This is a genomic window from Micromonospora trifolii (assembly GCF_050516465.1).
Lineage (GTDB): Bacteria > Actinomycetota > Actinomycetes > Mycobacteriales > Micromonosporaceae > Micromonospora > Micromonospora trifolii.
The window spans coordinates 7028431-7085772 of sequence record NZ_CP191526.1 but is presented as its reverse complement, the minus strand read 5'-3'; the positions used below and the strand labels follow the sequence as shown (position 1 = coordinate 7085772).

50 protein-coding genes (2 of these 50 cut by a window edge) are annotated in these 57342 nt (G+C 71.7%); 15 read left to right on the top strand and 35 right to left on the bottom strand.

All coding sequences use genetic code 11. The features are described 5' to 3' along the window. From ACQRWP_RS33075 to ACQRWP_RS33015, 13 genes are all read right to left on the bottom strand, one after another. Positions 1 to 563, bottom strand: partial view of a M15 family metallopeptidase gene (locus ACQRWP_RS33075; protein ID WP_430500048.1) — the 5' portion only. 115 nt of this gene lie to the left of the window's left edge; only the first 563 of its 678 coding nucleotides appear in the window; its start codon is at positions 561 to 563; the stop codon falls past the left edge of the window. After that, positions 560 to 1684: a D-alanine--D-alanine ligase family protein gene (locus tag ACQRWP_RS33070; protein WP_430500047.1), complete on the bottom strand. Its 1125-nt coding sequence runs from the start codon at positions 1682 to 1684 to the stop codon at positions 560 to 562. The genes ACQRWP_RS33075 and ACQRWP_RS33070 overlap by 4 nt, the downstream gene beginning before the upstream one ends. After that, positions 1681 to 2691 carry a threonine ammonia-lyase gene (locus tag ACQRWP_RS33065; RefSeq protein ID WP_430500046.1) on the bottom strand — a complete coding sequence of 337 codons (1011 nt, stop codon included), beginning with the start codon at positions 2689 to 2691 and terminating at the stop codon, positions 1681 to 1683. Before ACQRWP_RS33065 ends, ACQRWP_RS33070 begins: the two co-directional genes overlap by 4 nt. 73 nt (positions 2692 to 2764) lie before the next feature. Continuing rightward, on the bottom strand, positions 2765 to 3829 hold the full coding sequence (locus ACQRWP_RS33060) for a sensor histidine kinase (protein ID WP_430500045.1): 1065 nt from the start codon (positions 3827 to 3829) through the stop codon (positions 2765 to 2767). Then, the gene (locus tag ACQRWP_RS33055) at positions 3826 to 4491 is read right to left on the bottom strand and encodes a response regulator transcription factor (protein ID WP_430500044.1); all 666 of its coding nucleotides are present in this window, start codon (positions 4489 to 4491) and stop codon (positions 3826 to 3828) included. The genes ACQRWP_RS33060 and ACQRWP_RS33055 overlap by 4 nt, the downstream gene beginning before the upstream one ends. Before the next feature lie 365 nt (positions 4492 to 4856). Further along, on the bottom strand, positions 4857 to 5708 hold the full coding sequence (locus tag ACQRWP_RS33050; protein WP_430500043.1) for a DUF559 domain-containing protein: 852 nt from the start codon (positions 5706 to 5708) through the stop codon (positions 4857 to 4859). 379 nt (positions 5709 to 6087) lie between these two features. Continuing rightward, entirely contained in the window at positions 6088 to 6720 is a 633-nt protein-coding gene (locus ACQRWP_RS33045; protein ID WP_430503367.1) for a G5 domain-containing protein, read from the bottom strand. A gap of 271 nt (positions 6721 to 6991) precedes the next feature. Next, a complete protein-coding gene (locus tag ACQRWP_RS33040) occupies positions 6992 to 8173 on the bottom strand; it encodes a saccharopine dehydrogenase family protein (RefSeq protein ID WP_430500042.1) in 1182 nt (393 codons plus the stop codon). Further along, positions 8173 to 9624, bottom strand: a complete 1452-nt coding sequence (locus tag ACQRWP_RS33035; protein WP_430500041.1) for an NAD(P)/FAD-dependent oxidoreductase — start codon at positions 9622 to 9624, stop codon at positions 8173 to 8175. Before ACQRWP_RS33035 ends, ACQRWP_RS33040 begins: the two co-directional genes overlap by 1 nt. Then, complete coding sequence (locus ACQRWP_RS33030; protein WP_430500040.1) at positions 9621 to 10457, bottom strand: ABC transporter permease; 837 nt, start codon at positions 10455 to 10457, stop codon at positions 9621 to 9623. Before ACQRWP_RS33030 ends, ACQRWP_RS33035 begins: the two co-directional genes overlap by 4 nt. Further along, a complete protein-coding gene (locus tag ACQRWP_RS33025; protein ID WP_430500039.1) occupies positions 10457 to 11365 on the bottom strand; it encodes an ABC transporter permease in 909 nt (302 codons plus the stop codon). Before ACQRWP_RS33025 ends, ACQRWP_RS33030 begins: the two co-directional genes overlap by 1 nt. Next, the gene (locus tag ACQRWP_RS33020; protein WP_430500038.1) at positions 11362 to 12519 is read right to left on the bottom strand and encodes an ABC transporter ATP-binding protein; all 1158 of its coding nucleotides are present in this window, start codon (positions 12517 to 12519) and stop codon (positions 11362 to 11364) included. The genes ACQRWP_RS33025 and ACQRWP_RS33020 overlap by 4 nt, the downstream gene beginning before the upstream one ends. Continuing rightward, positions 12519 to 13703, bottom strand: coding sequence for an extracellular solute-binding protein (locus ACQRWP_RS33015; RefSeq protein ID WP_430500037.1), 1185 nt, complete (start codon positions 13701 to 13703; stop codon positions 12519 to 12521). Before ACQRWP_RS33015 ends, ACQRWP_RS33020 begins: the two co-directional genes overlap by 1 nt. A gap of 214 nt (positions 13704 to 13917) precedes the next feature. Here ACQRWP_RS33015 and ACQRWP_RS33010 point away from each other — a divergent pair, with 214 nt between their 5' ends. Then, entirely contained in the window at positions 13918 to 14430 is a 513-nt protein-coding gene (locus ACQRWP_RS33010) for an Lrp/AsnC family transcriptional regulator (protein ID WP_091394101.1), read from the top strand. 83 nt (positions 14431 to 14513) lie between these two features. Here the strand turns inward: ACQRWP_RS33010 and ACQRWP_RS33005 are convergent, their stop codons facing one another. After that, positions 14514 to 14720 (bottom strand): DUF397 domain-containing protein, encoded by a 207-nt coding sequence (locus ACQRWP_RS33005; RefSeq protein WP_430503366.1) that lies wholly within the window; start codon positions 14718 to 14720, stop codon positions 14514 to 14516. A gap of 207 nt (positions 14721 to 14927) precedes the next feature. Here ACQRWP_RS33005 and ACQRWP_RS33000 point away from each other — a divergent pair, with 207 nt between their 5' ends. Then, positions 14928 to 16274 (top strand): aspartate aminotransferase family protein, encoded by a 1347-nt coding sequence (locus ACQRWP_RS33000; protein WP_430500036.1) that lies wholly within the window; start codon positions 14928 to 14930, stop codon positions 16272 to 16274. A gap of 118 nt (positions 16275 to 16392) precedes the next feature. On the opposite strand, the gene ACQRWP_RS32995 is transcribed toward ACQRWP_RS33000, so the two are convergent. After that, the gene (locus ACQRWP_RS32995; protein ID WP_091394110.1) at positions 16393 to 16761 is read right to left on the bottom strand and encodes a DUF3499 domain-containing protein; all 369 of its coding nucleotides are present in this window, start codon (positions 16759 to 16761) and stop codon (positions 16393 to 16395) included. Between the two features lie 153 nt (positions 16762 to 16914). On the opposite strand from ACQRWP_RS32995, the gene ACQRWP_RS32990 reads away from it, so the two are divergent. Next, positions 16915 to 17364, top strand: a complete 450-nt coding sequence (locus ACQRWP_RS32990) for a metallopeptidase family protein (RefSeq protein WP_074316962.1) — start codon at positions 16915 to 16917, stop codon at positions 17362 to 17364. A gap of 85 nt (positions 17365 to 17449) precedes the next feature. Here the strand turns inward: ACQRWP_RS32990 and ACQRWP_RS32985 are convergent, their stop codons facing one another. The 6 genes from ACQRWP_RS32985 to ACQRWP_RS32960 form a co-directional block, all read right to left on the bottom strand. After that, on the bottom strand, positions 17450 to 17707 hold the full coding sequence (locus tag ACQRWP_RS32985; protein ID WP_007455784.1) for a WhiB family transcriptional regulator: 258 nt from the start codon (positions 17705 to 17707) through the stop codon (positions 17450 to 17452). Positions 17708 to 18165: 458 nt separating this feature from the next. Continuing rightward, positions 18166 to 18495, bottom strand: a complete 330-nt coding sequence (locus ACQRWP_RS32980; RefSeq protein ID WP_355494408.1) for a phospholipase — start codon at positions 18493 to 18495, stop codon at positions 18166 to 18168. Between the two features lie 19 nt (positions 18496 to 18514). Then, on the bottom strand, positions 18515 to 19909 hold the full coding sequence (locus ACQRWP_RS32975; protein WP_430500035.1) for a DUF4331 domain-containing protein: 1395 nt from the start codon (positions 19907 to 19909) through the stop codon (positions 18515 to 18517). Positions 19910 to 19960: 51 nt separating this feature from the next. Next, positions 19961 to 20239, bottom strand: coding sequence for a hypothetical protein (locus tag ACQRWP_RS32970; RefSeq protein ID WP_196921188.1), 279 nt, complete (start codon positions 20237 to 20239; stop codon positions 19961 to 19963). A 162-nt stretch (positions 20240 to 20401) separates the two neighbouring features. Continuing rightward, on the bottom strand, positions 20402 to 22945 hold the full coding sequence (locus tag ACQRWP_RS32965) for a bifunctional FO biosynthesis protein CofGH (RefSeq protein WP_430500034.1): 2544 nt from the start codon (positions 22943 to 22945) through the stop codon (positions 20402 to 20404). A 291-nt stretch (positions 22946 to 23236) separates the two neighbouring features. Continuing rightward, the gene (locus ACQRWP_RS32960) at positions 23237 to 24253 is read right to left on the bottom strand and encodes a hypothetical protein (protein ID WP_430500033.1); all 1017 of its coding nucleotides are present in this window, start codon (positions 24251 to 24253) and stop codon (positions 23237 to 23239) included. 98 nt (positions 24254 to 24351) lie between these two features. Here ACQRWP_RS32960 and cofD point away from each other — a divergent pair, with 98 nt between their 5' ends. Continuing rightward, positions 24352 to 25299, top strand: a complete 948-nt coding sequence (cofD, locus tag ACQRWP_RS32955) for a 2-phospho-L-lactate transferase (protein ID WP_430500032.1) — start codon at positions 24352 to 24354, stop codon at positions 25297 to 25299. Beyond that, on the top strand, positions 25296 to 26381 hold the full coding sequence (locus tag ACQRWP_RS32950) for a coenzyme F420-0:L-glutamate ligase (RefSeq protein ID WP_430500031.1): 1086 nt from the start codon (positions 25296 to 25298) through the stop codon (positions 26379 to 26381). The genes cofD and ACQRWP_RS32950 overlap by 4 nt, the downstream gene beginning before the upstream one ends. A gap of 33 nt (positions 26382 to 26414) precedes the next feature. Here ACQRWP_RS32950 and ACQRWP_RS32945 read toward each other — a convergent pair whose 3' ends face one another. Continuing rightward, on the bottom strand, positions 26415 to 27407 hold the full coding sequence (locus tag ACQRWP_RS32945) for an ArsR/SmtB family transcription factor (protein ID WP_430500030.1): 993 nt from the start codon (positions 27405 to 27407) through the stop codon (positions 26415 to 26417). 278 nt (positions 27408 to 27685) lie between these two features. Next, entirely contained in the window at positions 27686 to 28732 is a 1047-nt protein-coding gene (locus ACQRWP_RS32940) for a hypothetical protein (RefSeq protein ID WP_430500029.1), read from the bottom strand. Between the two features lie 39 nt (positions 28733 to 28771). Between ACQRWP_RS32940 and ACQRWP_RS32935 the strand changes: the two genes are divergently transcribed. Further along, positions 28772 to 29389: an NUDIX hydrolase gene (locus ACQRWP_RS32935; RefSeq protein ID WP_430500028.1), complete on the top strand. Its 618-nt coding sequence runs from the start codon at positions 28772 to 28774 to the stop codon at positions 29387 to 29389. On the opposite strand, the gene ACQRWP_RS32930 is transcribed toward ACQRWP_RS32935, so the two are convergent. Together ACQRWP_RS32930 and ACQRWP_RS32925 are read right to left on the bottom strand one after the other, a co-directional pair. After that, positions 29358 to 30449 (bottom strand): mannose-1-phosphate guanylyltransferase, encoded by a 1092-nt coding sequence (locus tag ACQRWP_RS32930; protein WP_430500027.1) that lies wholly within the window; start codon positions 30447 to 30449, stop codon positions 29358 to 29360. The two genes, ACQRWP_RS32935 and ACQRWP_RS32930, sit on opposite strands and share 32 nt — an antisense overlap. A 63-nt stretch (positions 30450 to 30512) precedes the next feature. After that, entirely contained in the window at positions 30513 to 31658 is a 1146-nt protein-coding gene (locus ACQRWP_RS32925) for a glycosyltransferase family 4 protein (protein WP_354941282.1), read from the bottom strand. A gap of 154 nt (positions 31659 to 31812) precedes the next feature. Here ACQRWP_RS32925 and ACQRWP_RS32920 point away from each other — a divergent pair, with 154 nt between their 5' ends. After that, on the top strand, positions 31813 to 32502 hold the full coding sequence (locus ACQRWP_RS32920) for a TIGR03089 family protein (RefSeq protein ID WP_430500026.1): 690 nt from the start codon (positions 31813 to 31815) through the stop codon (positions 32500 to 32502). A 137-nt stretch (positions 32503 to 32639) separates the two neighbouring features. Here the strand turns inward: ACQRWP_RS32920 and ACQRWP_RS32915 are convergent, their stop codons facing one another. Both ACQRWP_RS32915 and ACQRWP_RS32910 read right to left on the bottom strand, forming a co-directional pair. After that, the gene (locus ACQRWP_RS32915; RefSeq protein ID WP_430500025.1) at positions 32640 to 34637 is read right to left on the bottom strand and encodes an acetoacetate--CoA ligase; all 1998 of its coding nucleotides are present in this window, start codon (positions 34635 to 34637) and stop codon (positions 32640 to 32642) included. A 143-nt stretch (positions 34638 to 34780) separates the two neighbouring features. Further along, positions 34781 to 35299, bottom strand: coding sequence for an acyl-CoA thioesterase (locus tag ACQRWP_RS32910; RefSeq protein ID WP_091394150.1), 519 nt, complete (start codon positions 35297 to 35299; stop codon positions 34781 to 34783). A 23-nt stretch (positions 35300 to 35322) separates the two neighbouring features. On the opposite strand from ACQRWP_RS32910, the gene ACQRWP_RS32905 reads away from it, so the two are divergent. Then, a complete protein-coding gene (locus tag ACQRWP_RS32905; RefSeq protein ID WP_430500024.1) occupies positions 35323 to 35994 on the top strand; it encodes a hypothetical protein in 672 nt (223 codons plus the stop codon). A 49-nt stretch (positions 35995 to 36043) separates the two neighbouring features. On the opposite strand, the gene ACQRWP_RS32900 is transcribed toward ACQRWP_RS32905, so the two are convergent. After that, a complete protein-coding gene (locus tag ACQRWP_RS32900; RefSeq protein ID WP_430500023.1) occupies positions 36044 to 37336 on the bottom strand; it encodes a multidrug effflux MFS transporter in 1293 nt (430 codons plus the stop codon). A gap of 306 nt (positions 37337 to 37642) precedes the next feature. Between ACQRWP_RS32900 and ACQRWP_RS32895 the strand changes: the two genes are divergently transcribed. Genes ACQRWP_RS32895 through ACQRWP_RS32875 form a run of 5 tightly spaced genes read left to right on the top strand, consistent with a single transcriptional unit; the run spans position 37643 to position 41825 of the window. Further along, a complete protein-coding gene (locus tag ACQRWP_RS32895; protein ID WP_238681790.1) occupies positions 37643 to 38194 on the top strand; it encodes an RNA polymerase sigma factor in 552 nt (183 codons plus the stop codon). Then, positions 38191 to 38994 carry a zf-HC2 domain-containing protein gene (locus ACQRWP_RS32890; protein ID WP_430500022.1) on the top strand — a complete coding sequence of 268 codons (804 nt, stop codon included), beginning with the start codon at positions 38191 to 38193 and terminating at the stop codon, positions 38992 to 38994. Before ACQRWP_RS32895 ends, ACQRWP_RS32890 begins: the two co-directional genes overlap by 4 nt. Positions 38995 to 39028: 34 nt before the next feature. Beyond that, positions 39029 to 39829 (top strand): ABC transporter ATP-binding protein, encoded by an 801-nt coding sequence (locus ACQRWP_RS32885; RefSeq protein ID WP_430503365.1) that lies wholly within the window; start codon positions 39029 to 39031, stop codon positions 39827 to 39829. Beyond that, positions 39826 to 41214, top strand: coding sequence for a hypothetical protein (locus tag ACQRWP_RS32880; protein ID WP_430500021.1), 1389 nt, complete (start codon positions 39826 to 39828; stop codon positions 41212 to 41214). The genes ACQRWP_RS32885 and ACQRWP_RS32880 overlap by 4 nt, the downstream gene beginning before the upstream one ends. Continuing rightward, positions 41211 to 41825 (top strand): hypothetical protein, encoded by a 615-nt coding sequence (locus tag ACQRWP_RS32875; RefSeq protein WP_430500020.1) that lies wholly within the window; start codon positions 41211 to 41213, stop codon positions 41823 to 41825. The genes ACQRWP_RS32880 and ACQRWP_RS32875 overlap by 4 nt, the downstream gene beginning before the upstream one ends. A gap of 44 nt (positions 41826 to 41869) precedes the next feature. Here ACQRWP_RS32875 and ACQRWP_RS32870 read toward each other — a convergent pair whose 3' ends face one another. Next, the gene (locus tag ACQRWP_RS32870) at positions 41870 to 43036 is read right to left on the bottom strand and encodes an acyl-CoA dehydrogenase family protein (RefSeq protein WP_410820340.1); all 1167 of its coding nucleotides are present in this window, start codon (positions 43034 to 43036) and stop codon (positions 41870 to 41872) included. A 250-nt stretch (positions 43037 to 43286) separates the two neighbouring features. Between ACQRWP_RS32870 and ACQRWP_RS32865 the strand changes: the two genes are divergently transcribed. Beyond that, positions 43287 to 44714, top strand: a complete 1428-nt coding sequence (locus ACQRWP_RS32865; protein ID WP_430500019.1) for a UDP-glucose dehydrogenase family protein — start codon at positions 43287 to 43289, stop codon at positions 44712 to 44714. A gap of 151 nt (positions 44715 to 44865) precedes the next feature. After that, entirely contained in the window at positions 44866 to 49761 is a 4896-nt protein-coding gene (locus ACQRWP_RS32860) for an SCO7613 C-terminal domain-containing membrane protein (protein ID WP_430500018.1), read from the top strand. 184 nt (positions 49762 to 49945) lie between these two features. On the opposite strand, the gene purE is transcribed toward ACQRWP_RS32860, so the two are convergent. From purE to mca, 6 genes are all read right to left on the bottom strand, one after another. Then, on the bottom strand, positions 49946 to 50437 hold the full coding sequence (gene purE, locus ACQRWP_RS32855) for a 5-(carboxyamino)imidazole ribonucleotide mutase (protein ID WP_430500017.1): 492 nt from the start codon (positions 50435 to 50437) through the stop codon (positions 49946 to 49948). Positions 50438 to 50469: 32 nt separating this feature from the next. Then, positions 50470 to 51645, bottom strand: a complete 1176-nt coding sequence (locus tag ACQRWP_RS32850; protein WP_430500016.1) for a 5-(carboxyamino)imidazole ribonucleotide synthase — start codon at positions 51643 to 51645, stop codon at positions 50470 to 50472. 121 nt (positions 51646 to 51766) lie between these two features. After that, on the bottom strand, positions 51767 to 53803 hold the full coding sequence (locus ACQRWP_RS32845; protein ID WP_430500015.1) for a thioredoxin domain-containing protein: 2037 nt from the start codon (positions 53801 to 53803) through the stop codon (positions 51767 to 51769). Between the two features lie 53 nt (positions 53804 to 53856). Further along, complete coding sequence (locus ACQRWP_RS32840; protein ID WP_430500014.1) at positions 53857 to 56388, bottom strand: putative bifunctional diguanylate cyclase/phosphodiesterase; 2532 nt, start codon at positions 56386 to 56388, stop codon at positions 53857 to 53859. A 179-nt stretch (positions 56389 to 56567) separates the two neighbouring features. Then, on the bottom strand, positions 56568 to 56861 hold the full coding sequence (locus ACQRWP_RS32835) for a hypothetical protein (RefSeq protein WP_112582453.1): 294 nt from the start codon (positions 56859 to 56861) through the stop codon (positions 56568 to 56570). Between the two features lie 48 nt (positions 56862 to 56909). Continuing rightward, a protein-coding gene (gene mca, locus ACQRWP_RS32830) for a mycothiol conjugate amidase Mca (RefSeq protein ID WP_430500013.1) crosses the window boundary here: on the bottom strand, positions 56910 to 57342 show its 3' portion. The gene runs 449 nt beyond the window's last position; only the last 433 of its 882 coding nucleotides appear in the window; its start codon lies off the right edge, out of view; the stop codon is at positions 56910 to 56912.

Sequence of the window (57342 nt, the reverse complement as noted above, 5' to 3'; positions counted from 1 at the left end):
CACCACTCCGTCGGGTAGTTCACCATCCCCGCGCCGCCGAGGGCGTCCACCATGATCTGCCGATACCGACGGGCGGTGCCGCCGATCGTCGGCGCGTCGGTGAAGCAGGCGTCGGCGCTGTCCTCCGGGGTGGCGTCGATGGCGGTGCCCAGGTCCAGCTCCACCCCGTCGTCGGTGCACAGCGTCAGGTCCACCGCGCCGCCCGTGCTGTGCGGGGCCACCTCGACCGGTGAAACGAACTTCGTGGTCTCCCGGTGCAGCCGCTGCGGTGACCAGTCCGGGTGCCGTCGGCGCAGCTCGTCCCGGTAGCCGGTGAAGATGGCCAGTTGCGCCTGGTACGGCCGGTAGCCCTCGACCACCAGCAGCCGCAGCCCACCGGGCAGGGCACGCTGCGCGGCCAGCAGGCGGTCCACGACACCGGCGCGCAACCGGGAGTACGCCCCGGCCGGGTCGGCCGCCCGGCCGTCGAGCCGCAACTCCGGCAGCTCACGCAGGTCCACGAACTCCTCGCCGTCGTCGGCGCTGGGCACGGCCGCCACCCGGGGATCGGAGAGCAGGATCATCGGATGCTCCCCGCCGTGCTCGCGGACCGTTCCGCGTGCCGGACCCGGGCCAACTCGACGAGCCGGTCCACCACCTCCCGGTAGCTGACCCCGACGGCGGCCCACACCTTCGGGTACATCGAGTGTGCGGTGAAGCCGGGCATCGTGTTCAGCTCGTTGACGTACAGCTCGACGGCGTCGTAGAAGAAGTCGACCCGGGCCAGACCCCAACCGCCGATCGCGGCGAACGCCCGCAGTGACAGCTCGCGGACCCGCGCGGTCACCTCGTCCGGCAGCGCGGCGGGAACGATCATCGGGTCGGCGTCGCCGAAGTACTTCTGCTGGTAGTCGAACCAGCCGCCGGTGACCTGCACCTCACCCACCGCAGACGCCTCGGGACGCCAGCCACCGAGCACCGCGCACTCCAGCTCCCGGCCGGCGACGCCCTGCTCGACCATGACGAGCTGGTCGTGGCGAAGCGCCTCCTCCACGGCGGCGGTCAGGTCGTCACCCTCGCCGACGCGGGAGATGCCGATCGACGAACCCATGCTGGCCGGCTTGACGAAGAGTGGCCGGCTCAGCCCGGTCACCAACTTCTCCGGGTCGTCGACCGCCCGGTAGGTCTGCGCGTCGAACGACACGTACGGGGTGACGGGAATGCCCTCGGCGCGCAGCGCCCGCTTCATCGCCACCTTGTTCATGCCCACCGCCGAGGCGAGAATGCCGCACCCGACGTACGGCACGTTCAGTGACTCGAGCAGCCCCTGCACCACACCGTCCTCGCCGTACGGGCCGTGCAGCACCGGGAAGACCACGTCCAGCTCGGCGTGCACCGCGCCGGGGGCGTTACCGGCGGACACCTGCACGACGCCCGGACGCGGACCGGCCCGCAACTCGACGGCCGGCCCGGTCACCACCAGTTGGTCGTCGATGGCCCGCTCGCCGGCCGGTCGGTCGCGCAACTCGGCCAGCAGCGCGTCGGGCATCAGCCGGAACCCGCCGCTGCGGGTGACGCCGATGGCGACCGTGCGGTAGCCGCCGCCGGCGAGCGCCCGGGCCACCCCGAGCGCGGAGGCACAGGACACCTCGTGCTCCGCCGACGGTCCACCGAACAGGATTCCGATCCGAACTGGCGCGCTCACGCCGCCGCCCCTTCCTCAGCCAGGTCGGCGGATCGCGGGGCCATCAACCGGGCCACCAGCGCCGCCTCCACGTTTCCGCCGGTCAGCACCACGCCGACCGTCCGCCTTCGGTCTCCTGCCGGTGGAAGCCGGAGGGCGCCGGCCAGGCCGGCCGCCCCGGACGGCTCGGCGAGCACCTTGAGCTCCGTCAGGATCAGCCGGAAGGCCGCCGCGATCTCGTCGTCGTCGACCCGGACGACCCCGCGCAGCGTCTCCCGGACGATGGCGAACGGCAGCTCACCCACGCAGGACGGCCGCAGCCCGTCCGCGATGGTGGGCGCCGGCGCGACCGGCACGCGAACACCTGCCGCCAGGCTGCGGGCGAGCGAGTCGCAGCCCACCGGCTCCACGCCGTACACCTCGATGCCGGAGCCGGCGGCAGCCAGGCACGCGCCGGCCACCCCGCCACCACCACCCACCGGTACGACCAACACGTCCAACGGCGTCCCCAAGCGCTCGGCGTCCTCGATCAGCTCCAGGCTCGCGGTGCCCTGCCCGGCGATCACGTCCGGGTGGTCGTACGCGTCGATGACGGGGTGACCGCTCTCGTCGCTGAGCCCGTCGGCCACCGCCACCCGCTCCTCGACGGCGGTGCCGGCGAACACCACCCGCGCCCCCGCCGCGCGCGCCCGGTCGACCTTCGTCGATGCCGCGTCGACCGGCAGCACCACTGTCGCCGCGAGCCCGTGCTGCCGGGCCGCCAACGCCACCGCGACCGCGTGGTTGCCGGTGCTCTGCGCGATCACCCCGGTGTGGCCGGCCGCGGCGAGTCGACCGACCGCGCGCAGCGCGCCCCGCATCTTGTACGAGCCGCCGTTCTGGAGGTTCTCCGCCTTGAGCAGGACCCGCGCCCCGGCAAGCTCGTCGATCACCGGGGAGCGCAGCACGGGTGTGCGGACCACGCGGCCGGCAAGCCAGCGGCTGGCCTCCTCGACATCGGCCCGGACCTGGCCAACGGTGCGTGTCATCGTCTCTCCTTTTCGGGCACACCACAGGCGGGGTCCAGCGGTACGTGGACCCCGGGAAAGGTGGGTGGAAGTGTCAGTTCAAGGTTGGTAGCTGGACGTCGACCCGCAGGCCGCCGTACTCGGCGGGCCGGGCCGCGATGATGCCGTCGTGGGCCTGGGTGATCGAGCGGGCGATGGCCAGGCCCAGGCCGGCCCCGCCGCCCTGCGAGGTCCGGTCCCGGGCGAGTCGGCGGAACGGCTCGAACAGGCCGGCCACCGCCTCGGCCGGCACGGGCTGGCCGGTGTTGACCACGGACAGCGCGGGCACGCCGCTCACCACGACGGTCAGTGAGCCGCCCGGCCGGTTGTACTTGATCCCGTTCTCCACCAGGTTGGTGACCAGGCGTTCCAGCAGCACCCGCTCGCCGACGACGACCCGGGGTTCGAGATGGGTCTCCACGGTGACCCCGGCCTCCCGGGCCCGGTCCAGGTGCCCGGCCAGCACCGCCTCGACGATCGTGTCCAACCGCTGCGGTATCCGCGAACGGAGGCCCTGGTCGCTCTCGCTGAGCGCGAGCAGGCCCTCGATCAGGCGTTCGTTGCGCTCGTTGGTCTCCAGCAGCTGACTGGTCAGCAGCTCCAACTGCTCGCCGCTGAGCGCCCTGGCCATGCCGACCTCGATGAGCGTCCGCTGCACGGCGAGGGGCGTCCGCAGCTCGTGCGAGGCGTTCGCGGCGAACCGCCGCTGCCCCTCGTACCCGGCGGAGACGCGTTCCATCATTTCGTCGATCGCCCGGGACAGCCGGGCCAACTCGTCGCTGCCCCGGGGCCGGATCCGGTGACCGAGGTTCTGCGGGCCGAGGTGCCCGATCGGCCCGGCCAGGTCAGCGACCGGGCGCAGGCACCACACCGCGGCGAACCAGAGCCCCACCAGGACGGCCAGTGTCACGAGCAGGACGGCCGCCAGGGGCAGCACGAACGCCCCCGGTCGCACGTTGCGGCACACCGACGACAACCCGGGCATGGGCAGGTCACAGAACTGCTGCCCCCAGGTCCAGGTCACCTCCGACAGCCACTTGCCCATCGTCGGCAGTATCGGGCCGGCCAGCAGCGCCAGCAGCCCCACCAGCAGCACCCGACGTCGGGGCGTCCAGCTCACGCCGTGCCGCCGATGCGGTAGCCGGCCTTCGGAACGGTGTGGATGATCGCGGGATCGCCGAGCTTCTTGCGCAGGGTCATCACGGTGACCCGTACGGCGTTGGTGAACGGGTCGGCGAACTCGTCCCAGGCCTGCTCCAGCAACTCCTCGGCGCTGACCACCTGGCCGTCCGCGCGCAGCAGCACATGCAGGACCGCGAACTCCTTGGGGCTCAACGCGAGCGGGCGGCCGTCCCGGGTCGCCAGGTGCCGGCCCACGTCCAGCGTCAGGCCGTCCTGGGCGAGCACCGGTGGCAGCGCCGGGGTGGACCGTCGCCCGAGGGCCTGCACCCGGGCCACCAACTCGGCGAAGGCGAACGGCTTGGTCAGGTAGTCGTCCGCGCCGAGGCCGAGGCCCTCGACCCGGTCCCGGATGCCGGCCGCGGCGGTGAGCAGCAGCACCCGGGTGCCGACCTGTGAGTCGGTGATGCTGCGGCACACCTCGTCGCCGGTGTGCCCGGGCATGTCCCGGTCCAGCACCGCGACGTCGTACCGGTTCACGCCGACCCGCTCCAGCGCGCCGTCACCGTCGTAGCAGACGTCGACGGCCATCGAGAGGCGGCGCAGCCCTTCGGCCACCGTGTCCGCCAACAACCGCTCGTCGTCCGCCACCAGCACCCGCACGTTTGTCCGCTCCCCCAGTTCGGCTTGCCCGGCATACCGTCGCAGGCCCGGGTTAAGGGTTCTGTAAGCACCCGCCGCAGCCATCCTCCACGCGGCTGTCCAGCGGGCAAACCACCGCAAGCCAGTCCTGGTCGACTTCGTGTCCGTGTCGCGCCATCTGCGTCGTCCGTCCCCGAAGGCCACGACGGTTGACGCCCAGGAGTGAGCTGAGTCACGAAAAGCACAGACCCCACCCCACCCCCGTCGATCATGGAGTTGTGGTGGGCGTTGACTCCCGTTTCGCGCCTTATATGAGGCACCAGAACTCCATGATCGACGGGGCGGGGCGGGGCGGGGCGGGGGCGGGGCGGGGGCGCGGGCGGCAGCTAGGGGCAGCGGAGGGGGATCAAGGTTCGGATGATGTGGGCGGGGCGCCGGTAGAGGTCCTGGTCCGTGAAGTGGCGCATTTGCCAGCCGTTGGCGGCGAGCCAGTTCGATCGAGCGCGATCGTGCCGGAGGCGGACGCGGTCCAGATGGGACGAACCGTCGTACTCGACACCGACGCGGTGTCGCCGGTACCCGAGATCCAGGCGGTAGAGCGGTATCCCGTTGCGGTCCGAGACCCAGACCTGTGGCTCCGGCGTTGGCAGACCGCCGTCCATCAGCACCAGGCGAAGCTGGCTCTCCTGCCGACACTCTGCCCGAGGATCGGCGCGTGGCACGAGATCGCGCGCCTGGCAGACTCCACGCAGACGATCGTGCCGAGCGACCTCGACCCTGAGGTCGTCGGGCTGACAGGCGCCTACGCGAAGGCAAAGATCCAGCAGCGGCATCGCTTCCATTCGTTGCAACGAGCGGGCCAGGTCCACCGCGCATCTGGCGGCGGGGGCACAGGGCACTCCGGCCAGCAGCACCGGATCACGCACCGGCAGCACCGCTTCGTGGGTAACGACGCCTCGGATACGCGGGACGTTCTCCCCCGCCGGCACGATCACGTGCACGTTGGCGCTTCGCGTGTCGCCAAAGCCATGCAGTTGCGCGCCGGTATGAAAGCCGACGACGGCGCTGGCGGGTAGCCGCCGGAAGATTGCCGGTAGGCGTCCGGCCTGGTCGGCCGATGGCGCGTAGATGCTCCGCGACAGCCGGTGCAGGCGGGACAGCTCGGTCAACCTGCGCAGTCGTTCCCGGCTGAGGCCGGCCGCGAGTAACTCGGAGTATCGATACAAAGGCTCTGCCATGCCGCAAAAATCTGCTGCACCAGCTCGAACCCCTCGACCCCGACAGAGCGTCCTGTGGATAACCACCCGCCCTGTGCACAACCCCCGCAGCCGTCCCCCTGGGTGCTATACGACAGGCCGGCCGGCCGGGTCGATCATGGAGTTGTGGTGGGGGACAGATGCCATGTAATAGCGCATTCATCCCACCACAACTCCATGATCCACCCGGTCAGGGCGGGGCGGGGCGTGATTGGGATCAGTCGCAGGCGATGCCGTCGCCGTCTCGGTCGAGGTCGTAGATGTCGTCGCCGAGCACCCTGATCGGCCCGCTGACGTAGGCGGGGCCGTTGCCACTGCCACCCGCGCAGTCGACGTCGCTGGCGATCGGGACGCAGCCGCTTTAGTTCGGGTCGCACTTCGACGACTGCGGCTTCTTGGTGCCGACGGCAACGACCTGGGTCACCGGCTGCTTCGTCACGGCGGATTTGACCAGCTTCTTGGCCGTCCGCACGCCATCGGTGGTGGTCACCTCGTAGGTCAGGGTCCGGACGCCGTTCACGCCCTTGGTCCGGACGACCCGCTTACCCTCGGCCAGTGACGAGTCCTTGACGGTCCGCTCGCCGTACCGGACCGTGGCCCGCTCCGTCACGGTCGTCACCTGCACCACCGGCACGGCTGCCGCGCTGGACGGGCTGGGTGCGACCGACAAAGGCGCCGACGAGGGCACGGTGGAGGGCGCGGCGAGCGGCGACTCCTCCTGGGCCGGGGCTTCCTGGGTCGGCTCGCCGGGCGCGGCCAGGATCGGCTGCTGCGGCTGCTCGGCGGCGGTGCCGGTCTTGGTCGGCTCCGGCTCGCCGGTCAACGCGCCGACGATGGCGGTGCCGGTGCAGCAGAGCAGCAGGATCGAGAGCGTCACCGAGCCGAGGATCACGGCGACCCGGCTGGCGGGAGTGGCCCGGCGGAACCAGTTCGGTCGGGGCGTCTGGCCGAACGACGGCGGGTACGGCGGCCCCGGGTTCTGTGGTGGTTGCATCGTCACGGCGATGAGTGTCGTCGCAAACACATTCTGCAATATCCCCCGTCGCGTTCGTCACCTGCGCTTTTCGCTTCGCGGGAAAGATCAGTGGGCGCGATTGCGGGCGACGAGTCGACAGGCGCGGCAACCCGGCAGGTCGGCAGGGCAGGGCCGATCATGCGGGTGTCAGCGCCAACAAAAGCCACAGATCTGCACGTACCGCGTCGGCAGGCGATCGGATGTCCACCGGGGACGACGAAACTGTCGCGATGCCGTCAGCGGGGCGGGCTCACCGCTCCTCCATCGCCCATGGCGACCCGTAACCGTTCAGCAGATCGAGGAAGGGCATCGGGGGCAGCGCTTCCGGCCCGAGCACCCCGACACCGGCCCACGCGCCGCTGGCGAGCAACTCCAACGCGACGACCGGGTTGACGGCGGTCTGCCAGACCACCGCCTGGTGCCCGTACTCCCGCATCGACCATTCGTTGTCGACCACGTGGTACAGGTAGACCTCGCGGGGTTGCCCGTCCGGGCCGAGGCCGCGTACCCAGGTGCCGGCGCAGGTCTTGCCGCGCATCCGGGCACCGAGCGTGGCCGGGTCGGGCAGACTCGCGGCCACCACGTCGCGCGGGGAGACGTCGACGCCGCGTACCCGCACCGGGGAGACCGCGTCCAGGCCGAGCTTGTGCAGCGTCTTGAGCACCTCGATGAACTCGTCGCCGAGGCCGTACTTGAAGGTGACCCGCCGGGCCTTGACCCAGCGCGGGATGAGCAGCACCTCCTCGTGCTCGACGTTGACGCACTCGACCGGCCCGATCCCCTCCGGAAAGTGGAAGACCTCCGGCTCGGAGAACGGTTCGGTGGTGAACCAGCCCCGGTCCCTCTCCCAGACGACCGGCGGGTTGAGGCACTCCTCGATGGTGGTCCAGATGGAGAACGAGGGCGCGAAGTCGTACCCGTCGACGGTGAGGTTCGCCCCGTCCCGGACACCGATCTCGTCGATCTCACTGAACAGTTCGTCGGCGGCGTACCGGGCGAACACGTCGGAGAGGCCAGGCTCGACCCCGATGCCGCACAGCGCCAGCCGACCGGCCGCCGACCAGGTGTCGGCCAGCGCGAACTGTTCGTCGCCGAGCTTCACGCCGGTCTCGACGTGCGACAGCGACATCGCCATGTCCAGGTAGTCCGCGCCGGCCGCGAACGCGCCGTTGAAGATCGGCATGACGAACCGCGGGTCGACGGCGTTCAGCACGTGAGTGATCCGGTGCTCCCGGCACAACGCGGTGACCGCGTCGGCCGAGGAGGCGTCCACCTGGGCGGCGACGAAACGGTCACCGTGCCCGGCGACCGCGCGCTGGGCGCGAACGGGGTCGTGGTCGGCGACCACCATGGTCTCGAAGAAGGTCCGTCGGGCGGCGATGGCTACGGCGGCGGAGCCGACGCCACCGGCGCCGACGAGGAGGACACGCATCAGGAATCAAACCCCAAACCGAAACGATCGAGAGTACGGAGCCAGAGGTCGCGCCGGCCCTCGCGCGCGTCGGCGCGGGCCAGTGACCAGCGAGTGAGATTGATGCCGACCGCGCGGACGGGTTCCGGCGGGAACGGCAGTGGCTTGCGGCGAACCAGGTCGAGCCGGGTCAGCGGGGTGTTCCCGCCGTCGAGCAGGTCGAGCAGCACCCGGGCGCCGAAGCGGGTGGCCCCGACGCCGAGGCCGGTGTAGCCGGCCGCGTACGCCAGCCGACCGCCGTAGGCGGTGCCGAAGAACGGGCAGAACCGGGTGCAGGTGTCGATGACACCGCCCCAGCGATGGCTGAACCGCACGTCGGCGAGCTGCGGGAACGTGGTGAAGAAGTGGCGGGCGAGGGTGGTGAAGGTGGCCGGTCGTTGCTCCAACTCGGGCGCGACCCGGTTGCCGTAGTGGTAGACGGCGTCGTAGCCGCCGAAGAGGATCCGCCCGTCGGCGGTGATCCGGTAGTAGTGGAACTGGTTGGCGGTGTCGGCGAGCCCCTGCCGGTTGCGCCAACCGATGGCGTCGCGCTGGCCCGGGGTGAGCGGTTCGGTCATCAGCACGTGGTCGTAGACCGGCACCAGGTACGCCCGCAGGCGGCGCAGCAGCGGCGGGAAGGCGTTGGTGGCCAGCACGACCCGGCGCGCCCGTATCGAGCCGGGTTGGCCGGCGGCCCGGTTGTCGGCCGGGTGGGCGGCGGGATCGGTGCCCAGGGTGCTGGCGTGCAGCGCCGCGTTGTCGGCGCGCAGGCCGGTGACCCGGGTGTGCTCGTGCACGCGTACGCCGAGGTCGAGGCAGGCGCGGCGCAGCCCCCAGGCCAGCTTCGCCGGGTCCACCATGGCGACCCGGTCGGCGTCGTACATCCCACCCAGGTACGTCGGTGAGTGCACCTCGGCGCGTACCTCGTCCCGGTCGAGCAGCCGCACCCGGTGGCCGTACCGGCGGGCCAGGTCCGCGTCGGCGGCCAGTCCGTCGAGTTGGTACGGCTCGACGGCGACGGCCAGCTCACCGGTGCGCTCGAAGTCGCAGTCGATGTCGAACTTGGCGACGGTGGCGGCGATGGCGTCCAGGTTCTCCCGGCCGAGGCGTTCCAACTCGCCGACCTCGTCGGGGAACCGGTCGACGCCGTTGGCGAGGCCGTGGGTCAGCGAGGCGGCGCAGAACCCGCCGTTACGCCCGGACGCGGCCCAACCGCAGGTCCCGGCGTCGACGAGCAGCACGTCACGGTCCGGGCCCGCCTGCTTCGCCAACAATGCGGTCCACAGTCCGCCGTAACCGCCGCCGATCACCAGCAGGTCGGCGGAGTGCCGACCAGCCAGTGGCGGCAGCGGGTCGGGGCGGTCCGGGCGATCGAGCCAGTACGGCACGGGTGCCGCGTCGGCCAACGCCCGGCCGGTATGCGGAAGCGTCATGACGACCGACGCAGGTGACCTGACGGCCCGGCCAGCAGGTTGGCGCGGCGGGCCCGTCGACCGCGCAGCGAGCTGAGCCCCACGAGCAGCAGCGCGACTGCGAACATCGCGGTGCCGATCACGTTGACCTGCGGGGGAATGCCACGCTGGGCAGCGCCCCAGACGTACATCGGGAACGTGACTGTGGTGCCGGCGTTGAAGTTCGTGATGATGAAGTCGTCGAAGCTCAGCGAGAAGGCCAGCAACGCGGCGGCCACGATGCCGGGCAGCACCAGCGGCAGGGTGATCCGCCGGAAGGTCTGCCACTCGTTGGCGTAGAGGTCCATGGCGGCCTCCTCCAGCCGCCGGTCCATCCCGGCGAGCCGTGCCTTCACTGTCACCACCACGAACGACACGCAGAACATCACGTGCGCGATCACGATGGTCCAGAAACCCTGCGGTACGCCCGCCGACACGAACAGGGCCAGCAACGACGTGCCCATCACCAGCTCCGGGGTGGCCATCGGCAGGAAGATCAGCACGTTGATCCCGGATCGGCCACGGAAGCGGTGCCGGACCAGCGCGAACGCCATCAGGGTGCCGAGCACTGTGGCGACCACTGTGGCGAGAAAGCCGATCTGCACGCTGCGGACCACCGCGTCGCACATGTCCGAGGTGGCACACGGTTGCCGCCAGTTGTCCAGCGTGAACTCGTTGAAGTCGTACGACAGTCGGCTCGACGGCCGGTTGAACGACAGCGCGGCCACCACCAGGATCGGCAGCGCCAGGTAGCCGAGCACCAGCAACCCCACGATCATCACCCAGCGGTCCGCCAACCAGCGCGAGAGTCGCATTAGAGGACCTCCTCCGTGCCGGCTCGACGGAGGTAGCCGAAGACCACCGCGAGGATCGCCGCCATCAGCAGGAACGACAGCGCGGCGCCCTGCGGGTAGTCCAGTCGGACCAGGAACGCCGAGTCGATGACGTTGCCGATCATGTATTCGTTCGGTGTACCGAGCAGTTCGGCGTTGATGTAGTCGCCGCTGGCCGGGATGAAGAACAGCAGCGTGCCGGCGACCAGGCCGGGCATGGACAGCGGCAGCGTCACCCGACGGAACGCCTGCACCGGGCTCGCGTACAGGTCGGTGGCCGCTTCCAGCAACCGGGGGTCCAGCCGCTCCAGGCTCGCGTACAGCGGCAGCACCAGGAACGGCAGGAAATTGTACGTCAGGCCGAGCACCACAGCGAACGGGGTGGCCAACAGCCGACCGTCCGGGGCGAGCAGGTGCACGTCGCGCAGCAGACCGACGAGCGCGCCGTTGTCCGACAGGATCGTCTTCCAGGCCAGCGTGCGGACCAGGAAGCTGGTGAACATGGGCGCGACGACGCACACCAGCAGCAGGTTCTTCCAGCGGCCGGCCTTCTGCGCGATGGCGTACGCCAGTGGGTAGCCCAGTAGCAACGCCAACACCAGGGCCAACCCGGCGTAGCCGAACGAGCGCAGGAACTGCGGCCAGTACGCCTGCACCACGTCCGGGTAGTTGCTGACCGCCCAGGTCATCGCGTACCCGGTGGAGAGCGAGCCGCTGGGGTCGTACAGGCTGGCCGCCGCCAACTGCACCAGCGGCACGCCGAAGAAGATGAGCAGCCAGGCCGCACCGGGCAACAACAGGAGGTACGGCAGAAGCCGGCGTCGCCCGGACCGGGCTGCCGGTGGCGCGGGTGGCGGGTGCCCCGATCCGGTGGGGGCCAGCAGGGTCACGACGACGCACCCACCGGCTCGTCGAGCACCGGCGATGTCCGGTCGGTGTCGGCGGCGTCGCGGGGCAGCAGGAAGGCGTGCTGCGGATCCCAGTACGCGACGGCCTCGCTGCCGAGCGCCACTCGCGTCGACGTCCCGCTGTTGGCGGCGAAGACCGACAACTCGGTGCCCCAGCCGGTGCGCAGCAGGTACTGCGTGCTGACTCCCACGTAGGAGGCGTCGGTGACCACCCCGGTGACGTGCTGATGCCCGGCGGGCACCTGGTCGGCGGAGCCGACCAGAATCAGCTTCTCCGGGCGTACCCCCAGGTGGACCGGGCCGTGGTCGGCCCGCGACCGGCCGGCGGGCACCGAGAAGCGCGTGCCGTGCGCCGTCACCGCGACGTCGCCGCCGCTGGCGCCGGTGGCCTCGCCGGCGAGCAGGTTGGACTGGCCGAGGAAGTTCGCCACGAAGGCGGTGGCGGGAAACTCGTAGATGTCGGCCGGGGCACCCAACTGCTCGATCCGGCCGGCGTTCATCACCGCGACGGTGTCGGCCATGGTCATGGCCTCCTCCTGGTCGTGGGTGACGTGCACGAAGGTGATGCCCACCTCGGTCTGGATGCGCTTCAGCTCGATCTGCATCTGTCGGCGCAGCTTGAGGTCGAGTGCGCCCAGCGGCTCGTCGAGCAGCAGCACCTGCGGCCGGTTGATCAGGGCGCGGGCCAGCGCGACCCGCTGCTGCTGACCTCCGGAGAGCTGGGCGGGGCGGCGGTTGCCGTAGCCGTCGAGTTGCACGAGCGACAGCATCCGGGTGACCTCGTCGTCGACCGAGCGGATGCCGCGTCGGCGCAGCCCGAAGGCGACGTTCTCGAAGATGGTGAGGTGCGGGAAGAGCGCGTAGCTCTGGAAGACGGTGTTGACCGGTCGCTTGTACGGCCGCAGCCGGGCGATGTCCCGGTCACCGAGCAGCACCTGGCCGCTGGTCGGCTCCTCCAGGCCGGCGATCATCCGCAACGTGGTGGTCTTGCCGCAGCCGGACGCCCCGAGCAGCGCGAAGAACGAGCCCTGCTCGATGGTCAGGCTCAGGTCGTCGACCGCGGTGAAGACGCCGAACCGCTTGGTGAGGTTGGCCAGGCGCAGGTCGCCGGCGGGTGTCTCGCGCGCCATCCTCATCACGCCCCGATGACCTGTTGGAACTTGCCCTCGTACTCCTTCTCCTGCTTCTCGTCCAGGGCCATGAACACCTTGGACTTCGACAGCAGCGCCTCGTCGGGGAAGATCAGCGGGTTGGCGGCCAGCTCGGGGTCGATCTTCTCCATCTCGGCCTGAGCGCCCTTGACCGGGCAGATGTAGTTGACGTACGCGGCGAGCTTCGCGGCGACCGCCGGCTCGTAGTAGTAGTTGATCAGGGCTTCGGCGTTGCCCTTGTGGGTGGCCTTGTTGGGGACCATCATGTTGTCGCTGTAGAGCATCACGCCGGAGTCCGGCGCGACGAACCGCACCTTTTCGTCCTCGGTGGAGAGTTGGATGACGTCGCCGGACCAGCCGATGCACGCGGCGATGTCGCCCTTGGCCAGGTCGGGCGCGTAGTCGTTGCCGGTGAACTTGCGGATCTGCCCGGAGTCGACGGCCTTCTTGAGCTTGTTGAGGGCGTCGTCGAACTGGGCGGCGGTGAAGTTCGCCGGGTCGTGCCCGTTGGACCCGAGCAGCAGGCCCATGGTGTCGCGCATCTCGCTGAGCGCTGTCACCTTGCCCTTGAGGTCGGGGCGGGTGAGCAGTTCGTCGACCGTCCGCAGTTCCTTGGTGACGTTGCCGTTGTACGCCAGGCCGGCGAGGCCGGACTGCCACGGAATGGAGATCCGGTTCTCGGCGTCGAAGGGGCGGTTGAGTAAAGACGGAAGCAGGTTGGCCTGCACGTTCGGGATCTTCGCCGGGTCCAGCTTCTGGATCCAGCCGAGCCGGATCATCCGGGCCGCCATCCAGTCGGTCAGCACGATGATGTCCCGGTCGGTGCTCTGGCAGGCGGCGAGTTGGTTCTGCACCTTGCCGAAGAATTCGTTGTTGTCGTTGATGTCCTCGGTGTAGGTCACCTGAATGCCGGTCTTCGTGATGAACTCGTCGAGGCTCGGTCGCTTGGACTCGTCAGTGTCGTCCACGTCCATGTACTGCGGCCAGTTCGCGAAGGCCAGTTTCTTCTCGGTGCCGGAGAGGTCCTCGCTGACGCAGCCAGCTTCGGTCTGCTGCGCACCCTTGGTGCCGCAGCCCGCGAGGCTGCCGCCCATGGTGAGCAGGGCGGCCGAACCGAGAGTGCCGGTGAGCAGTCCACGCCGGGAGAGGGGCCGGAGGGGAGTACGCATGACGACTCCTAGGGGGTCATCGTCGGCGGGCGGGACGGGGAGGCACGCCGGCGGGAATGTCGGGAGGGTCAAGTGCCATGGACGACTGATCCTGACATGAGGTGACCTCCCTTACAAGGGATTCCGTTGCGGGAATAGCGATGCACGACGAAATACGCCAGACTACGCGGGGATACACGCGCGACATCACGATTCGGGACATGGGGAGCGGGCAATGACAAACCGGCAGCACGAGAACAGCAATGGCGGTCGACGCGTCGCTGTCCGTGACGGCGCCAATCACGCTCTGCTGGATGACGTGGCCAAGCAGATCATCGAGCAGCTCCAGGAGGACGGCCGCCGCCCGTACGCGACGATCGGCAAGGCGGTGGGGCTGTCCGAGGCGGCGGTCCGGCAGCGGGTGCAGCGGCTGCTCGACTCCGGCGTGATGCAGATCGTGGCGGTGACCGATCCGCTCCAGCTCGGCTTCAACCGGCAGGCGATGATCGGCCTACGCACCGACGGCGACCTGGAAGCGGTCGCGGACCGGCTGGCCGAGCTGGACGAGGTCGACTACGTGGTTATCACCGCCGGGTCGTTCGACCTGCTCACCGAGGTGGTCTGCCGCAACGACGACCACCTGCTGGAGATCCTGCAACGACTGCGCGCGGTGCCCGGGGTGCTCTCCACCGAGGCGTTCGTCTATCTCAAGCTGCGCAAGCAGACCTACACCTGGGGTACGGCCTGAGCTTCCCCTTGATTCACTCGGCTTTGCGGAAGTCGGGGTGTTCGGGCCGCCGTGATGCCCCGGTTTCCGTGAACCCGAGTGGATCAGCGACCCGTCGCGCGGACCGTTTCGGCTGCGCCGACCGCGCCTACCGCGCCGACGAACGACGACCAGGCGGTCGGCGCGAAGGCCAGGGCGCCGCCGTCGCGGTCCTTACTGTCGCGCACCAGCACCAGGCCGGGCAGGTTGTCGGCCACCTCGACGCAGGCACCACCGTTGTTGCTGCTGGGCCGGCCAGCCCGGTGTGCCACGGGCTCCGCCTCCTGCCGACCGCCGATCAACCGGGTCAGCGGCAGTACGGATTCCGTTGCATCCATGACTCCTGTGCGCTAAATCCGTCGCCAACTGACCGTGATACCGCCGATAACACTTGCTTCGGAGGCTGAGACTGTGCGATAACCGTTGGCAGAGCGGCCGGCCTCACCCCTTTGACCGGCCCGACGACCGATGGGGCTGACATGGCCAACGCCACCGACCACCTCTGGATGCACTTCACCCGGATGGCGAGCTACTCCGCCGGCGAGGTGCCGACCATCGTGCGCGGTGAGGGAGCGTACGTGTGGGACGCGCAGGGTCGCCGCTACCTGGACGGGCTCGCCGGGCTCTTCGTGGTCAACGCCGGCCACGGCCGCACCGAACTGGCCGAGGCCGCCGCCAAGCAGGCCGGCGAACTGGCCTACTTCCCGCTCTGGTCGTACGCGCACCCAAAGGCCATCGAGCTGGCCGAGAGGATCGCCGCGCTCACCCCCGGCGACCTCAACCGGATCTTCTTCACCACCGGCGGCTCCGAGGCCGTCGAGGCGGCGTGGAAGCTGGCCCGCGCGTACTTCAAGCGCACCGGGAAGCCCAACAAGTACAAGGTGATCAGCCGGTACATCGCCTACCACGGCACCTCCATGGGCGCCCTGTCGATCACCGGCCTGCCCGGCATCAAGAGCGACTTCGAGCCACTGGTGCCGGGCGCGATCAAGGTGCCGAACACGAACTTCTACCGGGCGCCCGAGCACGGCGACGACCCCGAGGCGTTCGGCCGCTGGGCCGCCGACGAGATCGGTCGGGCCATCGAGCGGGAGGGGCCGGACACGGTCGCCGCGGTCTTCCTTGAGCCCGTACAGAACTCCGGCGGGTGCTTCCCGCCGCCGCCCGGCTACTTCGAGCGGGTACGGGAGATCTGCGACGCGTACGACGTGCTGCTCGTCTCGGACGAGGTGATCTGTTCGTGGGGGCGGTTGGGCGAGTACTTCGGCGCGGTGCGCTACGGCTACCAACCCGACATCATCACCACCGCCAAGGGCATCACCTCCGGCTACGCCCCGCTCGGCGCGATGATCGCCAGCGACCGACTGATGGAACCGTTCCTCACCGAGACCGGCATGTTCGCCCACGGGGTGACCTTCGGAGGCCACCCGGTCTCCTGCGCGGTGGCCCTGGCCAACCTGGAGGTCTTCGCCCGCGAGGACCTGGTCGGGCACGTACGCGCCAACGAGGACGCCTTCCGGGCCACCCTGGAGAAGCTGTACGACCTGCCGATCGTCGGCGACGTCCGTGGCGACGGCTACTTCTACGGCATCGAACTGGTCAAGGACAAGACCACCCGGGAGACCTTCACCGAGGCCGAGTCGGAGCGCCTGCTGCGCGGCTTCCTCTCCACCGCCCTGTTCCAGGCCGGCCTCTACTGCCGGGCCGACGACCGGGGCGACCCGGTCATCCAGCTGGCCCCTCCCCTGATCGCCGAGCAGCAGCACTTCGACGAGGTCGAGCAGATCCTCCGCACAGTCCTAACCCAAGCCTGGACCAAGCTCTAACCCCACCCACCCACTGGTGCACTGGTGTTGATCAAGAGGTTTGCGTCAAAAGCGCGCCGGCTGATGACCGAAACCTCTTGATCAACACCAGTGAGGGCGGGCGCGGGCCGGGCGCGGGTTAGTGGTTGGGGGGGATTACTCGGAGGTGGCCTCGGCGGCCGGTCTGGTGCGGGTTCTCGGGACGGTTCTGGTCCGGCTCCGGGGGGCGGGGGGCCGGGCGGGCGGCTTCGCGGACCGCTTCGGCCAGCGCGACCAGGTCGTCCGTGGTGGGCGGCGGCGGCTCGAACTCGCCCTCGTGTCGGACGACGTCCCAGCCTCGCGGCGCGGTGAGACTGCGGGCGTGCGGCTCGCACAGATCGTACGTGTGCGGCTCGGCGAACGCCGCCAGCGGCCCCACCACCGCTGTCGACTCGTTGTAGACATAGGTCAATGTGGCGACCGCTTGCCGGGGGCAGCCGTTACGGGAGCAGCGCCGTGGTGACCTCACGTGCGGCAGGGTATCTCCATTACCGGGTCCGGCGCATCGCTTCGCGTTGCGACACGCCCGTCATGGTGATCACAGTCGAACGTCCTGGGCGCGCCGCGCCACGGGAGCGGCGCTGCCGCTGACCAGCCCGAGACGGGCGCTACCCTTTGCCTCATGACGAGCCCGGAACACCGCCGCCCCGGCTCCGGCCGGCGTGCGCATCGTGACCGGCACGGGCGCGGCCTGCGCGGGCGGCTGGTGCCGGCCACCGTGCCGCTGGCGCGGACCAAGGCCGAGGTCTTCGACGACCTGGTCCTGGACACCGTCGAGACGCTGGAGCGTCGGTTCGCCAAGGAGCTGGCCGGGGTCGAGTTCGCGGTTGAGGACGTCCCGCCAGACCTGAACGTCTACGACTCGGACGTGCTGGAGGACGGCGAGGTCCCGTTGGCCCGGCTGCTGCCCGGCCGCCCGGGCCGGCAGGAGGTGCCGCCGCGGATCGTGCTGTACCGACGGCCCCTGGAGTTCCGGGCGATGGACCGTGAGGACCTCGCCGATCTCGTCCATGACGTGATCATCGAACAGGTGGCGAACCTTCTCGGGGTAGACCCGGACGAGCTCGCCTGAGCCAACCCCCGAGCGGAGAGTCGGGCGGCCCCCACCGCCTCGACCTCACACCGCTCAGGCGGCCCCCCGCCCAGACCTGCACCGCTCAGGCGGCCCGCCGCTTCAACTTGCGCCGCTCCCGCTCGGAGAGCCCACCCCAGATGCCGAACCGCTCGTCGTGACCCAGTGCGTATTCGAGGCACTCGGTCTTGACCTCGCAACGCGAGCAGATCCGCTTCGCCTCGCGGGTCGAGCCGCCCTTCTCGGGAAAGAACGCCTCGGGGTCGGTCTGCGAGCACAAGGCCCGCTCCTGCCACTCCGGCGCGTTTCCGAGCAGGTCGGCCACCTCAAGCTGGCCGTCCATCAAATGCCTCCTTGTCGCGCACCGGCGTCATCGCCGCTGCAACCCCCCACGCGAAAGGCGTGCTTGTCCGTCCGGTCCCGTTTTGTTGCGTTCCGTGCGAACAACCCCATTCAAATTACACGCGTGTAATGCGTGCGCCGTCAAGCCAAACTTGATAATGGAGTCGCCCTCCCGACACCCCCGGTCGGCCACTCGGGCCGTCCAGCCTCGCAACCTGCCCTATCGATTCAGACCCCGACCGAGTAACGCCCTCTCCGGCGAGTTGCCCGACTTTTCTGCCGTGGCGCTTCTCCGACGAGTCGCCGACCGGACGGCACCAGAGACCTCCACCCCTAAGCTGATCTTGGTGGGGGACAGGTTAACGCGGTGCGGCGCAGACTGCCCGTCGAGCTGCGGACAGCACTCGCGCCCCGTCCACAATGTGGACGGGGCGCGGCGGTAAAACCGATGTGTCGAGGTCAGCCAGCGGCCCCAAAACCGCTGCTGGGCCAGGCAAACTCGGCTATCTCTCCACCATGGACAGAAATCGTGCCGGCGGGCGTACGGTCGTCCCACCAGACGGTATAAATTCCACTCGGCAGATCGGGATAGACCGCACTGTGGAACGAGCCGTCCCGCACCCGACGCTCACGCACCGCCGAGTGGACCCGCCGTTCGTCATCGCGACTGATCTCGATCTCCCGGCCGTGCAGATCCCGACCCGTGTAGACGATCAGGGCGCCGGTGTCGCCGCCCAGATCGAGGACGACGGTCCCGGTCTCCGACGGCCCGTACGCGTGCTCGTGCATCCGCTCGCCCCCGCCCCGATCAGGACGCCGCCGGCGGGTTGTTGAACCCGTCGTACGGCGTACCCAGGTAGGGGAAGTTTCCGAGGAACGGCGCGGTCACGTCGGCGGCGCTCAGCCCCGGGGTGACCGCGGCGGCCGCCGCGTCCGGTTGGAACGTCTTGTCCACCAGCGGGACGGTGACCCCGGCGATGGCCCGCAACGCGATGCTGACCACGTCGTCGCCGACCCGCCGCCCGTTCGGGAACCCGGCCAGGTCGCCACCGAGCACCCCGAACCGGTCCGGACGCTTGGTCGGCGGGATCGCGGTGTTCAGTCGCAGCATGTCGGCCTGCACCTCGCCGGTGGTGTTGGTGAAGCCGTCGATCAGCCCGGCCGGCACCCCGGTGAGCAGGATCGCCACCAGGTCGGCTCGGGCCTTCTTCGCCTTGGTGAGCTTGTCCAGGTTGGGGAAGACGTCCGGGTAGAGCGCCGGCAGCAACGCGGCCAGCTCCGGCTGCTCGACGAACTGGGCGAACCGCTTGTCCTCCGACGGCGGCAGCGAGTTCCACAGGTCCTTCTTGGACATCGGCACGATGACCTCGTTGAACAGTGGATTGCCCAACCGCGAGACCTGGGTGAACGGGCCGGTGCTGGTGTCCGCCCCGCCCCGGTCGCCGAGCACCCGCACCTGCCGACGCGATGCCGACGTCCACACCCCGATCACCGACGCCCGGTCGGCGGCACCGTACCGGTTGGCGCGCCGACGCACCCGCTCGAACGGCACCTGCACCGCGATGCTGTGCACGTTCATCCGGTCGGTGGCGTTGACCGGCTCCCCCTCGGCCTTGAAGATCTTCTTCCCGGCGACGTGCAGTTGCTGGAACGGCCGCAGCGTGCCGAGGTCGAAGATCGCCCCGAGGTCGACGAAGAACCCGTCGGCGCGCTGCCCGGCGAAGACCCGCTCCCCCGTGGACAGCGAGTAGGTGGCCTGCCGCACCAGATCGGCGTACTTCGGCGTGGAAAGCGGGCCGACGTTGCACGGCGGGCAGGGCAGCTTGTGCGCCAGCCGGTGCTCGCGGCCGTCGGCCACCCGGGTCAGGCTGTAGAACTGCCGCCGGTTCCAATTCCTGCTGTCCAGCGAATCGATCGGGCCGGTGTTGTAGAGAAAACTGTTCGGGTTGGTGATCTCGGTGGTGAATTCGAACCGGTAGGTGACATCCGGACGACCGTCGCCGTCGTTGTCGATATGGATCTCGTACCGCACGTCGTCGCCGAACTCGAAGAAGTTCGGACCCCCGGAGGGGAGCTGCAACGGCACGTAGTTGGCGATCAACGTGACAGTGTCGCGTTTGTCGGGGCTGACGAACGCGTACAGGTCGGAGCTGTCGGCGACCGGATCCTTGGCTATCTCCGGGGCCTCGCGGTGGGAAGACATGACGGACCAACCTCACTGGGCGGGGACAGGATGGCGGGGCGGAGTGTCGGCTCAGCGCCGGGCGGCGCGCCGCAGCCGGTCCGCCAGGCCGCGGTCGCGTACCTCGATGCGCGTCTCACCGACGAACACGTCCATCGTTCCGGAGTCGGCGTCCCGCAGGTGCACGACGATCGGTTCGTCGGCTCGTCCGGCCGCGCCGGGCGCGTTCTGCGCGGCCGACAGGCCCGGCACGGTGAGCGCGGCGGCGCCGAGGGTGGCGCTGGCCGCGGCGGTCAACGTCTGCCGGCGGGTCAGTCGCGGCCACTGCCGCTTCCGCTGATCACTGGTCATGGGCAACCTTTCCGGCGGTGGCGCGAGCGCGCCCGCGGAGACGGACGGGTCCGGTGCCGTCGCGCGACGCCGCCGGGCCCCTGAGGGGACACCGGCGGCGGTCCTCGCCGCGACCGCCGCCGGCATCGCGTGGTACGGCCGGTGGCGGGGAAAGGTTCGACGTCAGGGGCGGGCGTGACCGTACGCAGTCGACCGCTTGCGCGCCGGACGACCGGCGGCCTTCGCGATGGCCCGCAACTGCTCCTCGGTACGCGCCGAACCGTTGTCGGAGCCGGCCATCCGGGAGATGGTCTCCTCCATCAGCGTGCCGCCGAGGTCGTTGCAGCCGCCCTGGAGCATCGCGACGGTGCCCTCGTCACCGAGCTTCACCCAGGAGCACTGGATGTTGTCGATCCGGCCGTGCAGCAGCAGCCGGGACATGGCGTGCACCGCCCGGTTCTCCCGCCAGGTCGGCCCGGGTCGGGCGATACCCGCCAGATAGATCGGAGCATTGGTGTGCACGAACGGCAGCGCCACGAACTCGGTGAACCCGCCGGTGCGGTCCTGGACCCCGGCCAGCACCCGGAAGTGCGCCAGCCACTGCCCGGGGTGGTCGACGTGGCCGTACATCATCGTGGAGCTGGACCGGATGCCCAGCTCGTGGGCGGTGCTGACCACCTCGACCCAGGCGGCGGCCGGGAGTTTGCCCTTGGTCAGCACCCAGCGCACGTCGTCGTCGAGGATCTCGGCGGCGGTGCCCGGGATGGTGTCCAGCCCTGCCTCGCGCAGCTGGAGCAGCCACTCACGGATCGGCACCCCGGCCTTCGCGGCGGCGGTGACGATCTCCATGGGTGAGAACGCGTGCACGTGCATCTCGGGAACCCGGGCCTTGATCGCGCGCACGATGTCGGCGTACCCGGTGACCGGCATCTTCGGGTCGATGCCGCCCTGGAGGCACACCTCGCTGGCGCCGAGGGCCCACGCCTGCTCGGCCCGGTCCGCGACCTGCTCGACGGAGAGCCGGTACGCGTCAGCGTCCCGCTCACGCTGCGCGAACGCACAAAAGCGACAGCCCACGTAGCAGACGTTGCTGAAGTTGATGTTGCGGTTGACCACGTAGGTGACGTCGTCGCCGACAGCAGCGCGGCGCACGTCGTCGGCGAGGCGGCACAGCTCGTCGAGCGCAGGCCCGTCCGCGCCGAACAGCGCCAGCGCGGCATCGGTGTGTCGGGGGTCGAGCAGCGCCGCCGGGTCGTCGGCGGCGAGCTTGAGCCCGGCCGCCAGGTCACGGTCCGCGCCGACCCCGGCCGGCACCGGGGGTACGCCCGCCCGGCGCGCGGCCGCCTCGGGGGTGACCTTGCCAGCGACCTCGGACCAGTCGCCGTAGACGCTGTCGAAGTCGCCGCGCCGGTCGTCGGTGCGGCCGGTGGTGTCGATGGTGGCGTGCAGGTCGACCCGCCCGCCGAACACCTCCTCCGGCTCCTGCCACGGTCGTCCCTGCGGCATCGCCGACTCGACCGCCATGCCCGTCGACGGATCGGCCAGGGCACCGACGTGCGGCAGCAGCCGTGGGTCGAGCCACGGGTCGCCCGCACGCACGTACTCGGGGTAGATCGTCAACCGCTCCCGCAGCGTGAACCCGGCCAGCTCGGTGTGCCGGGCCAGCTCCTCGATCTGCGGCCAGGGGCGCTCTGGGTTGACGTGGTCGGGGGTGAGCGGGGAGACGCCACCCCAGTCGTCGATGCCGGCGCGCAGCAGCAGGTCGTACTCGCCGGCGATGAGGTTCGGCGGGGCCTGGATCCGGGCCTTCGGGCCGAGCAGCAGCCGGGCCACCGCCACCGTGGCGGCCAGGTCGTGCAACTCCGCGTCGGGCATGCCGCGCATCGCCGTGTCCGGCTTGGCGCGGAAGTTCTGCACGATCACCTCCTGGAGGTGGCCGTACTCGCGGTGGGCGCGGCGGATCGCGAAGAGCGCGTCCACCCGCTCCGCCGGGGTCTCCCCGATGCCGATCAGGATGCCGGTGGTGAACGGCACCCCGACCCGGCCGGCGTCGTCGAGCACCCGCAACCGGACCGCCGGCTCCTTGTCCGGTGAGCCGAAGTGCGGGCCACCCGGCTCGGACCAGAGCCGGGTCGCGGTCGTTTCCAGCATCATGCCCATGCTCGGCGCGACCGGCTTGAGTCGTTGCAGCTCCGACCAGGACAGCACCCCGGGGTTGAGGTGCGGCAGCAGGCCGGTCTCCTCCAGCACCGCCACCGCACACGCGCGCAGGTAATCCAGGGTCGAGTCGTAACCGCGTTCGTCCAACCAGGTCCGGGCCACCGGCCAGCGTTCCTCCGGCCGGTCACCCAGGGTGAACAGCGCCTCCTTGCAGCCCTGCGCGGCACCGGCCCGGGCGATCGCGAGGACCTCGTCGCGGTCCAGGAACGGCGCCGGCAGCCGGTGCGGCACTGTCGCGAAGGTGCAGTAGTGGCAGCGGTCCCGGCAGAGCCGGGTCAGCGGGATGAAGACCTTCTTGGAGTACGTGACCACACCCGGCCGCCCGGCGTCCCGCAGCCCGGCGTCGCGGATCCCGCCGGCAAGCCGGAGCAGCTCGTCGAGCGCGGCACCGCGGGCGGACAGCAGCGCGGTCGCCTCGTCGACATCCAGCGCCCGCCCGTTCGCGGCCCGGCCCAGGGCCCGCCGCACGCTCGCATCGCTCGGGCCGGAGTGGGTGCGATCAACCATCCACTCACCCTATGCGCAGCGCGAGGACACCCAACCAGTCCCCACCACGCCCGCCCCACGCCGCGCCGCGCCGTCAACCCCGCCCTGCGCCGCACCGCCCGCCTCGCCCCGTCGATCAAGGAGTTGTGGTGGGTGACAAAGCGCCTGGTACGCCTCAAACCTGGCACCACAACTCCATGATCGACGAAGTTGGGGACGCCTGTGGTTCGCGATCTTGCAGTTTGTGTCCGGCTTAGGGGACACCTCGCTTGTTTCGACTACCGAAAGTGCAAGATCGCCTCGGTCTTCGGGTCAGCGGGGCTGGTCGGGGTGGTCGTTGGGCTTGATGTGTCGGGTGCGGTCGGTGTCCGGGTCGGCCGGGTGGGAGATGACCTCGGTCGGGTCGGCGGGCTGGCGCGGGATCGCCTGAGTGGGGTCGGCCGACGGCGGCTGCCCGAACGGCGGCGCGGAGGGCGGCGGCGCGGCCGGGGACGGCGACGCCGACTGGGGAGCGGGGTTCGCCGGCGGCGCGGACTGCGGCGCCTGGAACGGCGGCGTGGACTGCGGGAACGGCGGAGCCGACTGCGGATGCGGCGGCGCCGACTGCGGGGCTTGGAACGGCGGCGACTGCTGGCCGTACTGGCCGGCCTGCGGGTAGCCACCCGGCTGACCAGCCTGCGGGTAACCGCCGGGCTGACCAGCCTGCGGGTAGCCGCCGGGCTGGCCGGGGGCCGGCCATCCGCCCTGCGGCTGGCCGCCGGGCCGGCCGGGGGCCGGCCAGCCACCCTGCTGCTGCGGCCAGCCCGGCTGGGGCTGGCCGTAGACGCCCGGCTGCGGCTTGGGGCGCGGCACGTAGTAGTGGGCGCGCCAGATGGTGTAGACCACCCAGGCGGCGATCGCGAAGATCACCATCCAGGCGAACCGGGTGAGCACACCGAGCAGCGCGTCGAGCACCTCGGCCTCGGCCAGCCGGCCCACCGTCCAGATCAGCATGGTCAGCGTGCCGAACAGGGCGCTGACCGCGTACTCGACGACGGCTGCCTGCGTGATCAGCTTCGCCTTCGCCAACACCGGCGAGATGTGCGTGGCCAGCAGCACCGCCAGCAGTGGGAGACCCACCGCCTCCACCCCGATGAACGCGTAGAAGGCGCTGCCCGCGCGGTCGGTGAAGGAGCTGTAGTCGTTCGGGGCGATGAGCCGGAGCAGGCCCACGAAGAGGAACACGGCGTTGGCGCCAAGCAGCGCGAGCGCGGCGAGCTCCCGTAGCGGCTTGGTCAGCTGGCGGGCCTGCGTCGCGTCAGCGGACGCGGGCTCGGCGGGGCTGGTCACGAGTTCCCCCTCGGGGCATCAACGGACAGGGTGCACGTGAGCCTAGTCTCGCGGGCCACCCACGGATCGGAGGCGTCACGTGCGCGAGGATGGTCGACATGCGCATCGTGGTTCTGGCCGGCGGCATCGGCGGCGCCCGGTTCCTGCTCGGGGTCCGGGCGTACGCCCGTGACGTCGGCGCGGAGGTGACCGCCGTTGTCAACGTCGGCGACGACCTGTGGTTACACGGGTTGAAGATCTGCCCCGACCTGGACAGCGTCATGTACACGCTCGGCGGGGGCGCCGACCCGGAACGGGGCTGGGGTCGGGTCGGCGAGAGCTGGACGGTCAAACAGGAGTTGGCCGCGTACGGGGCAGAGCCGACCTGGTTCGGCCTCGGCGACAAGGACATCGCCACCCACCTCGTCCGCAGCACCATGCTCAACGGCGGTTACCCGTTGAGCGCGGTCACCGAGGCGCTGGCCAGCCGCTGGGAGCCGGGCGTACGCCTGTTGCCGGCGACGGACGACCGCCTGGAGACCCACGCCGTGGTGGAGGACGACCAGGGTCAGCGGGCGATCCACTTCCAGGAGTGGTGGGTGCGGTACCGCGCCGACATCCCCACGCACCGTTTCGTGTTCGTCGGCGCGGAGACGGCGAAGCCGGCGCCCGGGGTGCTGGACGCGATCGCCTCGGCCGACCTGGTGCTCATCGCGCCGAGCAACCCGGTGGTGAGCGTCGCGCCGGTGCTGGCCGTACCGGGGATGCGTGAGGCGGTGGCGGACGGCCCGGCGCCGGTGGTGGGTGTGTCCCCGATCATCGGCGGCGCGCCGGTGCGGGGGATGGCCGACCGCTGCCTGGACGTGCTCGGTGTGGAGTGCAGCGCGGCGGGGGTGGGTCGGCTCTACGGCGGCCGGGCGAGCGGCGGCCTGCTCGACGGTTGGCTGGTGGCCGAGGAGGACGCGGGCACTGTGGTGCCCGAGGTGACGGTCCGCGCGGTGCCGCTGCGGATGACCGACGAGGCGGCGACGGCGGCCATGGTCCGCGCCGCGGTGGAGTTGACGTGAGGCTGGAGATTCTGCCGGTGCTCGGCATCGGTCACGTGACCGAGGGTGACGACCTGGCCGCGGTGATCGCGACCGCCGCGCCGTGGTTGCGCAACGGCGACGTGCTGGTAGTCACCAGCAAGATCGTTTCCAAGGCGGAGGGGCGGCTCGTCGACGTGCCGGCGGACGGGCCGGAACGGCTGGCCGCCCGGGACGAGGTCCTGGCCGGTGAGACCGCCCGGGTGGTCGCCAGCCGGGGGGCGACCCGGATCGTGCAGACCCACCACGGCTTCGTGATGGCCTCGGCGGGGATCGACGCGTCGAACGTGGACAAGACCCAACTGGTGCTGCTGCCGGTCGACCCGGACGCCTCGGCGCGGGCTCTGCGGGACGCGCTGCGGGAGCGTTACGACCTGGACCTGGCCGTGATCATCAGCGACACGATGGGTCGGCCCTGGCGCAACGGGCTCACCGACGTGGCGCTCGGTGTGGCCGGGATGCCGGCCATCCGCGACCACCGGGGCGAGGTCGACCCGTACGGCAACGAGTTGCAGTTGACCCAGATGGCCGTGGTGGACGAGCTGGCGGGTGCCGGCGAGCTGATCAAGGGCAAGTGCGATCAGGTCCCCGTCGCGGTGGTGCGGGGCTACCTGCCCGCCACCAGTCCGGACGACGCCGGTGGCGCGCGGGCGTTGATCCGCGACGCGGCGCAGGACCTGTTCTCGCTCGGTACCGCCGAGGCCCGCGCCGCCGGGCTCTCGGAGGGCGCCACCCTGACCGACGGTCCCGGCGCGACACCGGCCGACCTGACCGCGGTGCGACGGGCGATCGACGCGGTCGCCGGGGTGGTTGCCCCCGGCACGGTCTTCACTCTGGTCGACGAGGCCGAGGTACGCGCCGGTCTGGTCGCTGAGATGCCCGGGTGGCCGGACGGCGCGGACCTGCTGCTCGGCTCGGCCCCGACGCCCGTCGAGCCGATGGGTCTGGTCCGCTTCGGCGCCGATCTGCACCGGCTGCGCGTCGCCCTGGCCGCCCAGGGCGTCGGGTCGACCCTGTTGCCGCCGCCTCCCGGCAGCCCGGCGAGCGCCGCGCTCGCCCTCTGAAGCCCTCGCCCTCAGCCGGTGCGAACGGCCGGGTCACGCGTCCAGCATGGCCCGGCCCAGCGGGGTCAACGTGTGCAGCACACTGTTGCGTTCGCGGTGACTGACCAGCAGGCCGGCGTTGCGCAGCACCGTGGCGTGCTGGCTCGCCGCCGCCGGTGAGATGTTGAGCTGGCGGGCAACCTCGCCGGTGGTGCAGCCCTCGTCGCTGGCCTGCAACACCGCCGCCCTGGTGCGGCCCAGCAGCGCGGCGAGTGAATCGCGGGCAGCACCGGACGCGGCGCTGGCGTCGGCGGACACCAACGCGCCCAGCCGGTCCACCGGGTAGACCAGCACCGGTGGCAGCGCCGGGTCGAGCAGTGCGACCGGGGTGGTCGCGCAGAAGAACGACGGCACCAGCAGCAGCCCACGGCCGTCCAGGTGCAGCTCCCGGCTGTGCGGGTAGCTGCGGACCTCCAGCACCCCGCTCTCCCAGCGCATCGCCGGCCGGAGGCTGGTGAGCAGGCCCTCGACACCGCCGTCGAGCAGCGCCCGCGCCCGACGCGCGCGGTCCGCCGCCACTGCGGCCTGGATCCGACTCCAGTACGGGCTGATCGCCAGCGACCGGTACTGCTCCATCGAGTCGGCCAGGTGGTGCAGCGCCGACACCTCACCGCGAGCGAGCGCGGCCGCCGAGGAGGGCAGTTGATTCTCGGCGGCCAGCACGCTCAGGTCCCGGTGCAGCAACTCGGTGGGGGTACTGCGGACCGCGTCCAGCCCGGCCTCGAAGCCGCCGACGCTGGCGTACGGGGTGAGGAAGTCGGGAAAGTAGCCACGCGGCGGGTTCAACGCGAAGAGCATGCGGAGCTGCTCGGAAGCGGAGTCCTGGCGCAGATCCCGGGCCACGCTGCGCCGCCAGTTGGCGGTCAGCGGATCGCGGGTGCGGCCGCGCAGCACGTGCAGGCTGAGGACCAGCTCCCAGACCGGGTCCGCCGCCGGCGCCACCCGGGTCCGGAGGATGTCCTCCCCAGAAAAGTGGATCTTCAGCATGGAGCGCTCCCGTGTCGCCGGCAGGGGGATGCCGGTTGACCGTTCGACTCTACCTGGCCGGCACTAATCTCCATCTTTAAGCCTGGACTGAAAAACCTCGACGCCTCCGGGGCCGGTTCGGCATGCTTCCCATGCCCGAACACGGCGCCGCGCGTCCTTGACGCCCGCGCTGCCGGGGCACCGGGACCGGGGAGGCCCCGGTGATCGGACGGCACCACGAGGGTCTGCGGCCCTTGCTCCGCGGAGGTGCCGTCCGGTCATCCCGCCCCCGCGCCGGCTCAGCCGACCCAGAGCGCGACCCGATGGTCCTCGTCCGTGACGTAGAACGGTCGCCCGTCCAGCTCCGCCACCCCCTCGACGTGGTGAAACGGCGCCAGGTCCGCCACCTGCTCCCCGACGAGCCGGCGCCCGTCGCCCGCCTCGCCACCGGTAAGCCGGAAGCGGACGTGCCGGGAGGTCACCTCACCCCCACCCGGATGGTCGTCGAGCAGGACCGACCCCTTGTCCAGCGCGTCGATCGACCCGATCACGGCCGCGTACCCGCCGTCCGCCGTCGGGGTGATCGCGCGGAAGCCGGTCAGCTGCCCCGGCGGGGTGACCCCGGTCAAGACGTACGCGCCCAACGCCCGCGGCCACGCCCGCTCGGCCGTGAACATGCCCGGCACACCGGCCACCTCGACCAGGATCGGCTCACCGGCGTCGGTGACCGGAAAACGCAGCCCGAGCAGCACCGTCCCGGCCGGAGTGAACGCCGCCGCCTCCACGTTCAACGGCAGGTCGCCCGGGGCCAACCGGCTCACCCAGCTCTTCTCCCGGACGGTCCCCCGGGCCAGCGTCTCCACGATGAACCGCTCCCGCACCCGCTCCCCCGCCGGCAGGAGGGTCAGCGGCGACGCGGCGAGAGCATCGTTCACCGCCCGGTGCAGTCGAAACGAGTTGCGCACCACGTGCACCGGCACCGGCCCGGCCGCCGCCTCGTCCTCGCGGAACCGGGCCACGAAGGCGCGCCGAGGTCGCAGCGGGCCAGCCTTCGAGCCGAAGTGGGAGCCGAAGACGTACACCCAGCCGTCGTGGTGGGCGAGCGCCTCACCGTCCTCGGTCCGCCCGTTCTCCACACCGGCATCCGCCCGCACGTGCCGGGCCGTCCACTCGCCGTCATCGCGCTCCAGCAGCAGCGCGAGGCAGCGCTCCACCGGCCCCTCGTCCAGCACCGTCCAGAAGCCCCGCCGGGCACCGTACGCGCGCAGCAGCGTTGCCGAACGCACCGGCAACAGGTCGCTGGCCTCGTTACCGGCCACCACGAATTCGACGAGTCGCAGAGTCACCGAACCAGCGTACGGAGCACGCGCTCGTACAGTGGCGGGGTGCCCGACACCGTGATCACCGGCCCGACCGCCCAGTCCACCGACCCCGAGACGTACAAGGCGCTGCACGCCGACGCCACCGCGTTGCTGGAGGGCTGGCAGCCCACCAGCCCGGACGCGGCCAGCGCGCGGGACCGGACCCTCACGCTGCTCGCCGCCGGCCCGGTCGCGATGAGCCGGCAGCACCGGCCCGGGCACGTCACCGCAAGCGCGTTGGTACTGGACTCCACCGGCTCCCGGGTGCTGCTCTGCCTGCACGTCAAGTTCGGGCGTTGGGTGCAGCTCGGCGGGCACTGCGAGCCGACCGACCAGACCCTGGTCGCCGCCGCGCTCCGCGAGGCCACCGAGGAGTCCGGGATCGCCGGCCTGCGCATCGACCCGGTGCCGATCGACGTGGACGTGCACCAGGTGCAGTGTCAGGGCGGCTCGGCGCACTACGACGTCCGGTTCGCGGTGCTCGCCCCGCCCTCGGCGGTGGAGCAGGTCAGCGACGAGGCCGAGGAGCTGGGCTGGTTCCCACCGGACCAGCTGCCCGAGCCGCTGGCCGGCGGGACCGTCCAGCTGATCGCACCGGCCCTCGCCGCCCTCAGACGTAGCCCTCTTCGCCTCGCTCCTTGAGCTCGTCGACCAGGGCCTTGACGTCCTGTGCCCGGTCGCGCGGGCAGACCAGCACCGCGTCCGGGGTGTCCACCACGATCAGGTCGCGCAGACCGAGCACGGCCACCAACCGACCCGACTGCGGCACGACCACGAGGTTGCTGCTGTCCCGCAGCAGCACGCCCGGCTTGGCCTCCGTGCCGAGCACCACGTTGCCCGCGTCGTCGGCCGGCAGCACGTCACCCAGGGTGTGGAAGTCACCGACGTCGTTCCAACCGAAGTCGCCCGGCACCGTCGCGACCCGACCCGCCGTGGCCGCGCCCTCCATCACCGCGTAGTCGACGGAGATCTTCGGCAGGGTCGGCCAGATCGCGCCCAGGACGTCGTCCTGCTCCGGGGTGCCCCAGGCGGCGGCGATCGCGGCGACGCCGGCATGCAGTGCCGGCTGCTGGCGGGCCAGCTCGGCGAGGAAGACGTCCACCCGCCACACGAACATGCTCGCGTTCCACAGGTGCCGGCCCGAACGGACGTACGCCTCGGCGACCTCGGCGGCCGGCTTCTCCTTGAACTCGGCCACCGGCCGCCACGGCACACCCTCGGTCGGATCGCCGGTCTCCAGGTAGCCGTAGCCGGTCTCCGCACGGGTCGGGGTGATCCCGACGGTCATCAGCATGCCCTGCTCGGCCCCGCGGACCGCCTCCTGGACCGTGCAGACCCAGCTGTCCTGGTCGCGGATCAGGTGGTCGGCCGCGAAGCTGCCCATCACCGCGTTCGGGTCACGCGCCGCGATCACCGCGGCGGCCAACGCGATCGCCGCGCAGGAGTCCCGGGGGGAGGGCTCGACCAGGATGTTCTCCTCCGGCAGCACGGTCAGCTGCCGTGCCACCGCCGCGACGTGCGCGGCACCGGTGACCACAAGGGTCCGATCCGGTGTGGTCAGCGGCGCGAGCCGTTCGACGGTCGCCTGGAGCAGCGAGGCGCTGGTGCCGGTCAACGGGTGGAGGAACTTGGGATGGCCGGCGCGGGACAACGGCCACAACCTCGTGCCACTGCCACCTGCCGGAATGACCGCATAGAGCATCCGCACATCATGCCCGACGTACCTGCCCAAAGTGGCACGGGTCACCTGCGGCGGCGCGGAGGATCAGGAGCGGGCGCGACTCCACGCCGCGATGTGCACCTCGGCGCTGGACTCCCAGGTGAATTCCTTGGCCCGGTCGAACCCCGCCTTCGCCAGCGACAACCGCCGCTGCTCGTCGTCGAGCAGGGCGGCCAGGTCGGTGCCGATCTGCTCCGGGTCCTCCGAGGTGTACGCGACCGCGTCGCCGCCCACCTCGGGCAGCGAGAGCCGGGGCGTGGTCAGCACCGGGGCGGCGCACGCCATCGCCTCCAGGATCGGCAGCCCGAACCCCTCGCCGTAGGACGGGTACGCGGCGACCAGGGCACCGCCGAGGAAACCCGGCAGGTCGGCGTAGCGCAGGTAGCCGGGGCGCAACAGACGCAGGTGCGACGGCACCTCGGCCACCGCCCGGTCGATGTCTTCGTCGTGCCCCTGCCCACCGGCGATCACCAGGGCCGGCGGGTCGACCCGGTCAGCCACCGCCCGCGCCCACCCACGGATCAGGTTGGGCACGTTCTTGCGGGGCTCCTTGGCACCGAGGAAGGCGACGTAGCTGCTGTTGCCCAGCCCCAGACGCGCGCGTACCCGGGCCTTCTCCTCCTCGGTGGGAGCGTGGAAGGCAGCCTGGTCGACGCCGTGGTAGGCCACGTCGATCCGCGTCGGGTCGGCGTCGAGCAGCCGGATCAGCTCGTCCCGGGTGGCCTTGCTGGGCACGATCACCCGATTGGCGCGGCGCAACGAGGTCTTGATGGCGCTGCGGAAGAACGTGCGGCGCGACTTGTCGTAATGCTCCGGCTCGGTGAAGAACGTCGCATCGTGCACGGTGACCGTGACCGGACACCCGGCCCGCAGCGGGCAGGTGTAGAAGGGCGAGTGAAGCACCTCTGCGCCCACCTGCTGGGCGAGCAGCGGCAGGCCGGTCTGCTCCCAGGCGAGCCGGGCCGGGCGGTGCGCCACGGCGGCCGGGGCCGGGATGATCTCCGCGCCGGGCAGCATGCGGGTGTAGCGCTCCAGATCGGTGCGGAGGCTGACCACCGCCAGCTCCACCCCCGACCCGCACACCTTGCCGAGGGCACCGAGCAGACCGTCGACGTATCGACCGACACCACCACGGTCGGTGGGGACACTCGTGGCGTCGATGAGCACGCGGGGCGGGCGACCGGCGGTCACGGGGCGACTCCTTGAACTGGCGGGCCTGTGGGGAACAACACTCAGGGGGTAAAGCCTACGCCGGGGCGCGGGGCCGACGCTGACTGCGACCCGACGGTACGCCGACTTGTCATCGTCATCGAGTACGGCCCGCAGGGGCGTATCGTTCGCGCCGATGGCCGACAACATTGCCCGGGTGTTCGCCGACGCGATCGCGACCGACCCGACCCGACCGCTGCTCACCTGGTACGACGACGCCACCGGCGACCGCACCGAACTCTCCGGCGTCACCTTGGCCAACTGGGTGGCGAAGACCGCCAACCTCCTCGTCGACGAGGTCGGCCTCGCGCCGGGCACCCCGGCCGGCGTGCTGCTGCCGCCACACTGGCAGACCGCGGCGGTGCTGCTGGGCTGCTGGTCGACCAAGCTGAGCGTCGTCGACACGCCGGGCGACGTGGGGGTGCTCTTCGCCGCCGCCGACCAGTTCGACGAGGCGCAGTCCTGGTCCGCCGACGAGCGGTACGCCCTCGGGTTGGCCCCGCTCGCCGCCCCGCTTCGGCAGGTGCCACCCGGGTTCGCCGACTACGTCGTCGAGGTACGCGGACACGGTGACCACTTCACGCCGCAATCCGGCGCGGGCCCCACCGACGCGCACCTGCTGGGCCGCGCCGAGGCCCGCGCCACCGAGTTGGGCATCGAGCCCGGCGCGCGAATCTTCGTGGACGCCACCCGCTACCCCGACCCGGTCGACTGGCTGCTGGCCCCGCTGACCCGGGCCGCCACCGTGGTCCTCAACGCCAACCCAGACCCGGCCCGCCGAGCCGCCAGGCTGACCACGGAGAAAGTCACACACCCCCTCCCGTAACCGGCCCGCCGCACCCTGGTCCGCCTAGGGGTCGATCATGGAGTCGTGGTGGGCAGTTGATACGCCGATGCCCGTTCTGTGGGGCACCACAACTCCATGATCGACGCGAGCCGAGGGCAAGATCGCGGGGGAAGGGGTCAGGGCTTCGCGCGGCGTTGGGCCAGGGCGGCGAAGGCGGTCAGGGACTCGGGGTTGACCAGGGCGCCCTTCGCCGCGGCCTGGTCGACCGGCGTGCCGGTGAGGATCTTCTTGACCGGCACCTCCAGCTTCTTCGCCGAGAGGGTACGGGGCACCGAACGCACCTGATGGATCTCGTCGGGCACGTGCCGGGGTGAGAGCGCCGTGCGCAGTTCACGGCAGATCTTCGCGCGCATCGGGTCGTCCAACTCCAGACCCTCGGCCAGCACCACGAAGAGCAGCAGCTCACCCGCGCCGCCCTCGTCGTCCTCCAGGTGCACGACGACCGAGTCGAGCACCTCGTCGAGCCCTTCCACGACCGAGTAGAACTCGGCGGTGCCGAGCCGCACCCCACCGCGGTTCAGCGTGGCGTCGGAGCGGCCGGTGATCACGCAGCCACCCCGCTCGTTGATGGTGATCCAGTCGCCGTGCCGCCAGACGCCCGGGTAGACGCCGAAGTACGCCTCCGCGTAGCGGGTGCCGTCCCTGTCGTTCCAGAAGCCCACCGGCATGCTCGGCATCGGTTCGGTGATCACCAGCTCGCCGAGCTCACCGATGACCGGCGTGCCGTCGGCGGAACGGGCCTCCACCTTGGCGCCCAACGCCCGGCAGGCGATCTCACCGGCGTACACAGGCAGCAGCGGCACCCCACCGACGAAACCGGTGCACACGTCGGTGCCGCCGGAGAGCGACTGGAGCTGGAGGTGGTCGCCGACGGTCTCGTACACCCAGCGGAAGCCCTCGGCGGGCAGCGGCGCACCTGTGGAACCCACGCCGCGCAGCGCCGACAGGTCGGCGACCTCCCGGGGGACCAGCCCAGCCTTGCGGCAGGCCAGCAGGTACGGCGCGGAGGTGCCGAAGTACGTGGTGCCGGTCTCCGCCGCCAGCCGCCACAGCCCGCCGAGGTCAGGCTCAGCCGGCCGGCCGGGCTCCGCCCGGACCCCCGGGTTGCCGTCGAAGAGCACGATGGCCGCACCCACTGCCGGGCCGGAGACCAGGAAGTTCCACATCATCCAGCCGGTGGTGGTGAACCAGAAGAACCGGTCGGCCGGGCCCAGGTCGTGGTGCAGGGCGAGCATCTTCAGGTGCTCCAGCAGGATGCCGCCGTGGCCGTGCACGATCGGCTTCGGCAGCCCGGTGGTGCCCGAGGAGTAGAGCACGTAGAGCGGGTGGTCGAACGGCACCGGCGTGAACGTCAACGGCTCGTCGGTGGGCGCGGCCAGCTCGGCCCAGCCCAGCGCGCCCTCGGGCGCGGGGCCCGTGGGGTCGAGGTAACCGATGCTGACCGTGTGGCGCAGCGACGGCAGGGCGGCCCGGATCGCGGCAACCTCGGCACGCCGGTCCACCGGCTTGTCGCCGTACCGGTAGCCGTCGACGGCGACCAGCACCGTCGGTTCGATCTGCTGCCAACGGTCGGTGACGCTGCGGGTGCCGAACTCGGGCGCGCAGGACGAGAAGATCGCGCCCAGGCTGGCGCTGGCCAGCAGCAGGACGTACGTCTCAGCGATGTTCGGGGCGTACGCCGCCACCCGGTCGCCGGCGGTGACGCCGAGCCGGCGCAGCCCGGCCGACACCCGGCGGACCTGCTCGCGCAGCTCACCGGCGGTCAGCGTGACCGGCACCCGGGTCTGCCCGTGGGAGATCACCACCGGGTCGTCGTCGGCCCGCCCCGGCATCCGCAGCACGTTCTCCGCGTAGTTGAGCGTGGCGTCGGGGAACCAACGGGCGCCGGGCATCCCCCGCTCGGCCAGGGTGGCGGTCGGCGGGGTGTGCGCGATCACCTCGAAGTGGTCCCAGATCGAGCGCCAGAACCCGTCCAGATCGGTGGTGGACCAGCGCCACAGCGCGTCGTAGTCGGCGAAGTCCAGCCCGCGGTGCTCCCGCAGCCAGCGCAGGTAGGCGCCGATCCGGGACCGCTCACGTACGTCCGCCGGCGGCGTCCACAGCATGTCACCCACTGCTCCACCCTCCCCCTGGCCCGACACGACACTGTGACTGGGCCGTGGCGCCATCTTGCCCTACCTCGAAGCGCCATTCTGCGCACCGGGTAGGCCAACCGACGCGTGCCCGTCCCACACTCCAACCCGGCACCTCATGTGGGTCAGCCGGCGCGGTGGGCCTGGATGGCGCGGCGGCGGGCCAGCCGGTGCGCTCGGCGGATCTCCGCCTCCTTGTACCGGCGCTCGTCCTCCGCCGTCTCCGGCAGCACCGGGCGGACCGCCCGCGGCGCCCCACCCACGTCCACCCCGACGAACACCAGGTACGCGGTGGCCACCCGGACCGGCGCGTCCTCGGCCGAGTCCCACCGTTCGGCCACCACCCGCACGCCCACCTCCATCGAGGTCTGGCCGGTCCAGTTCACCTGGGCGTGCGCGTGCACCAGGTCGCCGACCCGGACCGCCTCGGAGAAGACGATCTCGTCGATCGCCGCGGTCACCGCGGTGCCGCCGCTGTGTCGGGCGGCAGCGGCCCCGGCCACGTCGTCGACGAACTTCATCAGAACCCCGCCGTGCACGGTGCCGTAGAGGTTGACGTCCACCGCGGTCATGATCTTGCTGAGAGTGACGCGCGAGTACGACGTCGGCTTGCCGGTTGGAGCGGCGGAGAGGTGCTCAGTCATGTCGAAAACGGTACGGTGCGCGGATGCGACATCTCTGGAGCTTCCTCGCCGGGCTGGTGGTGGCGCCCATCACCTGGGTGCTGGTCACACTGGGGCAGGACGGGTCGAGCCGGACGGTCGACCGCTGGGTGGAGATCGGCACGTTCAACACCGCCAACCTGATCGAGCCGGCCGTGTACCTCGGTGTCGGCGGTGTCCTGCTGGGCCTGCTCGGCACGCTGCGCTTCTCGCCGCTGGGCCCGATGGTGGCCGGAGCGCTGCTGGTCACCCCGTACATCGGGATGTTCGTGGCGCCCTTCTCGGTGCGGGACGCGATCCCGCACGAGTGGAAGGTGTTCGGCGATCCTCTGCCGCTGCGACTGCCCGTGGAGAACGGCACGCTCTTCCTGCTCGGCCTGCTGCTGCTGATGGCGACCTTCAGCCAACAACGTTGGCGGCAGTGGCCGAGCCCGGCGACCGAACCGGCCGCGGCACCCACCCCCGTGTCGGACGGAGGCCCCCGCAACGACGACTTCACGTTGACCGACTGGCCGGCCCCCGCGCCCGCGGAGCGCGACACCGCGCCCCTCACTCTGGGTTACCCGGCGGACTCGACAGCGACCGAGCCGCTGCCCCGCCGGGTGGGTGGCGAATCACCCTGGTCCGCCCCACCGCGCGGTCAACCGCGCCCCGAGGACACCACCGAGATCCGCTGATCGTCGGGGCGGGCCGGTCCACCGGCCCGCCCCTTTCGTCTCTTCCGGGCTAGTGCAGCGCGACCGCCAGGTCCCTGTCGACAGTGCCGAGGCTGGCGCGGGGAACGACGAGGACCATGACGATCAACGCGGCGGCCATGCCGCCCGCGATGACGATCGCCATCGGTACGCTCCCGGTGCCGAACAGACCGGCCAGTGGCGCCGACACCGCGCCGATGCCGAACTGCACCGCGCCGAGCAGCGCCGCGGCGGTGCCAGCGGCCTCGCTGTGCCGGCTCATGGCCAGCGCCGGCGCGTTGGGCAGGGCCAGGCCGGCCGCGGCCAGGACCAGCCACAGTGACGCGAGCAGGGTGCCCAGGCCACCGATGCCGGTCGCCGCGAACATGACCAGCAGGAGGCCGGCCGCCGTGCCGGCGATCAGTGCGCTGACCAGGATCTGCTGCGGGGTGTAGCGGCGCAGCAGCCGCACGTTGAACTGGGTGGCCCCGATCAGGCCCACAGCGCCGGCCCCGAAAGCGATGCCGAACTGCTGCTCGTCGAGGCCGTACTCCTGCTGGAGCACGAACGACGAACCCGAGACGTACGCGAACAGGGCCGCCATCGCCAGCCCGGCGACGAGCACCAGGCCGACGAACGCACGGTCGTTGACCAGCCCCCGGTAGTCGCGCAGGGTGGCGCGCACCCCGCCGTGCCGCCGACGCGCCACCGGAAGGGTCTCCGGGAGCCGGAACGCGGCCACGACGATCAGCAGCGCCCCCAGCACCGCCAGCGCCGCGAAGACGCCCCGCCAGTCGGTCCAGCTCAGCAGGCCACTGCCCAGCGTCGGCGCGAGGATGGGCGCGAGACCCATGACGAGCATCAGCCGGGAGAAGATCCGGGCGAAGGAGGCCCCGCTGAACAGGTCGCGGACCACCGCGGTCGCGACCACTGTGGCGGCGGCGACGCCGAGCCCCTGGAGTACGCGCAGGCCGCCGAGCACCGTGATGTTGGGCGCGAAGACGCACAGGACGGAGGCCACGATGTGCGCGGCCAACCCGGCCAGCAGCGGCACCCGCCGCCCGACCACGTCGGAGAGCGGCCCGATCAACAGCTGGCCCAGCGCGAGGCCGACGAGCGTGCCGGTCAGCGTCAACTGCACAGCGGTCTCGGTGGTCTGCAGGCCCGCCGTGATGGCGGGTAGCGCGGGCAGGTACATGTCGATGGTCAACGGCCCGATCGCGATCAACGCGCCCAGCACGAGGACGAGTTGCGCCCGCTGACGGTTGGTCATCAGGTCGCCGGGCAGCACCTCTTGCGCGACGGCGGTATCGCGTCCGGTCTTCTCCACCAACTGCTTCATCATCTCGATCTCTCTGCGGGGCGCGTCGTCACGAGCGGCGGCGCGGGGCGTCACCGGACCGCGTGGACGTGGCGGCACGGTGTGGGATGCCCGAGGTGGGCAGCGTGGACGTGACGAGGCAGGGGTCGTGGCGGGGGCGGCCGGGTAGGGCGATGATCCGAGGGTGATCCTCTCGCTCGGCAACACCTCGGTGGCGGATGACGTTCCCGGTGTGTGGGGAGTCACCCCGCCCCGTCCAGCCGGGCCTGATGTGACCGGGGTCACATCAGGATCAGAACCGGGGCCGGGGTACGCGTCGTCTTGCCTGGTGTGAAACGAAGTCTGGACGGGCTCGACGAGGGTGAACTCCTTCGCCGCGTCGCCCGGGGCGACCGGCGCGCGTTCGACGCGCTGTACCGGCGTACCGCCCCGTGGTTGACCGCGCGACTGCGTCGGCGCTGCGCCGACGAGGACGTGGTGGCCGAGGTGTTGCAGGAGACGTACCTGGCGGTCTGGCGGTCGGCCGGCAGCCAGGCGCAGTCCTCCACCTCCGGCAGCGCGGTGGGCTGGTTGTGGACGATCGCCGCGCACCGGCTCATCGACGCGTTCCGCCACCGGGCCCGACGGGAGCGGATCCCGTCGGTGCAGACCTTCGAGACCGTGGCCCCGGCGGCCGAGGACGAGGCACTGGCCGGCGGGATGGACGCCAACCTGGAACGTGCCCTGCACGAACTACCGGCGGAACTCCGTCAGGTGCTGCGCTCGATGGTCCTCGACGGGTTGACCGCGCGGGAGACCGCCCTGCTGCTCGGCATGCCGGAGGGGACCGTGAAGACCCGGGCCCGGCGGGCCCGAATCGCCCTCCGGGAGGCGCTGTCATGACCACTCACCCGTCGCCCACCCTCATCTCCCAGTACGCCTCCGGCGGCACCGGCGTCGACGACACGGCCATCTGGGCGGTCGAGGCGCACCTGGAGACCTGCGCCGCCTGCCGAGCGGTGCTGACGGACGCCGTCGACCCGGGCACCCGGGACCTGCTGGACCGGGTGGCCAACGAGATCGCCACCGGAATCGCCACCGGTCCGGGTCCGGTACGCCGGCACCGGCTGCTGCGCACCGGGGTCGCCGCCCGGGTGCTGCCCTGGCTGGTCACCGCCACCGGGTTGATGCTGGCCGCGGCCCTGTTCGAGTGGACGTTCACCAGCCTGCCGTCGCTGGTGCTGCTGATCGCGCCGGTGGCGCCGCTGCTGCCGGTGGCGGCGGTCTGGAGCCGGCGCCTCGACCCGGCCTGGGAGCTGACGGCCACCATGCCCCGCACCGGCCTGCCGCTGCTGATGCGCCGCACGTTGGGGGTGCTGTCGGCGGTCATACCGGTGCTGGCGGTGGCGGGCTGGGTCACCGGGCACTCCCCCGGCCTCTGGTTGCTGCCCGCCCTGGGGTTCACCGCCGGCGCGTTGGCGCTGGGCGCGGTGGTGGGGGTCGACCGCGCGGCACTCGCGTTGACCGTCGCCTGGTCGGCCGGTGTGGTCGTGCCGAGCCTCGCCGACGGGCGACTTCCGGCGGTCCTCACCGGCGGCAGCCTGCCGGGGTGGGCGCTCGCCACCGTGGCGTTGACGGCCGTCGTGCTCCTCCGAGCCTGGCGGCGGCCGCACGAACCGCATCAGAACCTTCTGCACCGATGACGACATCGAGCCAGCGCCGAATGGAGAGATCATGATGCGTACGGTCAGCGTGGCGGAGACCGCCCCGTCCACCTATGCGTGGGCGGTGCACGCCGAGAAGTTGCAGGTCCGGGCCGGCCGACACCTCGCGGTCAACGAGCTCGACCTGAGGTTGGGCACCGGTGTGCACGGGCTGCTCGGCCCCAACGGCGCCGGAAAGACGACGTTGATACGAGCCCTGGCCACTGTGGTGAAGCCGGCCGGTGGACGGCTGACCCTGCTCGGCGGCGAGGTCACCGGCAACGCCGACCTCCGCCAGGTACGCCGCGGACTGGGCTACCTGCCGCAGCACTTCGGCTTCTACCCGCGCTTCACGGTCCGGGAGTTCGTCGAGTACATCGCCTGGCTCAAGGAGATGCCGAAGGCGGTCATCCCTGGCGCGGTGCAGCGGGCCGTCGAACGGGTGGGTCTGGCGGACCGCGCCGACTCCCGGATGAAGACGCTGTCCGGCGGGATGCTGCGCCGCGCCGGCATCGCCCAGGCGATCGTCAACGACCCGGCGGTGCTGCTGCTCGACGAACCGACGGTCGGCCTGGACCCGGAGCAGCGCCTCGACTTCCGCGAACTGCTGCGGGAGATCGGCCTGGACAGCTGCGTACTCGTCTCCACCCACCTGGTCGAGGACGTCGCGGTGGCCTGCTCCGACGTGGTGCTGATCAGTGAGGGCCGGCTCGTGTGGCAGGGCACCACCGGGCAGCTCACCGAGCAGGGCGGGGCCGGCGACGCCGGTGACAGCGCCACCGAGCGTGGCTACTCGTCGCTGCTGCGCGCCTACCGTGAGCGGGTGTCGGCATGACGGGACGCATCCTCCGCATCGAACTGCGCCGCTCGGCGGCGCTGGGCACCGCCCTGTTGTTGCTGGTGACCGGCGCGGCGTTGCTGCTGTCGTCCACCCAGTTCTTCGCGGGGCGGTGGATGCAGCTGGCGGTGATGGCCCGGTCGCTGCTGATGGTGCTGCTGCCGCTCGCGCTGGCCGGTGGGGCGTGGATGGGCCGGCGCGACGCGCGCCACCGGGTCGACGAGTTGTTCGCCAGCACCGTCCGGCCGCGGTGGCAGCGCGTCGTCCCGACCGCCGGCGCTCTCGCGGTCTCGGTGGTGACCGCGTACCTCCTGGTCTTTCTCATCGCGGCCGGATGGGTGGTGCCCACGTCGAATTACTTCCCGAGCGCGACGATCGTCGTCCTCGCGGTCGGCGTTCCGGCGCTGATCGCCGCGGGTTGGCTGGGCATGGCCGCCGGCCGGGCCGTGCCCCGCGTTATCACTGCGCCGGTCCTCGCCGTGGTCGGCTTCGTCCTGGTGGGGCTGGCGCCGGAGTTGGCCATGGCACCCGACACGGGCGCGGAGATCGCGCAGTTCCGGCCGGAACCGGCAGCGGTGCTGCTCCTACCGACGATCACCGGTCTGGACGACTTCCAGACGATCGCGACGCGGGTCAGCGTTCTCCAGGCGCTGTGGCTGGTGTCCCTCGCCGCGACCGGCCTGCTGTTGCTGGGCGCGGTCCGTCGCCGCGCGATCGCGTTCGCCGTGCTCCCGGCGTTGCTCGGCGTCGCGGTCGCCCTACCGCTCCTGCCCGTCGGCGGAGCCCGCGGGGCGGCGGTCGTCGACCCGGTCGCCATCGAGCTGGTCTGCGACAACGACGGCCCGCAGGTCTGCGTGACGCGGGCGCACGCCGGGCTGCTGCCCGCCGTCGTCGGCCCCGCCCGAGAGGCGCTCGGCATGATGGCGGCGAAGCTGCCCAACGCACCCGTCCGAGCGGTGGAGACCCAACAGGTCACCTACTGGGCGCGGCTGGACCGGGACACGGCACCGGCCCGGCACTCCGCCGACACGATCGTCTTCGACACCCCCACCATCGACCGCGTCGGGCGCGCCGACCTGTCCGGCGACTACTTCCTGCCGTCCCTGCTCGAGGCAGCCTGGCAGCAGGAGTGCGGCGACCAGTCGGTTCGGGGCGACGTGTACCGGGCCCGGATGGTCGCCGCCGCCTGGCTGACCGGTCGACCACCGGTCCCGCAGACCGGATGGGCAGCAGAGGAGATGGCGCTGCTGGAGAGCGCGTACCAGGCGCTGGTGAGCCTGCCGGAGGTCGAGCAACGACGTCGGATGGCAGCGGTACGCGAGGGCGTACTGGCCTGCCGGGACGACGAACTGGTGGCGATCCTGCCGGGGGATCAGCCGTGAGGTGGCTTCAGCTTCACCTGCGCTCCCGCCGGGTGCCCCTCGCCCTGACCACCGCGACCGCGTTGATCGCGCTGACCTGGGCGCTGTCGCTGGCCTACACCGACTCGACGACCATCAGCGCCCGGACGGCCAGCCTCGCCATCATGCTGGCGGTGGTCGCGGTCGGCACCACCCTCAGCGGCGCCGACGACGCCCTCGACCACACGATGGCGGTCAACTGGCCGGTACGCCGCGCCGGGCACCTGCTGCTCGCCGCCGCCGCGATCATCGTGCTGCTGTCCCTCAGCATGATCACCGACACGCGCTACGAGCCGTTCGCCCTCATGCTGCGCAACACCGCGGGGCTGCTCGGGCTCACCGCGCTCGGCGCCACGGTGCTGGGCGCCGCCCTGGCCTGGATCGCCCCGCTGACCTGGACCCTCATCGCGGTGCTGCCAATGATGGGGCCCAGCCAGGATCTGAAGATGCAGGTCGCCGGCTGGCTGATCCAACCCGCCGGGACCACCGCCGCCACCGCCTGCGCCGCCGTCCTGGCGGTGACCGGTCTGCTCGCGTACGCCCTGCGGGGTTGCCCCGTGCGGCCGGTGAGCGAGACCGCGCCCGACCGGTGACGGACGCTCCGGTGCTCCGGGATCCCGGAGCACCGGAAACCGTCCTAGACGTCGGCCAGCAGCTGCCGCGCCATGACGATCCGCTGCACCTGGTTGGTGCCCTCGTAGATCTGAGTGATCTTGGCGTCCCGCATCATCCGCTCGACCGGGTAGTCCCGCGTGTAGCCGTAGCCGCCGAGCAACTGCACCGCGTCCGTGGTGATCTCCATGGCGGCGTCGGAGGCGAAGCACTTCGCGGCCGCGCCGAAGTAGGTGAGATCCGCGTCGCCACGCTCCGACTTGCCGGCGGCCGCGTACGTAAGCTGCCGGGCCGCCTCGAGCTTCATGCCCATGTCGGCCAGCATGAACTGGATCCCCTGGAACTCGGCGACGGCCTTGCCGAACTGCCGGCGCTCGGCCACGTACCCCTTCGCGTAGTCGAGCGCGCCCTGCGCGATCCCGACGGCCTGGGCGGCGATGGTGACCCGGGTGTGATCCAGGGTCTTCATCGCGGTCGCGAAGCCGGTGCCCTCCGCGCCGATCATCCGGTCGGCCGGGATTCGCACGTTGTCGAGGTAGACCTCGCGGGTGGGCGAGCCCTTGATGCCGAGCTTCTTCTCCGGCGCGCCGAAGCTCACCCCGGCATCGGACTTCTCGACCACGAAGGCCGAGATGCCCCGGGACCGGGCGGACGGGTCGGTGACGGCGAAGACGGTGTAGAACTCGGACACCCCGGCGTTGGTGATCCATCGCTTCACACCATTGAGCACCCAGTGATCCCCGTCACGTACCGCCCTGGTGGTCATCGACGCCGCGTCGCTGCCCGCCTCCGGTTCGGAGAGGCAGTACGAGAACATCGCGTCACCGGCGGCGACCGGCGTCAGGTAACGGCTCTTCAGATCGGCCGAACCGGAAAGCAACAGCGGCATGGTGCCGAGTTTGTTCACCGCCGGGATCAGCGAGGAGGACGCGCAGGCGCGGGCCACCTCTTCGATGACGATGGCGGTGGCCAGCGCGTCCGCGCCCGCGCCGCCGTACTCCTCGGGGATGTGCGGTGCGTGGAAGTCGGCAGCTCGCAGCGCGTCGTAGGACGCCTTGGGAAACTCCCCGGTCTCGTCGGCCTCCGCGGCGTGCGGAGCCACCTTCGCGGCGCAGACCTCTCGCACGGCTTCCCGGATCGCCTGGTGCTCCTCGGGCAACCGGTAGACGTCGAACGACTCCCCTGCGGCCATCTCGGCCCTCCCCTTCACCACTATCATGCGCAGTCTGTGACGACTCCTGACCGCCGACCGCGCAGACTGAAGACTAGCGACTGCAGTTCAGGTGATGTTACCGGCGCGTAGGTATGGGCAAGATGGTGCACCTTACGCGCTCAGCGATGATGGAGATTGAGACAGTGAGCCACCCTCCGGTGCCCTGCCCAGGCGCCGCAGCAGAATGCGACGCGACGATGCGACGCCAGCGCGAGCGGAGAAGACAGGCGTGACGATCCCCTACCCCACCATCCAGCCGACCCCCGCCATCGCCGCGGTGACCCCGCCCTCGGGCGCACCCCGGCCGCGGGTGACGTTCCTAGGGACGGGTTACCTCGGTGCGACGTACGCCATCTGCTACGCCGAACTGGGCTACGAGGTCCTCGGGTTCGACGTCGACGCCGACAAGATCGCGATGCTGAACGCCGGTCAGGTGCCGATCCACGAGCCCGGCCTGGACGAGCTGCTCCGGCGCAACCTCGCCGCCGGCCGCCTCCGGTTCAGCACCGACATCGCCGAGACCGCCGAGTTCGGTGACGTGCACTTCATCTGCGTCGGCACCCCCCAGCGGGCCGACGGCATGGGCGCCGACCTGTCGTACGTCGAGGCGTCGGTCACCAGCCTCGCGCAGCACCTGACCCGCAAGGCGTTGATCGTCGGCAAGTCCACCGTGCCGGTCGGCACCGCCGAGTGGGTCGAGCAGCTCGTCGGGAAGCACACCCCGAACGACCTGGACGTCGAGGTGGCGTGGAGCCCCGAGTTCCTCCAGGAGGGCTTCGCCGTCGACGACGTCCTGCGGCCCAACCGGATCGTGGTCGGCGTCAAGAGCGAGTGGGCCAACGGCATGCTCTACGCCGCGCACAAGGGCGTGTTCGACCTGGCCGCCACGGAGGACCGCGAGGTGCCCCTGGTGGTCACCGACTTCTCCACCGCCGAGCTGGTCAAGGTCGCCGCGAACGCCTTCCTGGCCACCAAGATCTCCTTCATCAACGCGATGGCCGAGGTCTGCGAGGCCTCCGGTGGCGACGTCACCCAGCTGGCCCGCGCGATCGGCTACGACCCGCGGATCGGCAACCGGTTCCTCCAGGCCGGCCTCGGCTTCGGAGGCGCCTGCCTGCCCAAGGACATCCGTGCCTTCCAGGCCCGCGCCCAGGAGCTGGGCGCCGGCGAGGCGCTGCGCTTCCTGCACGAGGTCGACCTGATCAACCTGCGCCGGCGTACCCGGGTGCTCCAGCTCGCCGCGGACCTGCTCGGCCGCCGCTCCGGCCCGGCCGGCCCGGACTTCTCCGGCACCCGGATCGCCGTGCTCGGTGCCACCTTCAAGCCCAACACCGACGACGTCCGCGACGCCCCGGCGCTCGCCGTCGCCGCGCTGCTGCACAAGGCCGGCGCCGACGTGCACGTGTACGACCCGCAGGGCACCGAGAACGCCCGCCGCGCGGTTCCCGAGTTGACCTACGAGAGCAGCATCAACGAGGCGGTCAACGACGCCGACCTGGTCTGCGTCCTCACCGAGTGGGCCGACTTCCGCAACGCCGACCCGGTCGCCCTCGGCGAGTTGGTCAAGGGTCGCAAGGTCGTCGACGGCCGCAACTGCCTCGACGCGGCACTGTGGACCCAGGCGGGCTGGGAGTACCGGGGCATGGGTCGCCCCTGACGAGACACACTCGCCACCGGCCGGTCATCGAGCATCTCGATGGCCGGCCGGTGTCGTTGTTTGCCCCGGACCCGCCGACAAGAGTCGAAATCCGCGCCAGCTTTGGGCATGCTGCGACAGTGGGAGTCCACAGTGCGGGTGGAGGGGTGTCGTGGCGACCTTTCAATGCTCCTCGTGCGGCCGGGAGATCAAGCCGGCCGTCCGATGCCCGCACTGTGGGGCAGATCAACCACAGTGGGTCGAGCACCTGGCCGACATTGAGCGTTCGATCGCGGAGATGAAGGCGCGCGACGCCGCCATCGCCCGCGAGCAGCGGCAGATCGCCGCCAAGATGCAGGCGGCGCTCTTCCAGCGGGACATCCTCGCCCACGCCGGCGAGGAGCGGATCAAACAGGCCACCCGGCCACGCCGGGTGCTGCGCCGTCGCCCCGGCCGGCGGCCACCGACCGCCACCATGGGCGCGCCGCCCCGGGTGCCCCGCCAGGGCACTCCGCCCGCCCCGGAAGATCCGCCGCCGCCCCCGCCCCGGGCCGCCTGGCTGGACGTGGACGACCCGGAGCACCCGCCGGAGGCGTCCTCGCGCGAGGTGCAGAACATCCCGCTCGGGCTGGGCGCGCTGCTGCTCGGTGTGGCCGCGGTGGTCTTCGCCGCGGTGGCCACCAGTTCGATGGACGCGCTGGCCCGGCTCGGCATCCTGCTCCTGGCCACCGTGCTGATGTTGCTCGCCCCACCGGCACTGGCCCGGCGTGGGCTCACCTCGACCGCCGAGACCATCGCCGCGGTCGGCCTGCTGCTGGTGCCGCTCGCCGGCAACGCACTCTGGGCGGTGGAAGGGATCGGCGCCGGCGGCGGCTCCGGCGCGGTCTTCGCCGGGGTGATCTTCGCGGTCACCGCCGCCGTCGCATTCGGGTACGCCCGTTGGACCGGTCTGCGCGCGCCCCGCTTCGCCACCGTGCTGGCCGCGCAGCCGGTGCTGCCCCTGCTGGCGTACGACCAGATCACCGGCCCGGGCGGCTGGGCGCTGGTGCTGGCCCTGGTCGCCCTCGTCAACCTCGGCCTGGCCCGCTCCGGCGTGACCGTCGAGCGCACCGTCCGGCAGGACCTGCCGTCGCCGGGCACGCCGTCCGCGCCCCGCCAACGCGACGCGGAGAGCCGGCCGGAGGGCGACCCGGAGGAGGCCGCCGAGCTGATCGACGCCAGCGCCGGCTCCACCGATCCCCAGCCGACCCGCCCGGTGCCCGGCCTGCGTGAGCTGACCTGGTTGCTGCACGCCCTGGCGGTCGCCGTCTCGCTGGCGTACGCGGTCACCGCTTTGCTGCGGGCAGAGACCGTGCCGACCGCGACCGGCACCGGGGTGGTGCTGCTGCTGGCCGCCATGATCGGGCTGGCTGGCGCGCTGGTGCTGCGTCGCCCGCCGCTGCCCGACGTCGCGGCCGGCATCGTCACCCTGGCCGTGATCGGCTCGCTCAGCCGAATCGCCTCGGTGGCACTCCCCGGCCGGGCGCTGCTGCTGATCGCGGCGGTCATCACGGTGACCGGGCTGGCGGTGCGGGCGGTCCCGGAGGCGGCCCGACGTGGCCCACAGATCGCCTCCGCGGTGGCGCTGACCGTCAGTGGTCTGGTGGTCGCCGGCGGCGCGCTACGCGCCGGGGTGGCACCGGTCCGGGCGGCCCTGCCCGCCTGGAACCCCGACCTCAGCCAGTACCCGGGCGAGTTGGCCGCCGCCGTCGGGCCGACCACCTGGCAGCTCGCGGGTGCCGCGTTCCTGCTCACCATCGCGGCGGTGCTGGCCCTGCCCACCGAGATCCGCCGGGAGTTCGCGGTCGCCGGCGCGGCGCTGACCGCGCTCGCCGTCCCGGCCTCGTTCGGTCTCGGCTGGGCGACGGCACCCTGGCCAATGGTGATCACCGCGATCGGCATCGGGGTCATCGGGCTCTCCGCCCGCACCGACCGAGCCGCGGTGGCGCACGCCATCGGGGCGGCCGTGGTCGGCCTGTTCGGCGCGGGCGCCAGCCTGGCCAGCCCCACACTCACGGCCGCGGTCCTGATCACCCTGTTCGTGGCCGGCACGCTGGTCGCGCTGGCGCCCCGGATCCGGATCGCCTCGGCCGCCTCCGACACGGTCACCGCCTGGGCCGCCGGCGGCGCCGCGTTCGCGCTGCCCGGGGCGGTGGCGGCGTTCGTTGCCGCGACCATGCCGAGCGACCCGACCCCCACCCCGGCGAGCCTCCGCGAGGTGACCGTCCCGGTCCTGGCGGCCAGCTTCCTGGCGGTCTGCGTGACCCTCGGCTACGCCGCCGTCGTACAGGTCTCCCAGCGCCACATCCCCGCGCCGCTGTCGGTCGGCACCGGGCTGGGCGCGCTGATGGTCACCGCCGCCGCGTTCGGGGCGCCCGGCGCGACCGTCGCCGACGCCTGGGTCGGCGCGCTCCTGCTGGTCGCGGCGGTGCTGCTCTTCCTGGCCCCCTCCATCGATGCCGGCCGTCGAGCCGACCTCACCCTCGACGGCTCGGATCTGGCCGCCGCGGCGGTCACCACCGCCCTGATCGCCACGCTGGTACGGATCGGGGCGGTGCTCGCCCCGGGCGGGCAACTGGCGGTGGCCGCCGCCCTGCTCCTGGTGGTCGCCGTGGGCGCCCGCAGCATGCCGGAGGAGTGGCGACGCGGTCCGATCCTCGGCCTCACCGTGGGCGGTGTCCTGATCGGCGTCCTCGCCGGCTGGTCGGCGCTGCGCGGTGGGGTCGGCGTGCTGGCCACCCCCGGCCCGATCTGGAGGGGCGACCTGAGCGACTGGCCCGCGGCCCCCGTCGGCGGTGCCACCTGGCAGGCGCCGGTCGCGCTGGCGCTGCTGGCCCTCGCCGCCGGCATCCTGCTCCCGCCGCCGTGGCGCTGGGACGTGTCGGGCGTGGCGGTGGTGCTCGCCACGATCGGCGCACCGGCCGCATTCGATCTGGCCTGGTGGTCGCCGGTCCTGGTCGGCGGAATGGTCGCCACCGTGTTCGGCATGGCCGCGGTGGCCACCGAGGAGGCGCGCGCCGGATTGTCCCGGGCCACCGTGGCCGGTGTCGTCGCGCTGCACGCCGCCGGAGCCGGACTGGTCCGCCCGTGGACCACGGCCCTGGCGCTGGGCAGCATCGCGCTGATCGGCGTGGTGGTGGCCATGCTGGCCCGCGTCCTCGCCGGTCCACAGGTCACCGACATCGAGACCGAGGGGATGCCGCCGCACCTGGCGCAGATCGGCGGCGCGGCGATCGGTGCCGCCCTGCTGGCCCTCCCCGGTGCGGTGGCGGCGTTGTCCGCCGAGTTCGAACACTCCGCACAGGTGGTGCTGACCGCCGCGCTGGCCGCGACCAGCCTCGGCCTGGCCGCCGTAGCCGCGGTCCGCCGGCAGGTGCCGCAATATCTGCCCTGGGTCAGCGTGGCGGTGGTCGGTGGGGCCACCATCAGCGCCCTCGCCGCCATCCCCACCGGCCTGGCCGCCGGCGTCTACGCGGCCGCCGCCGCCCTGCTCGGCGTACTGGCCGAGCTGATCCGCGCAGCCACAGTGCCGCCCACCGGCGCGGCCCAGCCGGTCCGGCGCTGGGCGGTACGACTCGACGGCGCCCTACGGCGGCTGCCGGACGACCCGGAGCGACGGCGGTGGCGGGTCAACCCGGCCGCGGGTGCGTTGGCCGCAGCGGCGCTTCCGACCGCCCTGGCACTCGCCTCGATCGCACCCGCGCTGGTCACCGCCCTGGTCGAGCCGCACCGCACGCTGACCCGGATCTGGCAGGGCCCGCCGCCGGAGCTGCTCACCCCACCACCGGACGTGGTCAACCCGACCCACGTGCTGACGGCGTTGCTACTCACCGCGACCGCCGCGCTGGCCGCCACCGGGTTCAGCGGCGGGCGGCGGTCCCGGGCCGTACCGGTGGTGCTGCCCGGGGCGGCCGTCACGCTGCTGATCGCACCCATCGCGCTGGGCCAGGGCTGGCCCGCCAGCACCGTCGCCGCGCTTTCCGTCTTCACCATCGCGATGCTCGGCCTCGCACTGGCCCCACCGCCGCCGCTGGTCGAGCGGGCCCGCTCGCTGCGGCTGGCCCGGGTGCTGGTGTTCGCCATCGGTCTGGCCGGTGGCAGCGCCGGGCTCGCCGGCAGCCTGGCCGACCGGCAGATGACCCTGCTCACCCTCGGCAGCGCGGTCGGGGTAGGCGCGGTGGCGGCGCTGTTCGGCACCACCCAGCGGGCGCGCATCCTCGGCTGGCTCTTCGCCTCACTCATGGCGCAGCTCTTCGTGCTCACCGCCGGCCTGGTCGCCGGGCTGGCGGCGGTCTGGTCCGCGTTCGGGGTGCTCGCCGTCGGCGCGGTCCTACAGGTGCTCGCCGCGACCCTGCCCCGGCTGCGCCGTCCCGAGGCGCAGCGGGAAGCCTCCACTGTGGAATGGACTGGGTACGCTGCCGCGCTGATCGCGTTGGCCCTCGCCTTCGACTCGCCCCGCCACATCGCCGCCCTGCTGGCCGCCTGGGGCGCTGTCCTCGGAGTGGCGGCGACCCGACCCGGCCGCCGGCCGGTGGAACGCCGGATCCTGTTCTGGGCGGTGGTGGTCTGTGAGATCACCGCGTGGTGGATCCTGATGCGAGTCGCCGACGTGGCGTTGCCCGAGGCGTACACGCTGCCGTTCGCCGTGCTGGCCCTCCTCGTCGGAGTTCTGGAGCTGCGCCACCGACCCGACATGAGCAGTTGGGTGGCGTACGGGCCGGCGCTGGTCACGGCCTTCGTGCCGACGCTGGCGATCGTGCTGGCCACCGAGTCCAGCACGGTGCGGCAGATGCTCCTGCTGCTCGGCGCGGTCGCGGTGCTGATCTTCGGGTCGTCCAGTCGGCAGCAGGCGCCGGTGATCGTCGGCGCGTCGGTCACCGCGATCACGGCGATCCACGCCCTGTTCAGCCTGGGCCCGTGGCTGGCGCTGATCCCGGTGGGCATCCTGCTGTTGGTGCTCGGCGCGAGCAACGAGCGCCGCCGCCGCGCCCAGGAACGCCTACAGACCGCCCTGCGCGGCATGAGATAAAACGGAGGGTCACTGCGGCGTGGGTGAGTGGGGGCGGTGAGTGGGCCGGGTTCGCGGGCCGGCGCCGGGTGCCGGCTACCGGGTGCGTCGATCATGGAGTTGTGGTGGGGTACAAAAGGTAAGAAGCACCCTCTTCCGGGCACCACAGATGCATGATCGACCCCGTTGAGGGGGCCCGGGTGGGCTACTGCAGGGTGGCTTGGAGGGCCGCTTCCTTTGTTGCTACCAGCTTTTCCAGGTCCTGCTGGTAGGTCGTCATCTTGGCGCGCAGGCCCTCGTCGGCGGCACCGAGGATCCGTACGGCGAGCAGGCCGGCGTTGCGGGCGTTGCCGATCGACACGGTGGCGACCGGGATCCCCGCCGGCATCTGCACGATGGACAGCAGCGAGTCCATGCCGTCGAGGTGCTTCAGCGGCACCGGCACACCGATCACCGGCAGCGGCGTCACCGAGGCCACCATGCCGGGCAGCGCGGCAGCGCCCCCCGCCCCCGCGATGATCACCTTGAGGCCCCGATCGGCGGCGTCGCGCCCGTACTCGATCATGGCGACCGGAGTCCGGTGCGCTGAGATCACCCGGACCTCGTACGCCACGCCGAAGTCGTCCAACACCTCAGCCGCGGCCCGCATGGTCGGCCAGTCCGAGTCGCTGCCCATGATCAAGCCAACCGTGCTCACTGCGGCCCTCTCCTCGTTCCCGAAACCGTCACTCACTCGTGGCCCTCGCGCAGCCAGCGCGCGGCCCGCGCGGCCCGGGCCCGCAGGTCGTCCAGGTCGTCACCGAGCACCGTGACGTGCCCGATCTTGCGGCCGGATCGCACCTGCTTGCCGTACAGGTGCACCTTGGCACCCGGCTCGGCGGCGAAGAGGTGGTGCAACCGCTCGTCGATCGACATCCCGCCCGGCTCACCGCCGAGCACGTTGGCCGACACCACCACCGGGGCGGTCAGCGCGGTGTCACCCATCGGGTAGTCGAGCACGGCACGCAGGTGCTGCTCGAACTGCGAGGTCCGGGAACCCTCGATGGTCCAGTGCCCGGAGTTGTGCGGGCGCATCGCCAGCTCGTTGACCACGATCGCGGGCCGGCCGGCGTCGTCGCGCACCTCGAACAGCTCCACGGCCAGCAGGCCGATCACACCGAGCGCGGTGGCCAGGTCGATGGCGAGCTGCTGAGCGGAGACCGCCAGCTCCTCGTCCAGGCCGGGCGCCGGGGCCAGCACCTCCACGTTGATGCCGTCGCGCTGCACCGTCTCGACCACCGGGTACGCGGCCACCTGACCGAACGGCGAACGGGCCACCTGCACGGCCAACTCCCGCCGCAGCGGCACCCGTTCCTCGACGATCAGCCGGGTGCCGCCAGCGAGCAGCGTGGTCGCCAACTCGGTGGCCTGGGCGGCGTCGTCGACCATCCAGACGCCCCGGCCGTCGTACCCACCCCGGGCCGCCTTGAGCACCACCGGCCAGCCGACCTGCTCGCCGAAGCCCACGAGGTCGGCGGGCTCCCCGACCGGCCGCCAGACCGGGTTGGGCGCACCCAGCTCGGTCAGGCGTTCCCGCATGACCTGCTTGTCCTGGGCGTGCAGCAGCGCGTCCGCCGGCGGGTAGAGGGGCACCCCTTCGGCCGCCAGCGTGCGAATGTGCTCGGAGGGCACGTGCTCGTGGTCGAAGGTGACGACGTCGCAGCCCTTGGCGAAGGTGCGCAGAGCGGCCAGGTCGGTGTGGTCGCCGTACTGGACGTCGGCGGCGACCAGCGCCGCGCCGTCGTCGGGAGCGGTCGCGAGCACACGCAGTGACTGGCCAAGGGCGATCGCGGCCTGGTGGGTCATCCGGGCCAACTGGCCGCCACCCACCATGCCGACAACTGGCAGACCGGTACGGGAATCCATAGCGCGGCCAGCCTATCCGGGCCGCCCACGGGCCCACCGGGAGGGCTGGCGACCCGCCTCGAAAGTGCTGGCGGGACCACCCGACGGGCGGCGCGGGCGACTACCGGGCGTGGCCGTGCGCTCAGCCCAGCTCGGTCACCAGGTCCTCGACCGAGGTGACCGGCCGCTGGCAGACGAAACCCCGGCAGACGTACGCGGCGGACCGCCCCTCGACCAACGGACGGTCGGCGAGCAGCGGCACACCCGGCTGGTCCGGACGCCCGGCGACGACCACCGCTCCGGGCGGGGCGTGCCGTCGAGCCGCGGCCACCAGGGGGTCGCCGGCCGGGTCGTCGGTGACCACGGCGATCTCGTACGGCCCGGAGAGCAACGCCTCGCCGACCATGGCCGCGTACCCGGTGAACCGGGGGTGCTTCCCGACGATCGGCGCGACAGTGCCGAGGGCCGCTTCGGCGGCCTCCCGGTAGCGCGTCTCCCCGGTCAGCGCCGAGTACGCCACCAGCCCGGCGATCAACGCCGACCGGCCGGACGGGGTGGCGTTGTCGGTCGGGTCGGCCGGCCGGGCGACGAGCCGCTCCGCGTCGTCGGCGGTGTCGTAGAAGGCGCCACCGGGCGCGGCGAAGTGCGCCAGGGCGGTGTCCAGCAGCTCGCCGGCCACTGTGAGCCAACGGCCCTCCCCGGTGAGCTGGTGCAACGCGCAGAAGGCCTCGGCCACACAGCCGTAGTCCTCCAGGACACCAGCGGGCTCGCCGACCTTGCCGTTCCGGGAGACCCGGCGCAACCGGCCGTCCACCAGGTGCACGGTGGCCAGGTGCTCGGCGGCCTGGCGCATCGCACCGTCGGCGACGATGGTGACGCCGTCCATCAGGTTGGCATCCGCGTCCTGCGGGGACGCGTAGACGGCGGCGACCTGCTGGAACTCGGCGATGGCGGTGATCGCCAGGCCGTTCCAGGCGGCCACCACCTTGTCGTCGAGGGCCGGCTGCGGGCGGGTGTCCCGGGCGGCGAGCAGCCGCCCGACCACCTGCTGCCAGCGGGCGCGTACCTCGGGCGCGGCATCGTCCACGTCCCTGGCGAGCTTGAGCACGCTCATGCCGTGCTCGAAGGTGCCCTGGTCGGTGACGGTGAACAGGTCGGCGGCGAACCGGCCGTCCTCCTCGCCCAACACCTCGACGAGTTGGGCGGGCGTCCAGGCGTAGGTGAGCCCCTCGACGCCCTCGGTGTCGGCGTCCAGTGCGGACGCGAACCCCTGCCCCGGCCGGTGCAGCTCGTCGGCGAGGAACCGGGCGGTGTCCCGGGCCACCCGGCGGGCCAGCGGGTCACCGGTGAGTCGCCACAGCTGGGTGTAGACCCGCAATAGCAGCGCGTTGTCGTAGAGCATCTTCTCGAAGTGCGGCACCGTCCAGTGCGCGTCCACCGAGTAGCGGGCGAAGCCGCCCGCGAGCTGGTCGTAGATGCCGCCCCGGGCCATCGCCTCGGCGGTGTGCCGGGTGATCTCCAGGCTGCCCGGGTCGCCGGTGCGCTGGTGGTGGCGCAGCAGGAAGAGCAGGTTCATGTGTGGCGGAAACTTCGGTGCGCCGCCGAACCCGCCGTTCGTGGCGTCGTACTCGCTGGCCAGCTTGGCGGCCGCCGCGTCGAGCAGCGGGGCGTCCAGCGGCGCGGTGGGGCCGCCCACGGCCTGCGCGCCGCCGATCGCCTCGACCACGGCGGCGCCCTGGCCCAGCACCGCCTCCCGCTGCTCCCGCCAGGCGGTGGCGACCGACTGGAGCAACTGGACGAAGTTGGGTCGCGGGAAGTAGGTGCCGCAGAAGAACGGGGTGCCGTCCGGGGTGGCGAAGACGGTCATCGGCCAACCGCCCTGGCCGGTCATCGCCTGGGTGGCGGTCATGTAGACCGCGTCCACGTCCGGGCGTTCCTCACGATCCACCTTGATCGACACGAAGTTGTCGTTCATCAGGGCGCCGACCTGCGCGTTCTCGAACGACTCGTGCGCCATGACGTGGCACCAGTGGCAGGCCGCGTAGCCCACCGAGATGAGCACCGGAACGTCCCGCCGCTTCGCCTCGGCGAACGCCTCGTCCGACCAGGGCCACCAGTCGACCGGGTTGTCGGCGTGCTGGAGCAGGTACGGACTGGTGGCGTCGGCGAGTCGGTTCACGTGACGACCATAGCCAGCCCCGGCGCGGACCGCGCGGGCTCCACCCGGACGGTTCAGGACGCGCCGTCGGCGCGAAGCCGGAACACGTTCGACTCTGCCGAGTCGCGCAGCGACCCCAGCACCGCGCCGATCTTGTCAGCCGGCATCGGCTTGAAGAAGTGGTAGCCCTGCGCGGAGGTGCAACCCAACTCGGCCAGGGCCATCCGCTGCTCGGCGGTCTCCACCCCTTCGGCGACCACCCGCAGCCCCAACTCGTGAGCGAGGCCGACGGTCGTTCGGACGATCGCGGCGGCCTCCGGTGAGTCGGCCATCCGGATGACGAAGGAACGGTCCACCTTCAACTCGTCCACGGCGATCCGGGTGAGGAAGGTCAGCGACGAGAAGCCGGTGCCGAAGTCGTCGACCGCGAGTTGCACGCCCATCGACCGGAGCGTCGCCAGCACCTCGTCGATGACCTCCAGCTCGCTCATCACCACCGTCTCGGTGATCTCCAGAACGAGCCGGTGCGGCGGCACCTGATGGCGGCGCAACGCGTCGGCGATCTCCGCCGGCAACCGGGGGTCGAGCAGGCTGCGTGCCGAGAGGTTGACCGAGATCGGGACGTCCAGCCCCTCCCGGGCCCAACTGGCGGCCACACTGAGCGCCTTGTTCAGCACGTAGCGGGTGAAGGTGCCGAGCTGCTCGCTGTTCTCCACCGGCCGGATGAAGTCGGCCGGGTTCAGCCACCCACGCCGGGGGTGCTGCCAACGGATCAGCGCCTCCACCCCGGTGGGCGCGCCCGTGGCCAGGTCGACAGCCGGTTGCAACGCCAGCACCAGCTGATCGTCGACCTTCAACGCCTCACGCAGCTCGGCGAGCAGGGCGAGCTGGTCGGTGCTGGCCGCGTCGCGTGCGCCGTCGTACGCGGCGACGTTGCCGCCGCCCTCCTTGGCCTGGTACATCGCGATGTCGGCCCGACGCAGCAGCTCGGTCAGGTCCGCGGTGCCCGCGGCGGCCACCACCACCCCGACCGAGACCTCGATGGACATCCGTACGCCGGCCACCTCGGTCGGCGCGGCCAGCCGCTCGGCGATCTCGCGGGCCTGACGCAACGCGTGGGCCATCGGGGCGGCCCGGTCGCCGAGCACCGGCACCGCCGTGAGCAGCAGGGCGAACTCGTCGCCGCCGAGTCGGCCGAGCAGGTCGCCGGCGCGGACCAGCGCGTTGAGGCGGTTCGCGGTCAGCCGCAGCAGCTGGTCACCCGCCGCGTGGCCGAGGGTGTCGTTGACTTCCTTGAACTGGTTGATGTCCAACAGCAGCAGCGCCACCGGGTGGTCGTGGCTGAGCTGTCGCAGCGACTGGTCGCCCTTGCTCAGCATCGCCGCGCGGTTGGCGAGCCCGGTGAGCGGGTCGTGCACCGCCTCGTACGACGAACGGGCCGTCACCAGCCGCAGCTCGTGGTGGGTCGCGGCGTCGTGCAGCGCGGCGGCGAGCGCGTCGCCGAACGCGGCCACCGCGTCATGTTCCCGGGCCGTGGGCGGGGCCGAGCGGGGGAACCGCACCCGCAGCCGACCGACTGGCACGGCGCCGACCGACAGCGCCCGGCTCAGCTCGTGCTCGTCCGGCTCCGACTGGTCCGGTGGGCCGGTCTCCCGGTCGACCAGCTGACCGCCGGCGTCGCCCCGGTAGCGGTGCCACCGCCCGTCGGCCCGGGCCACGTCGACGTCCACCAGCTCGGCGTTGAACAGCGTCAGCGCCCCGGTGACGGCGGCGCTGGCCACGCCCCGCTCGTCGAGCTGGTTGAGGGCCGCGGTGGCCTCGGCGAAGGCACGCCAGGTGCGGCGCTCCTGATCGGAGCGCAGCCGGTAACGGTAGGTCTGCTGCAACAGCCACAGCAGCGGCGGCAGCAACAGCAACCAGCGCGGGTCGAGTTCCAGCAGAGCGACCACCACGAGGCCGACCGCCACGTTGCCGACGAACATCAGCAGCTTGCCGCGTAGCGCGGCGAGCAGCGGCGGCCCGATCGGCAGCCCGTGCCGCAGGCCCAGCGTCACGCCACCCAGCCAGGCGGTCACCAGGAGGTACGTCACCGAACCGGCGATCACGGCCAGCGCCAGCATCGGGGTGGGCGGCGAGAGCAGCGGCCGGCCGAGCGCGGTGGTCACGGAGACGGCCAGTGCCGACGCGGCGGCCAGCGACGCGGCGATCCGGACGATCTCCAGGGCCGGACGACGGTCGTTGTGCAGTGACAGCATCGTCCAGGCCAGCCCGGTGCCGAGCAGCGTGGCGGACGGGAGCCAGCCGGCTGGGGTCAGGTAGAGGCAGACGATCAGGGCCGCCTCGCCCCAGGTGATGCTGACCATGCCCGCGGCCGAGCGGAATCGCAGCCGGGCGAGCTGGGCGAGGGCCAGGACGGCGACGGCGATGCCGAAGCGGGCCGGACCACCGAGGGGGTCGTCGGCTGGCAGCCGGACCGGGAGGGTCAAACCGACCGCGGCGGCGGCCAGGGCGGTCAGCGTGACGGCGGCGGTGAGCACGAGCAGCCGGCCCGGTGTGCCACGCACTCCGAGCCGATTGAACGGGTCGTCGGCCGGACCGGAGGTCATCGACCTCCCCCGTCAGCCGACCGACCGACGTCGCGGTGGGCGGCCGGTGCTGTGCTGGTCATCGGCGCCCCCTCCCGCACACGGCTCGGAGACTTTTGGTCCCCCCGGCGGAAGGCTAAGCCAAACCGGGTGGCCGCAACAGGGGGCGACCACCCGGTTCGGCGTGATTCACGCGCGGACTACCCGTTCAGGTGCTGCTGGTGCCCATTGGGAGCGGGCGTGGATGAATCACGCCCCCCGGTCCCGTCTGTCGGATCGACGACTGCCGCATCGGCCCTGGTCGGGTCGGTCGACCCGGACTGCTGGGGGAAACGGTCCGGCAGACGGCGCAGCCGAGCGTTCATGTTGCGGATCAGCAGGATGGTCGCGGTGGCCAGCAGCAGGATGAGGAAGAGGCCCATCGGCCCGGCCAGACCACCCGTGCGGGTGTCCCCGAAGTTGTTCTCCGCGAGCACCTGGGCAGCGGTCAGCATGGCGTTCCTCCGATGTGCGGTTGGTAACCAGGGTAGCCCCGCCGGGAATCAGCGCGCGTGCGCCGTCTCCCGCACCCCCGCGAAGAGATCGGACTCGGGCAGCGGGCTGTCGACCATCGAGCGGGCCAGCTCGTAATCCTCGGTCGGCCAGGCGCTCTGCTGAAGCTCCATCGGCACGTGGAACCAGAAGCCGTCCGGGTCGACCTGGGTGGCGTGAGCGCGCAGCGCGTCATCGCGGACCGGGAAGTATTCGGCGCACTCGACCCGGGTGGTGATCCGCGGGCCCTTGTCGGGGCGATCCTCCCACCGCTTGAGCCACTCCTCGTAGGGCGACTCCAGACCGGCGGCCAGCATGCCCTCGTGCAAGGCCATGATCTTGCCCTTGGAGAAGCCGATGTCGTAGTAGAGCTTCAGCGGCTGCCAGGGCGCGCCCAGCTCCGGGTAGCGCTCCGGGTCACCGGCGGCCTCGAACGCGGCCACG

Coding starts and splice junctions, on each gene's coding strand:
- ACQRWP_RS32930 (WP_430500027.1), bottom strand. CDS start 30,449: ATGCTCTATGCGGTCATTCCGGCAGGTGGCAGTGGCACGAGGTTGTGG.
- ACQRWP_RS32905 (WP_430500024.1), top strand. CDS start 35,323: ATGCGACATCTCTGGAGCTTCCTCGCCGGGCTGGTGGTGGCGCCCATC.
- ACQRWP_RS33045 (WP_430503367.1), bottom strand. CDS start 6,720: ATGCAACCACCACAGAACCCGGGGCCGCCGTACCCGCCGTCGTTCGGC.
- ACQRWP_RS32970 (WP_196921188.1), bottom strand. CDS start 20,239: ATGACCAGTGATCAGCGGAAGCGGCAGTGGCCGCGACTGACCCGCCGG.
- ACQRWP_RS32880 (WP_430500021.1), top strand. CDS start 39,826: ATGACGGGACGCATCCTCCGCATCGAACTGCGCCGCTCGGCGGCGCTG.
- ACQRWP_RS32900 (WP_430500023.1), bottom strand. CDS start 37,336: ATGATGAAGCAGTTGGTGGAGAAGACCGGACGCGATACCGCCGTCGCG.
- ACQRWP_RS33000 (WP_430500036.1), top strand. CDS start 14,928: ATGGCCAACGCCACCGACCACCTCTGGATGCACTTCACCCGGATGGCG.
- ACQRWP_RS32980 (WP_355494408.1), bottom strand. CDS start 18,495: ATGCACGAGCACGCGTACGGGCCGTCGGAGACCGGGACCGTCGTCCTC.
- ACQRWP_RS32850 (WP_430500016.1), bottom strand. CDS start 51,645: ATGGATTCCCGTACCGGTCTGCCAGTTGTCGGCATGGTGGGTGGCGGC.
- ACQRWP_RS32840 (WP_430500014.1), bottom strand. CDS start 56,388: ATGACCTCCGGTCCGGCCGACGACCCGTTCAATCGGCTCGGAGTGCGT.
- ACQRWP_RS32885 (WP_430503365.1), top strand. CDS start 39,029: ATGCGTACGGTCAGCGTGGCGGAGACCGCCCCGTCCACCTATGCGTGG.
- ACQRWP_RS33010 (WP_091394101.1), top strand. CDS start 13,918: ATGACAAACCGGCAGCACGAGAACAGCAATGGCGGTCGACGCGTCGCT.
- ACQRWP_RS32945 (WP_430500030.1), bottom strand. CDS start 27,407: ATGCTGAAGATCCACTTTTCTGGGGAGGACATCCTCCGGACCCGGGTG.
- ACQRWP_RS33035 (WP_430500041.1), bottom strand. CDS start 9,624: ATGACGCTTCCGCATACCGGCCGGGCGTTGGCCGACGCGGCACCCGTG.
- ACQRWP_RS32985 (WP_007455784.1), bottom strand. CDS start 17,707: ATGGACGGCCAGCTTGAGGTGGCCGACCTGCTCGGAAACGCGCCGGAG.
- cofD (WP_430500032.1), top strand. CDS start 24,352: ATGCGCATCGTGGTTCTGGCCGGCGGCATCGGCGGCGCCCGGTTCCTG.
- ACQRWP_RS33030 (WP_430500040.1), bottom strand. CDS start 10,457: ATGCGACTCTCGCGCTGGTTGGCGGACCGCTGGGTGATGATCGTGGGG.
- ACQRWP_RS32975 (WP_430500035.1), bottom strand. CDS start 19,909: ATGTCTTCCCACCGCGAGGCCCCGGAGATAGCCAAGGATCCGGTCGCC.
- ACQRWP_RS32870 (WP_410820340.1), bottom strand. CDS start 43,036: ATGGCCGCAGGGGAGTCGTTCGACGTCTACCGGTTGCCCGAGGAGCAC.
- ACQRWP_RS32990 (WP_074316962.1), top strand. CDS start 16,915: ATGACGAGCCCGGAACACCGCCGCCCCGGCTCCGGCCGGCGTGCGCAT.
- ACQRWP_RS32965 (WP_430500034.1), bottom strand. CDS start 22,945: ATGGTTGATCGCACCCACTCCGGCCCGAGCGATGCGAGCGTGCGGCGG.
- ACQRWP_RS33015 (WP_430500037.1), bottom strand. CDS start 13,703: ATGCGTACTCCCCTCCGGCCCCTCTCCCGGCGTGGACTGCTCACCGGC.
- ACQRWP_RS33020 (WP_430500038.1), bottom strand. CDS start 12,519: ATGAGGATGGCGCGCGAGACACCCGCCGGCGACCTGCGCCTGGCCAAC.
- ACQRWP_RS32910 (WP_091394150.1), bottom strand. CDS start 35,299: ATGACTGAGCACCTCTCCGCCGCTCCAACCGGCAAGCCGACGTCGTAC.
- ACQRWP_RS32890 (WP_430500022.1), top strand. CDS start 38,191: ATGACCACTCACCCGTCGCCCACCCTCATCTCCCAGTACGCCTCCGGC.
- ACQRWP_RS33040 (WP_430500042.1), bottom strand. CDS start 8,173: ATGCGTGTCCTCCTCGTCGGCGCCGGTGGCGTCGGCTCCGCCGCCGTA.
- ACQRWP_RS32835 (WP_112582453.1), bottom strand. CDS start 56,861: ATGCTGACCGCTGCCCAGGTGCTCGCGGAGAACAACTTCGGGGACACC.
- ACQRWP_RS32920 (WP_430500026.1), top strand. CDS start 31,813: ATGGCCGACAACATTGCCCGGGTGTTCGCCGACGCGATCGCGACCGAC.
- ACQRWP_RS33050 (WP_430500043.1), bottom strand. CDS start 5,708: ATGGCAGAGCCTTTGTATCGATACTCCGAGTTACTCGCGGCCGGCCTC.
- ACQRWP_RS33065 (WP_430500046.1), bottom strand. CDS start 2,691: ATGACACGCACCGTTGGCCAGGTCCGGGCCGATGTCGAGGAGGCCAGC.